This window comes from Psychrobacter muriicola 2pS (assembly GCF_904846535.1).
Lineage (GTDB): Bacteria > Pseudomonadota > Gammaproteobacteria > Pseudomonadales > Moraxellaceae > Psychrobacter > Psychrobacter aquimaris.
The window spans coordinates 1-57,671 of the sequence record NZ_CAJHBC010000013.1 but is presented as its reverse complement, the minus strand read 5'-3'; the positions used below and the strand labels follow the sequence as shown (position 1 = coordinate 57,671).

46 protein-coding genes and 2 tRNA genes are annotated in these 57,671 nt (G+C 43.3%); 28 read left to right on the top strand and 20 right to left on the bottom strand.

Translation table 11 applies throughout. The features are described from left to right. The first annotated feature begins 451 nt into the window (after positions 1-451). Positions 452-1,039: a hypothetical protein gene (locus JMX93_RS13705; protein WP_193012157.1), complete on the top strand. Its 588-nt coding sequence runs from the start codon at positions 452-454 to the stop codon at positions 1,037-1,039. 146 nt (positions 1,040-1,185) lie between these two features. On the opposite strand, the gene JMX93_RS13700 is transcribed toward JMX93_RS13705, so the two are convergent. Beyond that, positions 1,186-2,163, bottom strand: coding sequence for a patatin-like phospholipase family protein (locus JMX93_RS13700; protein ID WP_499205047.1), 978 nt, complete (start codon positions 2,161-2,163; stop codon positions 1,186-1,188). 272 nt (positions 2,164-2,435) lie between these two features. Between JMX93_RS13700 and recG the strand changes: the two genes are divergently transcribed. Continuing rightward, positions 2,436-4,787: an ATP-dependent DNA helicase RecG gene (recG, locus tag JMX93_RS13695; RefSeq protein WP_499205046.1), complete on the top strand. Its 2,352-nt coding sequence runs from the start codon at positions 2,436-2,438 to the stop codon at positions 4,785-4,787. A 287-nt stretch (positions 4,788-5,074) separates the two neighbouring features. On the opposite strand, the gene JMX93_RS13690 is transcribed toward recG, so the two are convergent. Beyond that, entirely contained in the window at positions 5,075-5,203 is a 129-nt protein-coding gene (locus JMX93_RS13690) for a hypothetical protein (protein WP_264298246.1), read from the bottom strand. Between the two features lie 490 nt (positions 5,204-5,693). On the opposite strand from JMX93_RS13690, the gene JMX93_RS13685 reads away from it, so the two are divergent. The 8 genes from JMX93_RS13685 to JMX93_RS13650 all read left to right on the top strand — a co-directional run bounded on the left by JMX93_RS13685 (position 5,694) and on the right by JMX93_RS13650 (position 15,903). After that, complete coding sequence (locus JMX93_RS13685; protein WP_499205045.1) at positions 5,694-7,028, top strand: efflux RND transporter periplasmic adaptor subunit; 1,335 nt, start codon at positions 5,694-5,696, stop codon at positions 7,026-7,028. After that, positions 7,025-10,129, top strand: a complete 3,105-nt coding sequence (locus JMX93_RS13680) for an efflux RND transporter permease subunit (protein ID WP_499205044.1) — start codon at positions 7,025-7,027, stop codon at positions 10,127-10,129. Before JMX93_RS13685 ends, JMX93_RS13680 begins: the two co-directional genes overlap by 4 nt. 198 nt (positions 10,130-10,327) lie before the next feature. After that, positions 10,328-10,942, top strand: coding sequence for a YceI family protein (locus JMX93_RS13675; RefSeq protein ID WP_499205043.1), 615 nt, complete (start codon positions 10,328-10,330; stop codon positions 10,940-10,942). Positions 10,943-11,381: 439 nt separating this feature from the next. Further along, positions 11,382-11,807: a hypothetical protein gene (locus tag JMX93_RS13670; protein WP_193012154.1), complete on the top strand. Its 426-nt coding sequence runs from the start codon at positions 11,382-11,384 to the stop codon at positions 11,805-11,807. Positions 11,808-12,174: 367 nt separating this feature from the next. After that, entirely contained in the window at positions 12,175-13,182 is a 1,008-nt protein-coding gene (locus JMX93_RS13665) for a DUF1852 domain-containing protein (protein WP_198332589.1), read from the top strand. 202 nt (positions 13,183-13,384) lie between these two features. Then, entirely contained in the window at positions 13,385-14,413 is a 1,029-nt protein-coding gene (locus JMX93_RS13660) for a methionine synthase (protein ID WP_499205042.1), read from the top strand. Between the two features lie 87 nt (positions 14,414-14,500). Further along, positions 14,501-15,001, top strand: coding sequence for a flavin reductase (locus JMX93_RS13655; protein ID WP_198332591.1), 501 nt, complete (start codon positions 14,501-14,503; stop codon positions 14,999-15,001). Between the two features lie 77 nt (positions 15,002-15,078). Next, positions 15,079-15,903, top strand: coding sequence for a sulfite exporter TauE/SafE family protein (locus JMX93_RS13650; RefSeq protein ID WP_198332592.1), 825 nt, complete (start codon positions 15,079-15,081; stop codon positions 15,901-15,903). Between the two features lie 224 nt (positions 15,904-16,127). On the opposite strand, the gene JMX93_RS13645 is transcribed toward JMX93_RS13650, so the two are convergent. Next, positions 16,128-16,763, bottom strand: a complete 636-nt coding sequence (locus JMX93_RS13645) for a hypothetical protein (RefSeq protein ID WP_198332593.1) — start codon at positions 16,761-16,763, stop codon at positions 16,128-16,130. Positions 16,764-16,919: 156 nt separating this feature from the next. Here JMX93_RS13645 and JMX93_RS13640 point away from each other — a divergent pair, with 156 nt between their 5' ends. Beyond that, positions 16,920-17,417, top strand: a complete 498-nt coding sequence (locus tag JMX93_RS13640; RefSeq protein ID WP_198332594.1) for a hypothetical protein — start codon at positions 16,920-16,922, stop codon at positions 17,415-17,417. Positions 17,418-18,173: 756 nt separating this feature from the next. Here the strand turns inward: JMX93_RS13640 and glmS are convergent. The 7 genes from glmS to hisF form a co-directional block, all read right to left on the bottom strand. After that, entirely contained in the window at positions 18,174-20,018 is a 1,845-nt protein-coding gene (glmS, locus tag JMX93_RS13635; RefSeq protein WP_499205041.1) for a glutamine--fructose-6-phosphate transaminase (isomerizing), read from the bottom strand. A gap of 239 nt (positions 20,019-20,257) precedes the next feature. Beyond that, positions 20,258-21,640 carry a bifunctional UDP-N-acetylglucosamine diphosphorylase/glucosamine-1-phosphate N-acetyltransferase GlmU gene (gene glmU / locus JMX93_RS13630; RefSeq protein ID WP_499205040.1) on the bottom strand — a complete coding sequence of 461 codons (1,383 nt, stop codon included), beginning with the start codon at positions 21,638-21,640 and terminating at the stop codon, positions 20,258-20,260. Between the two features lie 229 nt (positions 21,641-21,869). Beyond that, entirely contained in the window at positions 21,870-22,460 is a 591-nt protein-coding gene (locus tag JMX93_RS13625; protein WP_198332597.1) for a phosphatidylglycerophosphatase A family protein, read from the bottom strand. A gap of 3 nt (positions 22,461-22,463) precedes the next feature. Further along, positions 22,464-23,504 carry a thiamine-phosphate kinase gene (gene thiL / locus JMX93_RS13620; protein ID WP_198332598.1) on the bottom strand — a complete coding sequence of 347 codons (1,041 nt, stop codon included), beginning with the start codon at positions 23,502-23,504 and terminating at the stop codon, positions 22,464-22,466. Between the two features lie 2 nt (positions 23,505-23,506). Next, positions 23,507-24,379, bottom strand: coding sequence for a transcription antitermination factor NusB (gene nusB / locus JMX93_RS13615; RefSeq protein WP_499205039.1), 873 nt, complete (start codon positions 24,377-24,379; stop codon positions 23,507-23,509). Positions 24,380-24,586: 207 nt separating this feature from the next. Then, a complete protein-coding gene (gene ribH / locus JMX93_RS13610; protein WP_045445783.1) occupies positions 24,587-25,108 on the bottom strand; it encodes a 6,7-dimethyl-8-ribityllumazine synthase in 522 nt (173 codons plus the stop codon). Positions 25,109-25,284: 176 nt separating this feature from the next. Next, positions 25,285-26,067 carry an imidazole glycerol phosphate synthase subunit HisF gene (hisF, locus tag JMX93_RS13605; RefSeq protein WP_198332599.1) on the bottom strand — a complete coding sequence of 261 codons (783 nt, stop codon included), beginning with the start codon at positions 26,065-26,067 and terminating at the stop codon, positions 25,285-25,287. 188 nt (positions 26,068-26,255) lie between these two features. On the opposite strand from hisF, the gene JMX93_RS13600 reads away from it, so the two are divergent. From JMX93_RS13600 to JMX93_RS13580, 5 genes are all read left to right on the top strand, one after another. Beyond that, complete coding sequence (locus JMX93_RS13600; protein ID WP_499205038.1) at positions 26,256-27,395, top strand: homoserine kinase; 1,140 nt, start codon at positions 26,256-26,258, stop codon at positions 27,393-27,395. 54 nt (positions 27,396-27,449) lie between these two features. Next, positions 27,450-27,761: a hypothetical protein gene (locus tag JMX93_RS13595; protein WP_227685963.1), complete on the top strand. Its 312-nt coding sequence runs from the start codon at positions 27,450-27,452 to the stop codon at positions 27,759-27,761. Then, the gene (locus JMX93_RS13590) at positions 27,762-28,673 is read left to right on the top strand and encodes a class II glutamine amidotransferase (protein ID WP_193011761.1); all 912 of its coding nucleotides are present in this window, start codon (positions 27,762-27,764) and stop codon (positions 28,671-28,673) included. Positions 28,674-28,748: 75 nt separating this feature from the next. Further along, positions 28,749-29,864 (top strand): AAA family ATPase, encoded by a 1,116-nt coding sequence (locus tag JMX93_RS13585; protein ID WP_499205037.1) that lies wholly within the window; start codon positions 28,749-28,751, stop codon positions 29,862-29,864. Continuing rightward, on the top strand, positions 29,861-30,328 hold the full coding sequence (locus tag JMX93_RS13580; RefSeq protein WP_499205036.1) for a type II toxin-antitoxin system VapC family toxin: 468 nt from the start codon (positions 29,861-29,863) through the stop codon (positions 30,326-30,328). The genes JMX93_RS13585 and JMX93_RS13580 overlap by 4 nt, the downstream gene beginning before the upstream one ends. A gap of 3 nt (positions 30,329-30,331) precedes the next feature. On the opposite strand, the gene JMX93_RS13575 is transcribed toward JMX93_RS13580, so the two are convergent. Together JMX93_RS13575 and JMX93_RS13570 are read right to left on the bottom strand one after the other, a co-directional pair. Then, on the bottom strand, positions 30,332-30,874 hold the full coding sequence (locus JMX93_RS13575) for a YchJ family protein (protein ID WP_499205035.1): 543 nt from the start codon (positions 30,872-30,874) through the stop codon (positions 30,332-30,334). A 45-nt stretch (positions 30,875-30,919) separates the two neighbouring features. Continuing rightward, on the bottom strand, positions 30,920-31,636 hold the full coding sequence (locus tag JMX93_RS13570; RefSeq protein WP_499205034.1) for a metal-dependent hydrolase: 717 nt from the start codon (positions 31,634-31,636) through the stop codon (positions 30,920-30,922). A gap of 740 nt (positions 31,637-32,376) precedes the next feature. Between JMX93_RS13570 and acnA the strand changes: the two genes are divergently transcribed. After that, positions 32,377-35,217, top strand: a complete 2,841-nt coding sequence (gene acnA, locus JMX93_RS13565; RefSeq protein WP_499205033.1) for an aconitate hydratase AcnA — start codon at positions 32,377-32,379, stop codon at positions 35,215-35,217. 115 nt (positions 35,218-35,332) lie between these two features. Here acnA and JMX93_RS13560 read toward each other — a convergent pair whose 3' ends face one another. From JMX93_RS13560 to gltX, 6 genes are all read right to left on the bottom strand, one after another. Continuing rightward, positions 35,333-35,791: a hypothetical protein gene (locus JMX93_RS13560; protein ID WP_499205032.1), complete on the bottom strand. Its 459-nt coding sequence runs from the start codon at positions 35,789-35,791 to the stop codon at positions 35,333-35,335. Positions 35,792-35,823: 32 nt separating this feature from the next. Continuing rightward, positions 35,824-36,477: a LysE family translocator gene (locus JMX93_RS13555; protein ID WP_193011757.1), complete on the bottom strand. Its 654-nt coding sequence runs from the start codon at positions 36,475-36,477 to the stop codon at positions 35,824-35,826. Positions 36,478-36,750: 273 nt separating this feature from the next. Then, positions 36,751-36,826 (bottom strand) — tRNA-Glu (locus JMX93_RS13550). A gap of 160 nt (positions 36,827-36,986) precedes the next feature. Further along, a tRNA-Ala gene (locus JMX93_RS13545) sits at positions 36,987-37,062 on the bottom strand. Between the two features lie 122 nt (positions 37,063-37,184). Then, the gene (locus JMX93_RS13540) at positions 37,185-37,550 is read right to left on the bottom strand and encodes a hypothetical protein (protein WP_198332606.1); all 366 of its coding nucleotides are present in this window, start codon (positions 37,548-37,550) and stop codon (positions 37,185-37,187) included. A 128-nt stretch (positions 37,551-37,678) separates the two neighbouring features. Beyond that, positions 37,679-39,208 carry a glutamate--tRNA ligase gene (gene gltX, locus JMX93_RS13535; RefSeq protein ID WP_499205031.1) on the bottom strand — a complete coding sequence of 510 codons (1,530 nt, stop codon included), beginning with the start codon at positions 39,206-39,208 and terminating at the stop codon, positions 37,679-37,681. 475 nt (positions 39,209-39,683) lie between these two features. Between gltX and rsmH the strand changes: the two genes are divergently transcribed. From rsmH to JMX93_RS13500, 7 genes are all read left to right on the top strand, one after another. Continuing rightward, positions 39,684-40,739, top strand: coding sequence for a 16S rRNA (cytosine(1402)-N(4))-methyltransferase RsmH (gene rsmH, locus JMX93_RS13530; protein WP_499205052.1), 1,056 nt, complete (start codon positions 39,684-39,686; stop codon positions 40,737-40,739). A 250-nt stretch (positions 40,740-40,989) separates the two neighbouring features. Continuing rightward, positions 40,990-41,487 carry a cell division protein FtsL gene (gene ftsL, locus JMX93_RS13525; RefSeq protein WP_496191999.1) on the top strand — a complete coding sequence of 166 codons (498 nt, stop codon included), beginning with the start codon at positions 40,990-40,992 and terminating at the stop codon, positions 41,485-41,487. Next, complete coding sequence (locus JMX93_RS13520; protein WP_499205030.1) at positions 41,484-43,592, top strand: peptidoglycan D,D-transpeptidase FtsI family protein; 2,109 nt, start codon at positions 41,484-41,486, stop codon at positions 43,590-43,592. Before ftsL ends, JMX93_RS13520 begins: the two co-directional genes overlap by 4 nt. A gap of 71 nt (positions 43,593-43,663) precedes the next feature. Further along, entirely contained in the window at positions 43,664-45,400 is a 1,737-nt protein-coding gene (locus JMX93_RS13515; RefSeq protein WP_499205029.1) for a UDP-N-acetylmuramoyl-L-alanyl-D-glutamate--2,6-diaminopimelate ligase, read from the top strand. A gap of 111 nt (positions 45,401-45,511) precedes the next feature. Further along, positions 45,512-46,972 carry a UDP-N-acetylmuramoyl-tripeptide--D-alanyl-D-alanine ligase gene (locus JMX93_RS13510; protein WP_499205028.1) on the top strand — a complete coding sequence of 487 codons (1,461 nt, stop codon included), beginning with the start codon at positions 45,512-45,514 and terminating at the stop codon, positions 46,970-46,972. Between the two features lie 3 nt (positions 46,973-46,975). Further along, positions 46,976-48,094, top strand: coding sequence for a phospho-N-acetylmuramoyl-pentapeptide-transferase (mraY, locus tag JMX93_RS13505; RefSeq protein WP_193011750.1), 1,119 nt, complete (start codon positions 46,976-46,978; stop codon positions 48,092-48,094). Positions 48,095-48,280: 186 nt separating this feature from the next. Then, complete coding sequence (locus JMX93_RS13500; RefSeq protein WP_499205027.1) at positions 48,281-49,252, top strand: putative RNA methyltransferase; 972 nt, start codon at positions 48,281-48,283, stop codon at positions 49,250-49,252. A 60-nt stretch (positions 49,253-49,312) separates the two neighbouring features. Here the strand turns inward: JMX93_RS13500 and cls are convergent, their stop codons facing one another. Together cls and JMX93_RS13490 are read right to left on the bottom strand one after the other, a co-directional pair. After that, positions 49,313-50,812 (bottom strand): cardiolipin synthase, encoded by a 1,500-nt coding sequence (cls, locus tag JMX93_RS13495; RefSeq protein WP_499205026.1) that lies wholly within the window; start codon positions 50,810-50,812, stop codon positions 49,313-49,315. Between the two features lie 174 nt (positions 50,813-50,986). Further along, the gene (locus JMX93_RS13490) at positions 50,987-51,745 is read right to left on the bottom strand and encodes a YdcF family protein (protein ID WP_499205025.1); all 759 of its coding nucleotides are present in this window, start codon (positions 51,743-51,745) and stop codon (positions 50,987-50,989) included. Between the two features lie 640 nt (positions 51,746-52,385). On the opposite strand from JMX93_RS13490, the gene JMX93_RS13485 reads away from it, so the two are divergent. The 4 genes from JMX93_RS13485 to JMX93_RS13470 all read left to right on the top strand — a co-directional run bounded on the left by JMX93_RS13485 (position 52,386) and on the right by JMX93_RS13470 (position 57,668). Continuing rightward, entirely contained in the window at positions 52,386-53,042 is a 657-nt protein-coding gene (locus JMX93_RS13485) for a hypothetical protein (protein ID WP_499205024.1), read from the top strand. 173 nt (positions 53,043-53,215) lie between these two features. Continuing rightward, a complete protein-coding gene (locus JMX93_RS13480) occupies positions 53,216-53,821 on the top strand; it encodes a hypothetical protein (RefSeq protein WP_499205023.1) in 606 nt (201 codons plus the stop codon). Then, positions 53,790-56,807 carry a hypothetical protein gene (locus JMX93_RS13475; protein ID WP_499205022.1) on the top strand — a complete coding sequence of 1,006 codons (3,018 nt, stop codon included), beginning with the start codon at positions 53,790-53,792 and terminating at the stop codon, positions 56,805-56,807. Before JMX93_RS13480 ends, JMX93_RS13475 begins: the two co-directional genes overlap by 32 nt. Before the next feature lie 72 nt (positions 56,808-56,879). Next, the gene (locus JMX93_RS13470; protein ID WP_499205021.1) at positions 56,880-57,668 is read left to right on the top strand and encodes a hypothetical protein; all 789 of its coding nucleotides are present in this window, start codon (positions 56,880-56,882) and stop codon (positions 57,666-57,668) included. Positions 57,669-57,671: the final 3 nt, after the last annotated feature.

Sequence of the window (57,671 nt, the reverse complement as noted above, 5' to 3'; positions counted from 1 at the left end):
GAATTACCATAGCAAAAAACGCCGTTATGAGCTATCTTTTATTTCAGTAGTGTCAATCAATTTTTATCGCTGATGAACTATATACACAACCTCAACACGGGGTTAGTGTACCTACAAACACTTTTTGCTATGCTAAACGCTATTGCTTTACAGGCAATGAACGAAGATAATCAATAAAAATAAAGCACTTTATACGCTAATCTGACCAGCTATGACAATATGGACGCATGCAGTGCTTGTCATCAGTGGTCACTATAATCAGGTGATCGATACTAAGTATTAGGTATGTCAATACTATAACAATCGACTATTTATAATTAGTCATGTTTCTTATAATTAGCCATGCTTCATCTAAATTGTGCTACCTGTAAACGATTAAACATACATCACAAGTTATTCAAGTTTTACCAGCTGCGTTTTACCGACATATTAATCAGGGATAATGAAAATCATGAAAAAAAGTAACCAATTTGCTAGCCCATTTAGTGCCTGGAGCGGGCATCGCTTATTTCACGTTGTGGCTGGCACGCTCATCGGTGCGATGGTAGTGACGCAAGCCTCGGCAATGCTACCAACGCCAGAACAAGCCGTTGATAGTTCCGCAGCTGTACAGGCCAATGCCACTAAAAGCAGCAACTCAAGTGCACAGGCCGTCAATAGTAAAATTACAGCGTCATTGATTAGCGTTGATGCAAACGGTCAAGAGGTTTTGGCTCCGGTGAATGCCAGTACGCGCCTACAGTCAGGTAATGTCTTAGAGTACCAAGGTTATTTTACCAATACTAATGCAGATCGCGTCCGTAAAATGACCGTGACCATGAGTATCCCTGAGCAGGTAGAGTTATTGCGTACAGTATCACCTGATTTTCCATACGGCAGTGCAGATGGCAATACTTTTGCCCGTATGCCATTACGTGGAAAAGTGGATAACCAACTGCAAGAAATTCCATTAAAATATTATAAAGCGGTACGCTGGGATTTAGAGGGTGTCGGTCTTAATGACACTGTGGTGGTTAAATATCGCGCACGTGTGAAATAAGTCAGTCATTTAATACTAAGTTTTGTATAAGTGTTATTTATGTAATACGGGCTTAATGTTCGCTGAATCACAAAAAGCATCACGGCTCATTGCTGTGGTGCTTTTTTATGGGTTGTAAGGGGTTTTGGTACGCCGTTACAAGGCGCTTAAAGCGTCGCGTATTTGCGGGCAGATTTTTCTTTGATTAATTGCTTAATGGCAGCCATCTGTGCGGTAGTGGCTTGCGAGCCCGCAGCTATGAGAGCACGGCGCTGGCTGGTATCTATTGAGCTGATATGACTGACCGCAGGAGTAATCAGCACATCAGCACGATCTCGTTCACGGTGTATCGATGAGGAGCGGTTGGTGGGTGACACGACATTGGTTTCAAGCAATCCCCAAAAATCACTTAATGAGCTGATAGTTAAAGCTTTTCCATCAGAAGCACTGTTGTTTGGAGCAGCGGTTACATCAACGGCAATAATAATGTCAGCGCCCAAGTCACGCGCACTATCGACAGGTACTAAGCTGACCACACCGCCATCGATATATTTTTTACCGACTCTTTCAGGGATACGGGGGGCGATAAAAATATTAGGTACGCTACAGGACGCTTGAACGGCAAGCCCCGCATCACCAGTGGTAAAAATGGCTTTTTTCAAAGTATGCTTCTCCGCTGCGACTGCTGCAAAACGGATGGGAAAATCCTCTATGACTCGTCCATCGACTTTATCGTTGATAAAGTTTTTGAGCTTGATGCCCTCGATGACACCTTGATTGGATAAGACAAAATCTGTCAATTCACTGTCTGTAGTGGTCAGTGCCAGTTGCTCAAGTTGTACTGGTGTGTAGCCGCTGGCATATAGGCTACCAACCAAGCTGCCGACGCTAGTGCCAACGATGAGCGTGGGTTTAATGCCGTTTGCTTCTAGTGCTTTAATCACTCCGACATGGGCGAAGCCTTTGGCACCGCCACCGCCCAATACCAATGCGACGCTGGGCGCTTCTATAATAGGCTCGGCCACGGGTGTTGTCGGTGTCAAGGTGCTACAGGCACTGATATAAAATCCGAGTACGGTAACTAAGCTGGTTTGTAGCCATTTTAGACTATGACGAGATTGTCGATACTGGGTAGGAGCGAACATAAAAACACCTTATAAAATGGCCATAATATGGAAAATAAGACATCAGTTATTGATAGGATACAAATGAGCAGTTTGCCTTTCAGGCTTTTTGACGCAGTATTACTAAATAGCTGAGCATAAGCAATTGTATTGTCAGCTATAATGAACTGAGTCGGTGTTTTGATGTGTCCTGTTTATGACAGCTGTTTTATAAAAACTGTCATCATCTACGGTATATTGAAAATACTTGAATGAGTATATGGAAATTAAAAATAATATCGTTAGGATCTTTGATGTCAGTATCGGTGAACTCTTCTTTAACCAGCCCAGCAGACCATATAAGGCCTGATTTGTCACTCTCAGCACTAGATATGCCAGTGACCGCACTGGCAGGTGTGGGATTAAAAGTGGCAGAGCAGTTGGCACAATTGAATATTAAACGAATATTTGATTTATTGCTGCATTTACCACGTGATTATGAAGATCGTAGCCGATTGTTGTCCATAGCAGAGGTGGGGCATGGGCAGTCTGCGCTCATCACTGGGCGCGTGGTGCACGTCGATAGCAAGAGCAGCGGTATGACAGTCGTGGTAGATGATGATACGGGCACGATGTCTTTGCGATTTTTTAAGGTTTATCGTGGTCTTGCACAAACCATGAGCTTAGGGACGCGGTTGCAAGTGTTTGGTGAAGTAAAAGTCAGCCGTTATGGCAAGCAGATACATCATCCTGAATATCAAATTATTAGCAGCAATGAAGCCATCGTCAATACGGGCCTACAGCCTATTTATCCAAGCGTTAAAGGCTTGCACCAAAATAAGCTGCGTACCTTGATTAAGTTGGCATTACAGACGGTTCGCAGTCAAGGATTGCCGATGACGCTGTTTACCCCTACAGACTTTGCAGTCGTGGCTGACTTGCCATTAGCACCTTTTGAACCGACGAAAATAGTAGTAACAGAGGCAGAATACCCAGAAGATATATTCTCGACACTGGCACGTAGTGTGCCAGATAATACGACTGGTAATAGTGTATATAAACCCAGCCCATCTACCTATAACGTTAATACTGAAATCCATAGCGTGGCTGCTAGCATTGCTCATAACAATGTCTATAACCTGACGATATTTGAAGCCTTAGTATTACTGCATACCCCGCCGACTTATACCGACGCAGGTCAACAATATAAGTTATTGACCCAATTAAGTACCCGCACTCATGCTGCCTGTCAGCGTTTAATCATTGAGGAACTGACGGCGCATCAGCTCAGTCTATTATATCGTCGTCAGCAATTGCATCAGCATAAAGCACCTAAATGTGCTACGCAAAGTCCGCTTACCGATAGGCTATTTGCGGCATTGCCATTTGATTTAACTGGTGCACAAAAAAGAGTGATGAGAGACATCACGACTGATATGGCAACTTCTATCCCGATGCTACGACTGGTACAAGGCGATGTGGGTGCTGGCAAGACTTTGGTCGCAGCAGGTGCAGCAGGTTATGCGCTTGATAGTGGTTGGCAAGTAGCAGTCATGGCGCCGACGGAAATCTTAGCAGAACAGCATTTGGTTAATTTCAAACAATGGTTTGAGCCATTGGGTATTGGTGTTGGGTGGCTTGCTGGTAAGCAAACGGCCAAGCAGCGCCGCGAAGCATTGGAAGCAGTTGCAGAAAACACTGTCCAAGTGGTCGTCGGTACCCATGCATTGTTTCAAGAGCAAGTACAGTTTGCTAAGTTGGGACTGGTCATTATTGATGAGCAACATCGATTTGGCGTTGAGCAGCGGATGGCATTGACTAATAAAGGGGTAGCCAATAGCACGCCGCATCAGCTGATTATGACTGCCACCCCGATTCCGCGTACGCTTGCGATGAGTGTTTACGGTGATATGGACACCTCGATTATTGATGAGCTGCCACCGGGACGCACCCCAATTACGACGGTGACCATTGATCGTAATCGACGCGATGAGGTGATAGAGCGTATTGCGGTTAATTGCGAAGCGGGTAGGCAAGCGTACTGGGTGTGCTCATTGGTAGAAGCATCTAGTGTGCTGGATGCACAAGCAGCTGAAGCCACTTATGAAGATTTAAATGAGCGCTTGAATATTCGCATTGGTCTTGTTCATGGCAAAATGAAGTCCGCTGATAAACAAGCCATTATGCAGGCATTCAAAGCTGGTAATTTGGATTTGTTAATTGCCACAACCGTCATCGAGGTGGGTGTCGATGTACCCAATGCATCATTAATGGTTATCGAAAATGCGGAGCGTCTAGGGCTTTCACAATTGCATCAGTTGCGCGGGCGCGTTGGGCGCGGCTCAACCAAGAGCTTTTGTGTTTTGTTATACCAAAAACCGTTATCAGAAACAGGCACAGAGCGTTTGAACGTGCTACGTGATAGCACCGATGGTTTTGTCATCGCTCAAAAAGACTTAGAGCTGCGTGGACCGGGTGAGCTACTGGGTAAACGCCAAACGGGTAATGTGGGCTATTATTTGGCCGATCTCATTCGTGATGAGCAATTATTTGCCATTGCCCAGCGCTTGGCCAAGCATTTGATTACAGATCCTACGCGCAAAGCGGATGTTAGCCAACTGATTCACCGCTGGATGCCCGAGGCGAGTCGTTATACCAATGCCTAGGGCGTGTCCTCAATTCAATCGATTATCCTCTAAATGGACTAAAAATGGCTAAATTTTGCCAAACATCGTCAAATAGATTATCAATATCTCGATATTATTTGCGCTACTTTCCTTGTTTGACGGCAATTTATCACCATTTTTTAAATGAGGACACGCCCTAATCAAAGTGAGTCAGCACTATGATTTGATGCAGTCTCTAAGCAATAAATTAATAGCAAAAAAAAAGAGGACAGCCAACGCTATCCTCTTACGTTTTTTTGCTACAGAGCCATTTTTTCGAAACAAAGCTATTTCGCTTTTTTCGCTTTTTTCAATGACTTCTTGAGATCTTTGAGGTCTTTCTTTTTCTGTTTAATTTTCGCTTTAGTGTCTTTAATTTCTTGCTTAAACTTCTTTACGTCTGATTTATTAGCCATGATTGGTTCCTTTATTAATTGAGTTATATTAATAATGACAAATTACCTCATAAATACAAGTCTAAACTGTAGGGAGTATGTATCGTTAATTTTTGTGAGGGATTACTCCAAGAATATTTGTCTTATCTCAACTTGTTCAATATGCCCGCACCGCACAGTTAATTACCTATTCATCGGGTGAATAAGTTTTAAGAAAGGAGGATTTTGGGTAAAAAATATTTAGGGACTGCACTGGGCATATGTTGTGGTCGTCTGTCTTTATTTATCGTTCACCTTATAACTTTGGTATTAATATCTTTATTAAGTTCAGTGTCTTACTATATCTAGATTACTATCAACAATTGACTATGTAGATACTTAACACAATTGACCCAATGACGAGATAGTCTACAATGTTAAAAGACCATTTTTGCTAAGATCGGCCTGCATCATTTTGTTTCCCTTATGCTTTTTACGGCGTTAGTACCGTGCTTATTTATAGAGACCGACTATGAGTGATTTTAAACACCCTGATGATAAGCAAGCACCGACTAGCGAGCAAGAAACCAATATTGAGTCATCTCAACACGTTGAGCTGCCCCCATATCGTCAATCTGATACTTTTTCTAAAAAAACCTCTTCAAAACTACCATTATGGCTGCTACCCATATTGGCAGCCGTGCTTGTCGCTGGCGTGCTACTTGGAAAGTATTGGGGCAACAATGACAGTGGAGTGGAAGACGAGTCGACAGCCTCCGCCGCTAATGGTGCGGTCAGCGATCAGGCAACTGATGGTAATGCGAGCACGGAGCAGTCTGTACTGTCAGTAGAAACCGTTAGTCCAAGCCAAGATGATATCGGTAGCACACTCAGCGCTGATGGAACCATCAACGCCAAAGATATCGCTAATGTCAGTGCAAAAGTCAGTGGTGTGGCTATCGAGCGTGTATTGGTCGAAGAGGGCGACCGTGTGAGAGCGGGGCAAGTGTTGGCCATGTTTGATACAGACGCCATGGAGCAACAAGTGCTGCAAGCTGAGGCCGATGTCGCAGAGGCAGAAGCAACGCTTGCCAATGCTAGCGCCGATGCTGCCCGTGTATTGCCACTGATAGATATTGATGCCATTAGCAAACAAGAAGCCGATCGCTACCGTACCTCTGAGGTGCGTGCCCGCGCAGCATTGCAAGCGTCCAAAGCCCGTTTAAATACTCAGCGTTTGACCCTTGATAATGCCACAGTAGTCTCCCCTGTCAGTGGTATCATCAGTGAAAAAATGATCGAGGTTGGACAGGTTGCAGGTGGTGATCCATTATTTACGATTATCAAAGGTGGCATATTGGAGTGGCGAGCAGATATTGATCCTAAGCTTGTCGGCGATATCAACATTGGCACACCGGTACGAGTCGGGCTACCGGGCGATGATGTTGTGATGGGGCAGGTAAGCCGTATCGCACCGACGGCAGATAATAATCGCCAAATCACGATTTATGCGAGTCTCGCTGCTAATCCAAACATACGTGCTGGCATGTATCAGACGGGTGAGTTTTTGCTCGGCAGTACCAGCACGCAAACTATTCCTAATAGTGCTATCGTCAGCAATGATGGCTATGACTATGTGATGGTAGTAACTGATCTAACTACGACAGACGGTAAGTCGATGGGTCGTATCAAGCAACAACGAGTGACATTGGGCGAGCGACTTGGCGAAAATGTCGCCGTACTAGAGCCATTGCCGAATGACAGTCATATTGTGAAGCAAGGCGGTAGTTTCTTAAATGATGGAGATTTGGTGCGTATCGTTAATGGTGTGAGCCAAACGGCTACAGCAGCGCAGGCACAATCATGAGTCTAAATGTCTCTTCTTATTCGATAAAAAACCCGCTCGTTGCGATCTTGCTATTTGTGCTTCTGACATTAGGCGGCATCTATGGCTTTATGAAAATGAAGGTACAGCAGTTCCCGGATATCGACCTGCCCGCTGTGGTAGTAACGGTAACACTACCGGGTGCTGCGCCCTCGCAGCTCGAAAATGATATCGCCAAAAAGATTGAAAATAAATTGACCAGTATTGAGGGTGTGAGCCATATTCGTACTACGCTACAGACGGGTGCGGCGACGATTGCTACTGAGTTCAACTTAGAAAAAGATATTCAAGAAGCCGTTGACGATGTACGCTCGGCGGTCGGCGAGGTACGTGGCGATCTACCAGCCGCCGCTAATGATCCTATTATTACCAAGGTATCTACCGCAGGGTTTCCAGTCGTGACTTACTCTGTTGCAGCTCAAAATATGAGTGTGGAAGATCTATCGTGGTTTGTAGATGACACCGTTACCAAGCGACTATCTGATATACCGGGTGTTAGTACCGTTAGCCGTGTTGGCGGGCTTCAGCGTGAAATTACGGTTGCCGCTGACCCAATTGCGCTAAGTGGTCTAAAACTATCCATCTCCCAACTATCGCAACAAATCGCGGGCATCCAGCAAGACAGCTCTGGCGGAGAGGCAGAAGTAGGAAATACGACGCAGACTATCCGTGTACTTGGTGCCGTTGAGCGAGCCAATGAGCTTAACGACGTACAAGTCGCGGTTCCCACTGGCGGTACACAAGCGCTTGGACGGATGGCACAAATCACCGATGGCGCCGCTGACCCAAGCTCTATTGCTAAGCTTGATGGTGAAACGGTAGTAGCATTTAACATCACTCGCTCGCGCGGTGCTAGTGAGGTTGATGTCATGGCGCTTGTCGATGACGAGCTTGCCAAGCTGACTGCTGATGTGGGCAATATCAGCATCGAAAAGGTTTATGACAGAGCGACGCCCATTGCTGAGGATTATGAAGCCTCTCTACGGATGTTGATCGAAGGCGGTATTTTAGCTGTTATTGTCGTATTTCTATTCTTACGCAATATTCGGGCGACTATCGTTGCCGCTGTTGCTTTGCCTTTATCCGTGATTCCTACCTTTTTGGGCATGTATCTCTTTGGCTTTAGCCTCAATATTATCTCGCTACTGGCATTATCGTTGGTCATTGGCGTACTGGTCGATGATGCGATCGTTGAGGTCGAAAACATCATACGGCATTTACGTATGGGCAAGACCCCTTACGAAGCTGCGATGGAAGCGGCTGATGAGATTGGTCTGGCGGTGGTAGCTACGACCTTTACTTTGATTGCTGTGTTTTTGCCAACAGCCTTTATGGGTGGTATCGTTGGACAGTTTTTCCGTCAGTTTGGCTGGACGGCGGCGTTATCGATTTTTGCATCGCTCATGGTGGCGCGTTTGATCACACCGATGATGGCGGCCTACATATTGCGACCTGAGAAAAACCACGTCGAGAAGCAAAGCGCGATGATGGGGTATTATCTCAAAATTGTCTCATGGACATTACATCGTCGCTGGCTAACCATGGGTGCAACATTAATATTGTTTGTGGCCTCACTAGGGCTGGTCAAGCTACTGCCAACGGCATTTATCCCTGATAACGATATCGATCAAACTCGAGTGGCAATTGAGCTGACGCCCGATGTGTCGCTTGCAGATACAGAGCGGGTAGCGGCGCTTGCCAGTGAGCGTATTTTGGCCATGCCTGAGGTGACTAATATATTTACGTCTGTGGGAGAGGCACAGGCATCGATGGGTGCGTCGGATGGTGGTGGCGGTAAAGCTGAAAACATTGCGGGCTTGGATATCGTACTTGCCCCACGTGCAGAACGAGGCACCAAGCAAGAAATAGAACGTAAAATTAGTAAATTAATGACCGAAGTGCCAGGTGCTCGCTTTACGGTTGGGCTATCGAGTGGCGGAGAGAGTGGCTATAATTTTTCGTTAACCAGTACCAATCCTCAACTACTCGAACAGACTGCGCAAAAAATCATGACTGAGATACGCGGTCTGCCTAGTGCAGGCGCGGTGACCAGTGATCGCAGTTTGCCACGCCAAGAGCTCACCGTAACGCCAGATAGACTAGCGATGGCTGACAAAGGGGTGACGACGCAAGACATTGCGACCACGTTACGTGTGGCGACTGTTGGCGATTATGAGCAGCGCTTGTCTAAGCTCAATCTTGATACTCGTCAGATTCCTATCGTGGTGCGTCTACCAGATGTAGCCAAGCAAAACGTCAGTCAATTAGAAGGCTTATATGTGCCGAGTACCATGCCTGCAGAGCAAGGGGTACGGGTGGGCGAAGTCGCAGCGCTCGATTTTGGTACAGGGCCTGCGCAGATCAGCAGGCTAGATCGGGAGCGTGCGATTAGCATCACAGTGCAACCAGCAGATGGCGAGCTAGGCGATTTAGTACAAGCGGTCAAGTCAGTGCCAACCATGCAGCAATTGCCACCTTCGATTACCATTATTGATCAAGGTCAAGCTGAGAACATGGCCGATCTCTTTAGTGGGTTTATCATTGCGATGTCAGTGGGTGTGGTCTGTATCTTAGGCGTTCTTATTTTATTATTTGGCCGTTTATTACAGCCATTTACCATTTTGATGGCATTGCCTTTATCGATAGGCGGCGCGTTTGTGGGTCTGGTGATTACCAATAGTAGTCTGTCGATGCCTTCGATGATTGGTTTTATTATGCTCATGGGTATTGCGACCAAAAACTCGATCCTACTCGTTGATTATGCATTGATTGCTCAGCGTCGTGGGCTGGCGCGTTTTGAGGCCATTATGGATGCCTGTCGTAAGCGTGCGCGGCCTATCATCATGACCACTATTGCGATGGGTGCAGGGATGTTGCCACTAGTATTTGGTTGGGGCGATGCCGATCCTACGTTTAGGCGACCGATGGCAGCAGCGGTATTGGGTGGTCTAGTGACCTCAACGCTATTAAGTTTGGTGGTTATTCCAGTGGTCTATACCTTGATGGACGATGTGTCAGGATGGTTTGCCAAATGGCTTGTGCCAAGTGGCAAAGAGCAGGCAACAACGGACAGTAAAGTATGATTTAACGTTTTTATTTGACCACACACATGACATAGCGTTATCAGTGATAATATTGTGTCTAAGACAGACAAGCCCATACTTATTGATTAAGTATGGGCTTGTCTGTCTTAGACACAATATATAAGAGCACAATATATAAGAGCACAATCACAAAGGATGTGGTTACCCCGTCATTTATTATTGCAAAGGAATGTCACTATGAATCAAATGTCCCTCTCGGCAGTCATACTGTCCTCTCGAACGTCTCTCCTAGCTTTGTGTATAAGCATGTTAGGTATCGCCAGCAGTTATGCGATGACTTACGATATAGACCCCACCCATACCAATGTACGCTTTGCTATTGATCATTTTAATACCTCTACCAACACAGGAGGCTTTTATAATTTAACGGGACAGCTAGATTATGATCCAGTGGCTAAGACTGGTAATATCTCGCTAGTAATTCCTCTGAACAGCTTAAATACAGGCAATACAGCATTTGATATTACACTAAAAAGCGCAGATTTTTTCGATATTCAGCAGTTTCCACTGGCTCAATTTGAGTCTACCAAGTGGTATTTTACGACTGATGGTAGTGGCTCAAATGTCAGTAAGGTTGATGGTATGTTGACACTACATGGCAAGACTAATCCCGTTACGCTGACGGCCACCAAGTTCAATTGCTACCTAAATCCGATCCTGAAAAAACCAGTTTGCGGTGGGGATTTTACAACGACCATTGATCGCACCAAATGGGGCATCAGCAAATATACATTATTGGGTATTACGGAAAAAGTTCAGCTGAACATTCAGATTGAAGCAGCTAAGCGATAGAGTTGGTGATTCGTCGCCTTATATCGCCTATGAGCGGCTAAAAAAATCCAAGACTTATTTGAGTCTTGGATTTTTTTATGGCGTCATCGTTCATCATACTGACATTTTCATACGTTTAGGTTGACTAGCAGATAGGGGCACTCTCTTATTCTATAGCCTATATATTAAAAGGCTTAAACGACTATTGTGTACACTTGTACACCTAGGTTAGAATGGACTGCCACGCTTGATAAATAAAGTATGTATCAATCATATTTATTGCTAATTGATTGTCATGGTTGTCACCGTAATCGCTTGGGTTATGCAGATAATCAATCCACATGCCAATCATATTTATTACTATAAATACCACTTATTATCGAAAGTAATTGATAAGAGTTGCATCTTTATTATCACTCATTTCATCCAAAATCCCGACAATCACAAAGGAATGTTTAAAATGTCAGAAAATACAATCAAAAATAGTGAGTTAGAAGAAATGGGTATCACTATACAAGAGCAGCTCTTAGAGACTGGTATTCAAGATGAATATGCAGATAAGATAGCCGCCGATTATATAGAGAAGCTCGCTAACGCAAGGCATGATAAGGACAGTATCTTATATAAATCGTTTGAGGTTAAAGAATATTATAGAAAGTCAGACTTGCATAAGTCTATCAATCGCATTATTAATCAACTTGAGCCTTTGAGAGTCGCTCTTGTATATGAGAAACTCGCATTAAAGCAAGCAGTAGCGGAAGGTAATGCGCAGGTAGCAGATGAAAGCATGAAAGTTGTGGCCAAAAAGAAGTTAGAAAGAAGTAAGCTTGAGCAAAAGCTTAACGTGCTTATCGGCAGTATAAACAAGCTTCAATTTGCCAGCTAATACAACCAAAATAATCATAATAAATATTAAAAGGTGATTGGTTTTATAAGCCAATCATCTTTTTTATTTTAAGATGGTATAGCCATATTAGCCCCATATTAGCCATATTAGCCATATTAGCCATATTATATCTCACTTAGGTAGGCTGTCAGCCTTGCTTAGACTGCTGTTTGTAGTATGTCATCTACCTCCTTTATATAAAAATAATCCTGAATCAACTATCCAATAAATTATTAACATGAATGATATTCATCTTATGTTTAAATAGTATCGTTTTTATTCATGTAATAGTTTGGGTATGATTCACCTCATACACAAATTTGGTTTTATCTCAAATAATGAGAGTAGATTAGGGTAGCGAATTATCATGAGTAAAGAATTTAGCTGTGCAATTAAGCGCATTCGTTTTGATGAAAACTATCATCCTGCAGATAGCACGCGTCTAACGACGAATTTTGCGAATTTGGCGCGTGGTGAGCATCGCCAAGAGAACTTACGCAAAACGTTAACAATGATAAACAATCGTTTTAACGCCTTGGCACATTGGGATAACCCAACCGCAGACCGTTATTCTGTTGAGGTTGATATTATTTCTGTCGACATGGATGTTGAAGGAAATGGCGATACCTTCCCTATCATCGAGATGCTAAAAACAACGATTGTTGATCATAAAGAGAACACCCGTATTGACGGTATGATTGGCAACAGTTTCTCCTCTTATGTGCGCGATTATGACTTTAGCGTCGTACTGTTAGACCATTTTGATAAAAATCCCTCATCGCCACCACCAGTAGATTTTGGTGACTTACATGGCAAGCTGTTTCAATATTTATTGAACTCAGCCGCCTACCAAGCCAACTTCAATAAACAACCGGTGATTTGCCTCAGTGTATCCACCAGTAAAACCTATCAGCGTACGACCAATCAGCATCCTGTGTTGGGCGTTGAGTACAAACAAGATGACTATTCGTTAACCGACGACTATTTTCATAAAATGGGCTTAACCGTTCGCTACTTTATGCCTGCTGGTAGTGCTGCACCTTTAGCCTTTTATTTTGCGGGTAACTTGCTGAGTGATTACACCGATCTTGAGCTGATCAGTGCAATCAGTACGATGGAAACTTTCCAAAAAATCTACCGACCTGAAATTTACAATGCCAATTCGACAGCTGGGCAAGTGTATCAACCCAGTTTGAAGTACCAAGATTATTCACTGACACAAATTGTCTATGATCGTGCAGAACGCAGTCAGATGGCGGTAACGCAAGGTAAGTTTACTGAAGAGCAGTTTATTCAGCCCTACCAAGACATTCTTGAGGAATGGGCAGCAAGCTATGATGTTCAAAAACCTGCTACTAAAAAACGCGCTGCTTAAATTGACTAAAATTAATAGTAAATCCGATATAGACACAATATAGTGAGACTGGAATGAATGTTGTGCCGCCTCTGTCCGCGTAGACACAGCACGCAAGAAAAATTTATACCAGTCTCGCGTCAAAAATATAACGTATCTACTTTATTTAATATCGACACTTCATATCGACCATAAAAAACCAAAATATAAAAGATAAATTACCATGAAACTATTATTACCGACGTCAACCGCTGGCAGCTTACCGAAACCTTCTTGGCTAGCAGAACCTGAGAAAATCTGGTCACCTTGGGCATTAGAGGGTGAGCAATTGATTGAAGCCAAACAAGATGCGCTACGTTTGACATTGCAAGAACAAGTACATGCAGGCATTGATATTGTCAGTGATGGCGAGCAGACCCGTCAGCACTTTGTGACCACATTTATTGAACATCTGGATGGCGTCGATTTTGAGAAGCGCGAGACCGTGCGCATTCGTAATCGCTATGATGCCAGTGTGCCGTCAGTCGTGGGTGCTGTCAGCCGTCAAAAGCCCGTATTTGTGGAAGACGCTAAGTTTTTGCGTCAACAAACCGATCAGCCAATCAAATGGGCACTGCCGGGGCCGATGACGATGATTGATACTTTGTATGATGGTCATTATAAAAGCCGTGAAAAATTGGCTTGGGAGTTTGCCAAAATTCTGAATCAAGAAGCCAGAGAGTTAGAAGCGGCTGGGGTGGATATTATCCAATTCGATGAACCGGCATTTAATGTGTTCTTTGATGACGTCAACGACTGGGGTATTGCTACTTTAGAGCGTGCCATTGAAGGTCTAAAGTGTGAGACGGCGGTGCATATCTGCTACGGCTATGGTATCAAAGCCAATACTGATTGGAAAAAGACACTGGGTTCAGAGTGGCGTCAATATGAGCAAGCCTTTCCTAAATTGCAGCAGTCGAATATTGATATTGTCTCTTTAGAGTGTCAAAACTCACATGTTCCCATGGATTTGATTGAACTCATTCGCGGTAAAAAAGTGATGATTGGCGCCATTGACGTGGCAACCAATACCATTGAGACTCCTGAAGAAGTGGCCAATACGTTACGCAAAGCACTGCAATTCGTCGATGCGGATAAGTTGTATCCTTCGACCAACTGCGGCATGGCACCGTTGTCTCGCCAAGTGGCACGAGGCAAGTTACAGGTTTTGAGTGCTGGCGCAGCAATCGTTCGTCAAGAGCTGACCGTTTAGTTTTATTAATGAGCCCTAGCTTGTTTGGGCTTATAAGTGACCTCAGTTATCAATGTACTTAAAGATTTAAAATTTAGGAGTTAAGTCATGATTGAAGCCACCGATTTTAGAGACGCCATGTCTTTGTTAACAACCGCGGTCAATATTATTACCACAGAAGGCAGCGCTGGTGTCCACGGATTTACCGCCTCTGCGGTGTGTAGCGTCACCGATACACCGCCAACCTTACTGGTTTGCATGAATCAGACGTCCCGCTCACATGGCCATTTTGTTGAGAATAAAACCTTAAGTGTTAATGTGTTGGGCGCACAGCACGAGCCAATATCCAATGCTTTTGCCTCCAAATTGAGTTCGCAAGAGCGATTTGAATATGGCTCTTGGTCACAGCTTAAAACTGGCGCTCCCGTTTTAGAAGATGCGTTGGTCAGTTTTGATTGTGAAATTCAGGACATTCAGCAAGTGGGCACACATAGCGTCTTCATGTGCCGAGTGGTCGCCATCAGACAAAGTGAGCAAGAGGAAAGTTTGGTGTATTTTAATCGTGCCTATTCTCGGGTTGGTCAAGTGGATCAAGTAGAAATCGCTTAAGTTGGCTTTTTAACTGACTGATTGTCACTTAACTAAAATAACCATCGTACTAACTCTAAATAAGAAGTAAATATCCTGTGGAACTAATCATTTTTTTAATCATAGGCGCGCTAGCAGGATTTGCTGCGGGGCTATTTGGTGTGGGTGGTGGCACAATTATTGTGCCATTATTATTTATCGTTTTTACGCAGATGGGTTACAGTCCTGACAATATCATGCACTTAGCATTAGGTACGTCATTGGCGACCATCATTGTCACCTCTATAAGCTCGTTAATGGCACATAATAAGAAAGGCGCAGTCATGTGGCCTGTCTTTAAAAATCTGACGCCAGGCATGGCGATTGGTTGCTTCTTTGGGGCGGGGATTGCAGGCGCGATCTCAGGCGGTCATCTACAAATTATCGTGGGTACGTTTTTGCTGTGGGTCGCCTTTAACATGTTTACTGGCGGCAAAAAGCGGATAGATGGTACAGCAAATGATGCCAGTACTACCCAAACAGCATTGCCGTCAACGCCTAAGCAATTGGCAGCAGGTGGGGTTATCGGTATCGCTTCTGCCATTTTCGGCATTGGTGGTGGCAGCTTAACCGTCCCTTATCTTACGCGCTATGGTGTAGTCATGCAAAAAGCGGTTGGCACGTCCGCTGCTTGTGGTCTGCCGATTGCTATTGCTGGAGCATTAGGCTTTATGTTCTTTGGGATGCAGCAACAAGTTGATGCACCCAATACCATTGGCTTTGTCCACATTTATGCCTTTCTAGGGATTAGTATCATGAGCTTTTTCACCGCAAAGCTAGGTGCAAAAGTCGCCCATATACTATCACCAGAGCTTTTAAAGAAATGCTTTGCGGTGTTATTAACGGTTGTGGGGTTTTACTTTCTTTATAAAGGGCTAATGTAAGTATTTATATTGATGCATTTCAGGTGCAAAGTTCACAAACGGAATTGTATTGCTTAGTGCCGAAAATCATACCTAACTTAGCAGTCTAATATAAGTGGTTCCATGATAAAGGTCTATTTTAAGTGGTCTGTTAATAGGTTTATAGGGTAAAATAACTGGTTCCCTTGAGGTATAGCCAAAAAGACACATCGTGTTCATTGATTATTAAAGAGCTAAATCAATATTCACAGGTTTTCATTTAACCCAAAATCAGCCAATGTTTTTGAATTATTATTAAGAACAACTTTTACAAATTCAGGATCAATCTTTAAAAACAAATCAAGAGCATCTTTTATTTTCCAATAATTATCTTCAGGTTTCTTAATAATAATTTCCAGATGCTCCTTCAATAGAGGTATATATTCATAAAATCTTTTACGAAGGATTAGATAAAATACTCTACTAATCTCAAATGATTGTAAGTTAGAATCTTTAATAATCTTGGATATGGGTTCGAATATCTCTTGTCTTGCTTTAGCCCCTTGTCCTAAGTCTGATAAGCTAGCCCAGTAACTGATAATGCTATCCAGTACATGTTTATATGTATCATCATAACCGTGCAAGCGATGTTGGATCATTCCTTGTAAACGATTATTCATTAAAAGACTTCTAAGAGTATCGAATCCTTCTCTAACACCCCAAGATGTTAATAACCTGGAGACATCAAATAAAAGAGATTCATCATCGACCTCTAGTAGTGCTATCAATTTCTTAAGACGCTCTATGGGTACATCTTCTAAATCTATTTCGTCTGGTATTTCAGTATAATCCACGTTGTCTGGAATACTGTACAGTAGAGTATCTATCTCGCTTTTATTCATTTTATGACCTTGCAATTAGCTTGTGTATTTTGATGATTTTTTACCATAACGTCCTTTTTTAGAGTATGTTCGACTCCTGTATAGCGCATCGATCACGATTTAATACTATTTTCGGGCTTGTAAAGCTTATTAGTCAATATAAGGTTAATTAAATAAATGGCTCATTTGGATATACATGCTAAAGCAGAGATTGGTAAATCCTTAGCAGGGTTCACACTAGGTGAAAAATTGGAAAGCTTTCTTCATTTTATCGATAAGACAGTTGATGGAAATGTTAAGGAATGGACGGTTGATTTAGCCTTAGACAATACAGGCGTCTTACTTTTTGAGATACCAAATAATAACGGGTATATAATATATTTTTCAGAACCTAAACTAGAATTAGGCTTTACTGAAAAAGGAACTCTATGCGATATTAGCGCTGGCGCTGGTTATAAAGGTGATATTTTTGAAGGTAACATTAAAATTGGTAGCCGTATTGGAGATATAGATCATGCCTTAGTTTTGGACGATGCTGAAGATATACATTATCTTGCTGATAACGAAGGACAGATGATTGAAGGGATATACTTTGTAGCCGGTGGCTTAGAGCTTGAAGAAGATCCCGACTCCATCATAGAAGAAGTTGGGATTTATAATTACAACTTAACTTAATATAGTAACTATTCTGGTCTCGATACCATCTTATTCAAGTAACCTTGCATCGCCCAACAAGTACACTGTGAAGTACACTACAATAGTATAAATAATCAAAACCATTGATGCCATTAGCATATAGCTTAATATTCAAGTCCTCACTAGGGTACCAAACCAATGAAAGCACTTGGTTAGCTCGTCAAAGGTATTATTTAGAGATAAGTTTTAACATTAAAATAAGGATTAAGTTTATGTCTCAATTCATAGATACAGGTAGTAGGCTACTAAATACTCATAATATAACTAATATTATATTTCTAGACGAAGCTAAAAGAATTATATTTGAGACTGAAGATATGATGTTTAGTATTACAGAAGATTTTATAAAGAGAGAAGATTACGAAAGGGCATGTAATAACCTAAGAATTAATCTAAATACTATCGTTATTTAAGTTAGGTTAGCAGGTATTTACCATCACATTGGTTGTTTGAACACGTTCAATATCTATATAAGTAACCGAAAATATTCCCATAATAGTGTCAATTCACTACCTTTTTACTATCTGAAATGGGCGGTAGATAACCCCAAAAATACTTGATTATTCTCATAACGAATCTTATGTTAAATATATTTGGAAGTTAGTATATAAGTGATTAATATTTTTATATTTCGTTATTCATAAAAAAGCCTTTACCATCTAGTTTATATAAGATGGTAAAGGATTCAGTATGATACTTTATTACTCGTTCACAAATTGTCAGTGAACGATGAACCTACTCAACAGTCACTGATTTTGCGAGGTTACGTGGCTGATCGACGTCTGTGCCACGCATTACTGCGACATGATAAGACAGCAGCTGTACTGGCACACTATAGACGATAGGGGCAAGCGTCTCACAAACATCCGGCACATAGACCACGTGCAATCTGTCTTCTGCGACCATTTGACTAGATTCGCTTGCAAAAACAAACAGCTCACCATGACGCGCGTGTACCTCTTGCATATTGGCTTTTAGCTTATCGAACATGCTGTCTTTTGGTGCTAGTACAACGATGGGCATGTCTTTATCAACCAATGCCAATGGTCCATGTTTAAGCTCACCTGCTGCATAACCTTCGGCGTGAATGTAAGAAATCTCTTTTAGTTTCAGTGCACCTTCCAAGGCAATAGGGAACTGCAAACCACGACCTAAGAACAAGCAGCTCTTTTTATACTCAAAATGCTCACTCATGGCTTTGATAGGTGCATCAAGGTTTAAGCTGGCATATAGTTGACCACGTAGCTCTTGTAACTGACCAAGCAAGGTACTCAAATTTTCGCCAGTCATGCGCTCCTGAACGACACCCACTTTTAAGACCAATAGCATTAAAGCGGCAAGCTGAGTGGTGAATGCTTTGGTAGAAGCAACGCCAATCTCTGGACCGGCAAGCGTTGGTAAAAATATATCCGTCTCACGTACCAAAGATGATGTTGGTACATTACATAGTGCTAAGCTGACTAAACCTGCTGGTGTGCTCTTTTGGATATCACGTAGCGCTGATAATGTGTCTGCTGTTTCGCCAGATTGAGAAATACAAATGACGAGTGTGTTATCGACGACGACAGGATTGCGATAGCGGAATTCACTAGCGACTTCAACTGAACAAGGCACACGAATAAGGCTCTCAAACCAATATTTTGCGACCAAACCTGAGTGGTAACTGGTACCACAAGCGATGACTTGGACGTGCTTAATGCCTTTTAATTGTGCTTCGTGACGCTGTAAAAAATCATCGCGCAGTTTAGACGGCTCGTCGCTATCTACAGCCATCTCAACAGTACGGGCGACCGCGTCTGGCTGTTCATAGATTTCTTTGAGCATATAATGCTTAAATTCACCTTTATCCGCATTATGTTGGGCCGCGTCAATTTCATGTATCTGACGTTTTACTTCGACACCATCGGCATAAACCTGAATGCTACTACGCGTCAATTTGGCAATATCGCCTTCTTCTAGATACATAAAGCGATTGGTGACCGGCAGGAGGGCTAGTTGATCAGAAGCAATAAAGTTCTCACCGATACCCACTCCAATCACCAATGGAGAGCCTAAACGAACAGTAATTAGCTCTTCTGGGCAGTCGATATGCAGAATACCCAGGGCAAAGGCGCCATGTAATAAAGGAATAACAGCACGAACGGCTTCTAGTAAATCAGGCGTTGTTTTGTAGATATCATTAATTAAATGAGCGACGACCTCAGTATCGGTTTGCGAAGTAAATACGTAACCTTTAGCAATCAATGCTTCTTTTAACTCGGCATAGTTTTCCACGATACCGTTATGTACCACAGCAATCTTGCCTGAGACATGCGGATGGGCGTTACGCTGAGCCGGCTCGCCATGCGTTGCCCAACGTGTATGCGCAATACCAATATGACCATCGAAAAATTCAGGATTGACTGCCACAGCATCGACCAACGCTTGCACTTTACCCACTTGGCGCTCGCGATGAAGTTCGCCATCACGAATGACGGTCAGACCGGCAGAATCATAACCGCGGTATTCTAAACGTTTAAGACCCTCAAGTAAGATATTGGCGATATTACGCTCAGCGACTGCTCCAACGATTCCACACATAACTATTCCTTAAATTCGATGTTTTATGTTTTGATTTTTGACAGCTTCAATGCTTAACAGATCAAATGCTTTGAGAGGCGATAATGTTCAGTCAATAAATAATAGAAATTCATACTATGATAGCTTTTATATTAACAATTTTGACGCTATAAATATAAGGAAGCAGCATCACAAAAATTGTCATGCTGCTTAGTATTATTTTAATAGACATTATTCAAAATGCTTGTGATTGATCGTTACTATTTTGACTTTTTAGTCGGACGCTGAAAGTCGTTTTTCTGAGTCTGTCGCGCCCGTCCAAAGGCTAATGCTTTACTATCGACGTTTTCGGTAATCACTGACCCTGCGGCAACTGTTGCGGTATCACCAATGGTTACTGGCGCGACCAGACTGGCGTTAGAGCCAATAAAAGCGTTATCTTCGATGATGGTTTGTGATTTATTGACACCATCATAATTACAAGTAATGACGCCTGCACCGACATTGACATCTGTACCAATGGTCGCATCACCGATATAACTCAAGTGATTAACCTTGCTACCATGGCCGACAGTTGATTTTTTAATCTCGACGAAATTACCGACTTTACTGTTGTTAGCCAATACGGTTTCAGGACGCAAATGGGCGAAAGGACCAACATCAACACCTGCCCCAATCTCAGCGCGATCAATCACGCAATAAGGTTTTATGTGGCAGGCATTACCAATGTGGGCGTTTTTAATGACACAGCCCGCTTCGATATACACATTATCACCTAAGATACAATCGCCCTCAAATACCACACCTACATCGACAAACACGTCCTGACCAGCGCTAAGCGTGCCACGAATATCAACGCGAGTGGGGTCAGCAAACTGCACGCCCGCTTCTTGCAAGTCGGCAACCAGTTTGCCTTGCCAAGTGCGCTCTAAGTTAGCAAGCTGTTGGCGGTTATTGACGCCTTCAATCTCAAAGGTATGCTCAGGCTCAATCGCGACAATATTAATGCCTTCAGCGACCGCCATTTTAACGATATCCGTCAGGTAATATTCTTGCTGCGCATTATCATTAGAAAGCTTTGGCAGATATTTATGCAATAACGCATTATCGACGCAGTAAATACCACTATTAATCTCTTGGATTTTTTGCTCATCAGCGCTTGCATCTTTTTGCTCGACGATGGCTTTGATATTGCCGTCTTTGTCACGTTTGATACGACCGAGACCAAACGGATTGTCAACGGTCAAGGTCAACATTGACATGCCATCCGTATTGGCAGATTTCAATGCCGTTAACGTTTGGCAACTGACCAACGGCACATCACCATAGAGAATCAGGCTTTGTCCTTCTTTTGGTAATTCAGATAGGGTCACTTTTACCGCATGTCCAGTACCCAACTGCTCAGTCTGGGCAACCCAAGTAATAGGCAGGTGCGCATATTGCTCATTAATATCTGCTTGGACTTGCTCGCCACCAAAACCATGAACAATGATGGTGTCATCAACCGTTAGTTGATGACAGGTGTCAAGAACATGACCCAATAACGACTTACCAGCCAATGTCTGTAGCACTTTTGGCTTGGCTGACTGCATACGCGTGCCTTTGCCCGCAGCGAGGATAATTACCGAAAGAGGAGATGTCATAATAGCCTACAAATGTAACAAAATATAATTTCAAATTATAACGCAAACTGTCATTTAACTAAAATGCTATGTCGTGACATCTTTGTAACCTGCGTTGTTTGTCATCGGCTTATTATTTAATGGTGACTTGCTGATGAATTGTCTGTCGTCACAAACGCATTACTAAAAAAGTGGGCGAGTCAAAAAAGACAATCGGTTATCAAAGACCGTCGCTTATATAAAAGCGTGGCTAATTTGCCAGTGTGAGGATGGTGGTATAAATAATAACCCAAACGGCTGCTGCCATGATACCTGCGATGATGTCATCGAGCATAATACCTAGGCCACCTGCGACTTTTTTATCTGCCCAGCCAATCGGTGGTGGCTTAATAATGTCAAAAAATCGGAATAATATAAAGGCGATAATGATGGCAATAATAGAAGATGTTTGGGCGATATTTTGCCAAAAATTACCGTCAGCGATACCCATATAAGATAGCGGCAGTAGGGTAAGCCACATGCCCGCCCATTCATCCCAGACAATGTGCGGGTTATCATGACCACCCATTAGCTCTGAGGTACGACCGCATATCCAACTACCAATCACACAAGAGAGAATGGTAATAATCAAAAATGGCACGAATCCTAAGCTTAGCAATGGTATCGCGATGACTATACTTCCAACCGTGCCCCAAGTGCCGGGTGCACGGCGAGGCAAACCACTTCCTAAGCCGATACCGAGCCAATAAACCAAACGGTCAAGCATCGTAGCAGTAGTGGGTAGCGGTGGACAATCATTGGCTTTACGGATATCAGGCTTAGATAGGTTGTGATCAATCATGGGTTAACCTGCAAAATGTTGGTAACCCGTCAGATTGGGCCAAGTAATAAAGGGAGCGGGATGGGTAGGTGTGATTGGCTGTCCTTGATAAAAAAGCTCTGGTCGTAAATTTTTGGTAGCATTTGTCTTGTTTACGGCTATGACTTCGCCGATACAGGTAATAGGTGTGTTGCTACTGTTATTAACAGGCGGTTCAATATGAGCAGGCAAAGTAAAAGCCAACTCATAATCATCGCCACCAGCCAACTGGCACAACAAGCGCTCAGTTAACTCAGCGTTTGCCAATGCTTTGCTGGTAGGTAGCAGATCGAGATGAATGCGCATACTAACGCTGCTTTGTTGGCAGATATGACCAAGATCTTGATACAGACCATCAGAGATATCTATCATTGCCGTAGCGCCGATTTTTGCTAGTTCTGCGCCCAGTGCAATACGCGGGGTTGGCATATGTAGCCGATGCGCAAGCTCAATACCGACGGCATTGTCAGGGTTCTGTAGTGCATAAGCGGCATCGCCAAGAGTGCCTGAGACATAGAGTTTATCGCCAACTTGCGCGCCTGAACGGTAGACGGCTGGTGTATCTTTGGTGAGTAACCCTTGCGCGCTGACACTAAGAACTAAATTGTCGCTACGCGTGGTATCACCACCAATCAGCGTCACCCTAAATAGCTGGCAAGCATGAAATAAGCCTTTAGCAAATTCACTTAACCATTGCTCATTCGCCAAGCGCTCAGGCAATGCTAACGCTAGCAGAATACTATGCGGAGTTGCACCCATCGCGGCAATATCTGAGACATTCACTGCTACAGCTTTATAGCCGATGGCAAATGCAAGCTTATTCACTTGCTCCCAATCGGCGCTAAAGTGTCGACCTTGAACGAGTGTATCAATACAGCTGACCAAACGCGCACCCGCAGGCAAGCTCATCACTGCTGCATCATCACCAATGCCTTTTTCGACCCTGCCTTTATTGACACTGCTGGACAATGACTGTGCAGCTTGCATTTGGGAGAATATACGCTCAATCAGCTCAAACTCATTCATGATTAGTCTTTGCTGTCTACATCAGTGCGGTCTGTTTCAATCGCTTTTTTGCTCGCTTTAAAGTCACTAATGTTGGCAGTAGCTTTACTAGCGCTATTGCGTTTGACAGTAGCATTATTGGCACTGATACGAAGCTTGTTTGAAGTGGTTGGTTTTTCTTCAAGAGTAGGTGTGTCGGCACTATCTTCTATATCAGCATTAGTTTCTGCATTGGTATCAGCTTTTATTACAGGTTTAGCAGCCGCTTTTTGTGAGGTGCGTAAATTGGCTTTGCTATCTGCTTCTACTTCAATAGCACGTAGCTCTACTGCCATTTTATCAAGGACGGCATTAATCAATTTATGCGCGTCAGTAGCGCCAAAGTGATGATTCAGCTTCATCGCTTCATCAAGTACCACTTTATAAGGAATTTCTAAACGGTTTTGTAGCTCGTAAGCACCAATCAATAAAATGGCGTGCTCAACGGTGTCCAATTTATCGATTTCACGGTCAAGATGCTGAGAGATAAGGACATCTAGCGCCTCGATCTGCTCTGGAATATCACGCATCATTTCATGATAATAGCCAATATGTACGGTATGCATGGCATTGGTCGCGCGGGTACGAGCAGCGATATCGTGTGGGGCATTGTCTTTCCAGCCAAGCTTACCATCGATATCGAAGCGGCGGTCAGTGACGAGCCATTCGTATAGACCTTGCATCGCAAAGCGTCGCGCTTTACGGATAGCGGTGTGACTGGTCTTGTAAGAAGACTCACTCATATCGAAGATTTGATCACCCGCACTGCTGCTCGCGATGCGCGTGGCTTCAGCTTGTTTATCATTGGTTTGGGCGGTTTTCGCAGCGCTGATAGCGCGCTTGAGTTGGTCAGTCATAGGGGGTCTATACCTAGTTTTTAAGATAAAAAGTTTTAAAATAAAATGTTAAATAGTGGTCAGCTGGCAGGCTGTGCCAGTCGAGTTTTATATCGTACTTGGTAACATTCTTTGTAACACTGACGCTGTGGCTCTCGATAAAAATGCAAGCTCATAGAAACCACAGCGCTCATTAAATAACAAACAGCCTATCAAATGATGGCTTGATTAAGCATCTTCGCTATCATCTTCAATATCTAGCTGTGATAGTACCGCAAGCATTTCTAGTACAACCATCGCCGCTTCTGAGCCTTTGTTACCCGCTTTAGTACCCGCACGCTCAATCGCTTGCTCGATGCTGTCAGTCGTCAGTACGCCATTGGCAACTGGGATATTATAATCCATAGCTACCGCGCTTAAGCCTTTTGCAGATTCGCTTGCAACGAAATCAAAATGTGGCGTGCTACCACGAATAATTGCGCCCAAAGCGACGATGGCATCAAAGCGATCAGACTCGGCGGCACGTTGAGCAACCAATGGCAATTCAAAAGCACCAGGCACGCGGATAACGGTAATGTTGCTACCCAATACACCGTGACGTAGCAATGCATCGATCGCACCATCTACCAAAGATTCAACCACAAAACCATTAAAACGACCGACGACGATACCAATACGAACGTCTTTGTTTTGATGTAAATTACCATCGATATGAGTCACGTCATTGCGCTGCTGTTGTAGATTTGACATAAAAAATCCTTTGCCGAATGGGCTTTTAATTAAAATGTAGGAATAAATAATGAGCTAAATATATTGCTAGGTTCAAATGGCTTATTATCCGTTAGATAATCAGTTAAATGAACGAAAATAAGTGGTTAGCGCTATGATAACATTTTTTTCTGTTTTATTTGTATTTTACGAGCGTACTATAAGCGCATTTGTATCCCTTGCGCTGCCATATATGCTTTGGCTTCTTGAACCGTATACTCGCCAAAATGGAAGATGCTGGCGGCAAGTACGGCATCGACGCCACCTTCTAACACTCCTTCGGCCAAATGTTGCAAATTACCGACGCCGCCTGACGCGATAACGGGCACATTGACGCGGTTAGTGATTTGCTTCATCAATGCCAAATCATAGCCTTTTTTGGTGCCATCGCCATCCATCGAGGTGACTAGTAATTCGCCAGCGCCAAGCTCAGCCATTTTGCTCGCCCAAGCCACCGCATCAATGCCCGTTGGTTTGCGACCACCATGGGTAAAAATCTCCCAACGCGGCATAACCATCCCATCAACTTCAATATCTGCAACGCGTTTGGCATCGATAGCAACGACGATACATTGATTGCCAAATTTCTGCGCCGCTTCACCGACGAACTCAGGGGTAAAGACCGCCGCAGAATTGATCGCTACTTTATCCGCACCAGCATTCAACAGATTGCGGATATCAGCGATTTTACGCACGCCGCCGCCAACTGTGAGTGGGACAAATACGGTTTCAGCCATACGCTCAACGGTATGATAGGTGGTATCGCGCTCATCATTGGTGGCAGTAATGTCCAAAAAAGTAATTTCATCAGCGCCTTGTTCGTTGTAGCGTTTTGCTACTTCAACAGGGTCTCCTGCATCTTTGATATCGACAAACTGTACACCTTTGACCACACGGCCATTATCAACGTCCAAACAAGGAATGATACGCTTTGCTAACATAGGGTCTTTCACCTTATAATCAATTCATTCTATAAGTGCTAGTCTAGCAAAATCACCACCGTATCAGGCAGATTTTCGCAAGATTATTATGCTTTTAACCAAAGTTTGCTCATGCACGGTACAATCACTGTGATTACCGTCGATATTTATCCTATTTACCTTCTTTTAATTGTCATAAGTGAGATGTCATGTCCGTCTATACCCAGTTAACCGATGACCAGTTTGCCACTTTTTGCCACCGTTTTGGCGTAGCGTTCGCGCGTGCCATTCCGATTACCCAAGGTATCAAAAACTCTAACTGGTTTATTCAGACGACTGACGATGTAGATGGCGCACACTCTTATGTCTTTACCTTATTTGAAGAACGTCCACCAGAAGACATCGAGAAGATGGCCGTCATCCTCAATCAACTGGACGGTAAATTACCGGTCGCCGCGCCGTTGGCGTTAGTTGATAGCACAGAAAAAGGCTATGTCATACGCTATGATAATAAAGCCATTACCTTAGTGCCATGCCTAGCAGGCTTGCACCCAGAGCAGACCACGCAAGCGATGTGTCATGAGATTGGTGCTGCTTTAGCGATGCTGCATGAGACATTGCAAGCACTACAACCTGCGGAAGAATATGGCGTGCCTTTATACCCATGGAGCGAGGTGCGCGATCGTGAAATGCAGTTTATGCCCGGTGACGAAGCCAAATTGATGAGTGATATCTGGCAGTCTTATACGGATTTGCCGCTTGCCACTTTGCCAAAAGGCTTATGTCATTTAGATATGTTTGCCGATAATACCTTATGGGATTTGCAAAAAGGTGAAGAACGTCTGACGGGTCTATTGGACTTTACCGAAGTCAGTGTTGAGCACTATGTGATGGATATTGCCATTACGATTAATGATTTTTGTACCACTTGGGGTATGGCTGAACAAGGCGAGTCGGTAAATTTTGACCGCAGTAAAATGGCAGCTTTCTTACAAGGCTATGAGTCTAAACGCACGCTTAATAACGATGAAAAACGTGCCTTACCGGTTATGCTGGCAAAAGCGGCGGTAATTTTTTGGCTGTTGCGTTTAAACGTTATTCACTATAACCGTACCGAAGGACGGACTGGCGATAATATCATGGTCAAAAATCCTGATCTGATGAAACGCCTTGCCGCTTATCATTGGGCGCATGTGGAAAAAGCGCAGAATGCAGTATTTGTGCTATCAAATAAACATGATAATCAAATAGTCGGCGTGTTTAGCAATATTACCCAAGCTGAGCAGGCGCGTGATAAATTAAGTGATAGTAGCCATTTTGCCATCAAAGAATATACGCTCGATCAATGAGCATAAATTGTTTTTGTTCGACCATTCCTGTATCAAAACCATAAGGGCGATCCCATGACCGATCAAGTTGATAACTGGCACAAACTGGCACGCTACGATACCAATATGCAAGGTGAGCTGCATGCCAATCTGCTGCGTAACAATGGTATTAGGGTGTCTCTGCAACCACTGAGTGCGATGCCCGGTATGAACTCTGGGATTGTGCTGTGGATACAGGATACCGATTTGGCGCATGCACAGCGCATTTTAGCGAATATTGACACCGATGGGGCAACGCCTTATGAGATGTTTGATGAAACGTCCGCAGCCAAAATTAACCCTACTTTAAATTCTGCACAAGATAAAAATAACGGCGGTACTCTATAAATGTGCCAACTCTTAGGAATGAACTGTAATACCCCAACCGATATTGGCTTTAGCTTTGCAGGCTTTCGCCGCCGCGGTGGCATGACGGACAGTCATGAAGATGGTTTTGGCATTGCATTTTTTGAGCGCAGTGAATGCGCTAATAATAATGATGAATCGGCAAATGACTCAACGGGGCTGCGCTTGTTTCATGACAATCGTCCAAGCCACCTGTCACCAGTCGCTGACTTGGTTAATAATTATCCAATAAAAGCCATGAACGTCATCGCTCATATTCGTAAAGCGACCCAAGGGCAGAACTGCTTGGCAAACACCCATCCGTTTGTCCGCGAAGTCTGGGGCGAGCAGTGGGTATTCGCTCATAATGGACAGATGAATAGCGAATTTATCAAACGCTGTCAGCGCTTGCAAGACAACGGCAATGCTTCACACTGCCAGCCAGTCGGTTCAACCGATTCTGAGATGGCGTTTTGCTATTTGGTTAATCGCCTAAAGAGTAGCTTTAAGTCGCGCCCTGATGACAAAACGCTGTTTAATTTTTTGACCACCCAATGTCGTTATTTATCTGCCAATGGTTTATTTAACTGCTTGATATCAAATGGTAAGTGGCAAATGGCATATGCGGGTAGTTTGCTATTTTATCTCACGCGCCAAGCACCATTTGGCGAGGCGAAATTGGCAGATGATGATTTAGCCATTAACTTTGGTGATGTGACCACAGACACGGATAAAGTGACGATACTAGTGACAGTGCCACTGACTGAAAATGAAAAATGGCAACAGTTAGCCGTTAATGAGTGTCTGATATTCCAAGATGGCGACGTCATTTATAAAGACAGTCCAAGTCAGCGGAAGTTTTTGACGATTGAGGAAGGGATTGCGGTTGCACGGTCAGTTGGGGCGAGTGTTTAGAGGTTGATCGACTTGTATTTTGACATTGGTCGTTCAATCATAAAGTTAATAGTGAACTAATAATTAGGTGTAGCCATGTTAGGCAATGACATTCAAATAAAACAGCTCGTAGGTGTTGGTGATGTACATCTTAGCTTTCAACCTGACCAAAGAGTGTATTGTCTGATTGGTGAGAATGGCATCGGCAAGACGAAGTGTTTGGAGGCGCTATTTTCTCTATACTTCACCAATTATGAAATTATATATAGTAAGGTCTTTAACGATAATTACTATTCATTTGAGAATATAGTTGTTGATGGGCATGAGCTCAACAGTAACTCTGATAAAGGCATGAAAGATGTTGATAGTCATAACTTAGCTGTAGTGATGATTGGTGCACTAAATCGAGGCACAATCGAGTATCAGGAAGGTAGTTTCGATAAAAATATTTGGGCTTATGGCGCTCGTATGTCAAATCATCTTAATAACAATTTTTCTGCTTTGAATAATAAAGAGATGAAAAGTCTTGGAATGAATGAACTGTTGAATCAATGGATTATTCAACGCGCTCAATCTGCCAATCCTTATCAAGCTGCTGAAGACAACCGAGAAGTTGAAATCATCACATTATTGGATCTGCTTAACAAAGCTGACGAGCGAATTGATAGTGAATTCCTTGAAATCTCAGGAAATAATCGCGTGTTTATAAAAGTTTCTGATAAAAAAACTGAATTATCCGAGCTCTCTAGCGGCTTTGCTTCAATTCTTAAAATCATGCAATCTATCATTGCAGGTTATAGTTATTTCACCAATGAAACTAATATTGCTCGCGTTAAAGGCGTGGTATTCATTGATGAAATAGAAAGCCATCTACATACTAAGTGGCAAGCGACTATTATTCCTACTTTAAAGCATTTATTTCCCAATACGACGTTTTATATTACCACTCACTCCGCTATTGTTTTGAGCCAATTGCAACATGGCGAAGCTTATGAGTTGTATCGTGATAAAGAAGATGGAATTGTCAAAACTGAGCTGATAGAACATCCCAACAATGCCGCATTTGTAGATTTGTTAAAAGATGCCTTTGATATTGATATCAATCGCTTGAAGCTGTCGCGTGATAATGCACCGCAGCAAACAGAAGCAAAACAGGCATTACTGAGCTTATTAGATGAAAAAATTAGGCAGTTAGAGGGAGGGCAATCATGAAAGAGAAAGAGAAACTGTTAGACACAAATTATCTGATTGGTCTGCTTGAAGGTAAAAGTGATGGAAATGATACTGAGCTTTTACAGAATTTGAAAAATTTGCGTAGCGAAATAGCTTTAAACAATGTAGAAGTAGTGATAACTCCACTTATTCGCTATGAGTTTTTAAGATACTTTCTGTGGAAAACACAAGAAAGTGAGATGAAAAAATATATCAATGTCATGAATGGATTAACCACCTTAGACATCAGCCAAGATGTAGCAGATTTGGCTGCAGATTTATATCGATTAGATAAGTTTGAAGCAGATAATGCTAACATTAATAAAAATATCGACAAGCGCCAGTTTGATATATTTCATTTTGCTACAGCTAAAATAAATGGTATAGAATTATTATCTAATGACAAGCACTTACCACAACTTGAAAATTTATATGCGCTTTATAAATTGGACGAAATACTCTAAAAACTAACCCAAATAAACCCCACAACACCGCTTAAACTTCTCCCCTGAACCGCAAATACACGGCTGCTTTTGATTCACTGTCATCGCAACCGTTGGATCTAAGAAATACCAACGTACATCATTATTGACTTTGTCTGTCACTTTTACAAAGGCAGACAATTCATGGTGCGCCTGCATTTTCTCTTCTAAATTAGCTGTATTATCTTTGATATTAAAATAAGCTTTAAACTCAACTTGTGCGTGCCTTTTACCTAGCTTTGGCATGTGCGCTACGATTTCCAATCCTGCCCAATTCGTCTCTTTTGCCCACGATTCAATCGCGTTAATATCAAGCAATGCTTGCTGTGCGGGCAGCGTAGTCTTGACGATATAGTCTGGTTTCACGAGCACAAACGCACTATAGCGGCTACGCATCAAACGCTCGCCATCGGGAGCATAAAGCCTGTCATGATAAGGCTGGCAGCAATCTTTATAAAGTAGTGGTGAGCTAATAGCGCTTGATGATGGATGAATTTGGCAAGGGCAAACGTGTAGATTAGGTTGCATGTTTTATTCTCATTTTTGCTTGGGTTTTACTGCTTTACAGTATCTTTATCGCAGCATGCTTTTTATTAGTTCTGGCAATATGCCGACTTTTAGCTGTGCCCATGGTGCTGGGTCGCGCAGCTGCTGCCAAAATGCATCAAACGGCGGGGCAAAATAGACCAACATGGCGAGCAGTGTATATAGTAATAAATACCACCACTTATCTTTAGGCTGATAAAACTTCATCGCTGTACCTGATGAGCGCTTCATTTTCATATTGGATAAATTAACACTATAAAGCTCGTCCAACGCCAAATGCACCAGCGCGCCGCCGAATAAAAATAAGCCGTAGAACCAGCTAGCGGTTAATGGTAAGTTTAAAATATCGTAGCTGACATAGGTCATTCCAAGACCCATTATCGCCATATAAGGGACGGAATGAATCACGCCGCGATGCACGGTCATGTTGGTAAAAATAGAAAAAATCACATAACGCATAAAGCCGTAGCCTACCAGCCATAATGCAATCAGGGCGAGCAAACTCAGCTCACTGCGCCAATGCATGACCAAACCAAAGGCAAAAATAAACGAGGTGATATTAAAACCAAGCTTAATCGGTGTTGAGTTGTCAGAATCCAAATCAGGGAGTAGCCCACCGATGGTGCCAAGCGCCACGCAAACTAAAAACCCCGAATCATCAATCAATCCCGCTTTATAAACCGTCAAACTGAGCGTACCACTGACCATGAATGCAACATTTAGGTGGGTGTTAAAATTTGCCATAAAAACTCATCAATAAATAGCGCGCGAAACGATTGTTTCGAGGCGTTTGCCTAGCGGTAAAAAAGCGCACCATAATAGCATAGCGCAGCCAAACGTCTAACAGATAAGGTTTATATGCCCGCCATCGGTTTACTCATCAATCTTGATTCTGATGTTCCTTGTGAGAGTGTATTTATGTTTTATGAAAGCTTCATTGACATTAATTGACAAGTGCTATGGTTGTTCTATTTAAATCAATTGAACGGTGCCAGCGAAACCATTCAAAGTCCAATATGGACAAATTATTATCAAGGAGTGATCTCAAATCAGGTCATTTAGTAGTCTTGCCAATGTTAACGATGCCATCCTGCTTGGCTGAGGATGACAATCCTAGTTTTTATAATGGTAATGTTTTGCGTAATGGTCGAAGCCAGAAGCATGGGAGTTGAGAGGAAGTTGGGCACTTAGAACAGAGTATGTATAAATAAATCGTTAAACCCTTGTTACGTTTACGATTATGCCACGATTTGACAACGTCTAGGCGTTAACAAAGCGCCGTCGTTTTGTTATGGTAAAAGAGCGTTATTGTTAAGTACTAAAGAGTCGCTTAGCTATTTTGTTAACCCAACTTTATATTTTACTGTGTCAAATAATAATGGTTTTGAATACAACGCGTACAATCATCTATCTAGCCACCAATCCTCAGTATAAACATATAACCGTTTAGGCTTAAGATCTATAACAACGATAAGGAAGCTACCATGAGTGATATTTTTAATGTAAAAGACACCATTTCGGTCGATGGCAAGGAACATACCTATTACAGTCTGCCGAAGCTAACCGAAACTTTTGAGCACATCAGTAAACTGCCATTTTGCATGAAAATTGTCTTAGAAAACCTATTACGTAATGAAGATGATGGTCAGTCTGTCGGCAAAAACCACATTGAAGCGGTTGCCAACTGGGACGCGGGCGCAGAAGCGTCAAAAGAAATCGCTTTTATGCCAGCGCGTGTTGTCTTGCAAGATTTCACGGGTGTGCCCTCTGTTGTGGATTTGGCCGCGATGCGTGATGCCGTTGTTGAGCTAGGCGGTAACGCTGAGCAAATTAACCCCTTTATCCCGAGTGAATTGGTCGTTGACCATTCTGTACAAGTTGACGCTTATGGTCGTGAAGATGCGCTGGATTTGAACGAAAAAATTGAATTTAAACGTAATAATGAGCGTTATGAGTTCTTGCATTGGGGTCGTAATGCGTTTAAAAACTTTGTGGTCGTACCACCAGCCACCGGTATTGTGCATCAGGTCAACCTTGAATATTTAGCTCGTGTTGTCATGGCAGCAGATGTCAATGTTGATGGTGAAAGCGAATTGACTGCCTATCCAGATACAGTATTTGGTACTGACAGTCATACCACCATGATTAATGGTATTGGTGTGCTTGGTTGGGGTGTGGGCGGTATTGAAGCGGAAGCGGCTATGCTCGGTCAACCATCATCGATGCTCATTCCACAAGTGGTTGGTTTTGAGCTAAAAGGCAAACTTACCGAAGGCGTCACCGCGACAGATTTGGTATTGCGTGTGGTTGAAATGCTACGTGCGCACGGTGTGGTGGGCAAATTCGTTGAATTCTATGGCGAAGGCTTACACAGTATGCCGCTTGCAGATCGTGCCACCATTGCCAATATGTCACCAGAATATGGTGCGACCTGTGGTATTTTCCCGATTGACCAAATGGCGATTGATTATCTACGTCTATCTGGACGTGATGAGGCGCAAATTGAGTTGGTCGAAAAGTATGCCAAGGCGCAAGGCTTATGGCACGATGCTGACACGCCAGCGGCGATTTATTCAAGTAAGTTAGAGCTAGATCTGTCTTCAGTACAGCCCGCACTTGCTGGCCCGAACTTGCCACAACAGCGTATCAATCTGTCTGATATGCACGAAAAATTTGGCGAAACGTTAGAAAAAATGACCAAAGATCGCAAGTCAGAAGTAGAAGGCAAAGTACGCTTTGATCAAGAAGGCGGTGAGCAAGAGCAGGCTGAACACTTAGCCGCACAGCCAAAAATTGATGACAGCCAAGATGAAGGCTATCAGCCTGCAAATGGGGTTTTCTCTACCATTAAAATCGATGAAAAAGAACATAAGCTGCGTGATGGTTCAGTCGTGATTGCCGCTATTACCTCTTGTACCAATACCTCAAACCCAGCGGTTATGATTGGTGCTGGTTTAGTTGCCAAAAAAGCGGCTGCAAAAGGTCTTAAAGCCAAGCCTTGGGTTAAGACTTCGCTCGCCCCGGGTTCTAAAGTCGTGACTGACTATTTAGAAAAAACCAAGCTAATGGATGAGCTGGAAAAAACAGGTTTTTACTTAGTCGGCTATGGTTGTACCACTTGTATCGGTAACTCAGGGCCGCTGCTAGAAAGCATTGAAAAAGGTATCGAAGAGAATGATCTAGTCGCCGCTGCGGTACTGTCCGGTAACCGTAACTTTGAAGGCCGTATTCACTCACATGTCAAAGCCAGTTACTTAGCGTCACCGCCGTTGGTTGTCGCCTATGCCTTAGCCGGTACGGTCGATATTGACATGACCACCCATCCGCTAGGTCAGGATCAAGATGGTAATGATGTCTATCTAAAAGATATCTGGCCAACGTCAGAAGAGATCAATGAGTTGATTGCTAATAATATCGACGCGGATATGTTCCGCAAGAATTACGGTGAAGTGTTTGACGGTAGTGCAGCATGGAACGCTATTAGCTCAGCCGATAGCCAGCTGTATCCGTGGAGCGAAGAATCTACTTATATCAAAAACCCACCGTTCTTTGATGGTATGACCATGGAGCCAGAAGGTATCCCTGATATTGAAGGCGCGCGTATCTTGGGTTTATTTGGCGATTCAATCACCACCGACCATATCTCACCAGCTGGTAACATCGATCCAGACTCGCCAGCAGGTAAATACTTGCAAGAGCGCGGTGTGATGCAAGCCGACTTCAATAGTTATGGCTCACGCCGTGGTAATGATGCGGTTATGACCCGCGGTACTTTTGCCAACATACGTATCAAAAACACCATGATGGGTGGCAAAGAGGGTGGCTATACCTATTACTTCAAAGGCGATAGCGCGACGCTTCAAGACGGTGAAGAAATGGCCATCTATGATGCGGCGATGAAGTATAAAGAAGATAAGCGTCCGTTAGTCGTGCTTGGCGGTGCAGAATATGGTTCTGGCTCTAGCCGTGACTGGGCAGCGAAGGGGACAATTTTACTCGGCGTAAAAGCGGTATTGACCAGCTCATTTGAGCGTATTCACCGCTCAAACTTAGTTGGCATGGGTGTCTTACCATTGACCTTTAAAGAAGGTGAAAATGCAGAGACTTATAATTTAGATGGCTCTGAAGTGCTTAGCATCACTGGTCTAGATAATGGTGAAAGCAAAACAGCGACAGTCACTGCTACACGTGCCGATGGTTCGTCTGAGAGCTTTGATGTCAACGTCATGCTACAGACACCAAAAGAGCGTGAATATGTGCGTCATGGTGGCGTGTTACACTATGTACTACGTCAACTGGCTGCTGAGAATAAAGACGCTGCGTAATGGTAAGTTAGACTTAATATGAAAAAAAAGCCCAGTCCCAGTCAAAGTAGGGGATTGGGCTTTTTTATTGAGCTAGGAAAAGGGAAAAAAGTATCTGAAAATCTATTTCCTTAAATCATCTGAAATTCTCATTCCAGTTCTCCTTAAATACTTTATTTAAGAACTTTTCTTTATCGATGCTACCGTCATTGTTTAAGCAGCTCTTATCGACAAAAAGGTAATTCGTCCAACTGATATCAGGAGACAATTCATTGATTTTATTTACCATATCAACTTCACTAATGTCAGAGAAGTCTTTAATAATAAGTTTTTGAGCCAGCTCTAAAATGCGACTCTTTGTTTTATACTCATAAGAATTTGGATACTCAGAAATTTTATCAAAAAATTCTTCGTAATTTATACTCAGGTCTTCGTTTACATACCCCTCACTCCAGAATATATAGTCACTCCAAAATGGGTCAGGAGATAGTTTATCTAGTTCAAGCTTTATTTCTACTTGCCTTGACTCTGAGCATGGAGTATTAATTAACTCTTCAAGTAATAAAGTGATTTTTTGCTTAGTATCATTATTCATTATTATTCCCTCTACTATTTGTTTAAATGGTTTCAGCTCTTCTCAGTCAACAGGTTAATCCCCAGCCCAATAAACACCACCCCACTAATTCTATTGAGCATTGTTTCAATAGAGGGGTTTTCTCGTAGGCGTGTACTAAACCGCGCAGCCAATAGCGCCAAACATAAGCACCATATAAAGCCAGTGGTAGCAAAAGTCAGACCCAATATCAAAAATGACAGCATGCCATAAGCGTAACTAGTGTCGATAAACTGAGGGAAGAACGCCAAGAAGAATAAGGCAACCTTTGGATTAAATACATTGGTCAATACGCCTTGCTGATAGATTTTCCAGCCGTCTACGGCCTTGTGTCTAGTCACGTCCTGAGCTTTGGACAAACTGTTTGCGATTGAGTTCGAGTTTTTGCTCGTTAGCATTTTAAAGCCTAAATAACACAGGTAAGCCGCACCAATATATTTGACGATCATAAAGGCTGTAGGGGAGTTGGCAAGCAGTACTGACAGTCCCAGCGCCGCGAATAATGTATGTACTAAAGCACCTGAGGTAATGCCTAACACAGAATAAAACCCTGCGGCTTGTCCCTGTGAAATACTGCGGGTGATGATATACATGCTATCTGTGCCAGGGGTTAGGTTTAATAAAATAGCGGCTAAGACAAACCCTAGATAATTCTCGATACCAAACATTGCAACCACCTCCCTTTGATAATACTAATTGTCCGTATGTTATACAGTCTGTATATATTTTATAAAACTCTTAAGGGGTAGATAGTAGCGAGCATTAGATAGGTTGGCAATAGCGCGGATAGTTATAGGGCTGTGAGAATAGCGTTAATAAATATTTGAGAAATGACAGACATAAAAAATCCCAGTCACCGTATGATGACTGGGATTTTTTATTGTTCGCTTATTAGTCTGATCTAATGCTAAGCAAAAGTGCTAATAAGTGACGCCGAATAGTGGCGTCCCCAGGGGGATTCGAACCCCCGTTACCGCCGTGAAAGGGCGGTGTCCTAGGCCTCTAGACGATGGGGACGCATAGAGTGTTATAACCAAAAAGGCTACAACGGTACTTCACAATATCAGAGTGCTTATCTATTAATAATAGAGCAAGCCTTGCCTAGGTGCTGATATCGTCCTACTAGCGAGTATTTATAGTTACGTTTCAGTAGTACTGAGCGTTGCAATAAATAGTATGGTGGAGCTAAACGGAGTCGAACCGTTGACCCCTTGCATGCCATGCAAGTGCTCTACCAACTGAGCTATAGCCCCTCGCTAAGAGTGTGCGTATTTTATGCAAGACCAGCAGTCCTGTCAACTACTATTTTAAAAATAATCAATAAATATGCAAAAAAAAGTGTTTTAGCCTGTTTTAATGGCCTAACAAGCTTAAATTAGCGTGGATTTTGCTTGAGAGCGATCTCTTTGATGGCTTTATCGGTATAAAACTCTTCTTCGCTGCCATCAGAAAAAACAATCGCACAGCATTCAGTTGGCATATATTGACCACCCTTTTCTCGGATTGTTCTGATGCCTTTAAAGCCAATGATGTCAAAATCGGCTAATTTATCTAGATTATGCTTGGTATAACTGCAGTAAGTGGTGTATATCCACTTTAAATCTTCAAAATCTTGACCAGTGGTAAGAGTAAGGTTTGCCTCGAACAGCTCTTTTACGATGGCATCATAGTATTTCTGCGCTTCTTTTAGGGTGTTAAATACATAATCTTTGCTTTCTATTGTGACGGTTTTGGCGGCCATGTTTGTTTCCAATTAAGATGTTTAAAAGTATGAGGGTAGTTATACCGACTAATAACGAAAAAAGGGTCAGAACTGGCCTGACCCCTTTGAATGCATAAAATTTAGCTAATTATTATTCAGCAGCCAAACTATTTATCAGCTAAGAAGTCTGGCAACTCTGCTGCTTGTTTTTCAAGTTTCTTCAGTTTCTTTTTACCCAAACCGCCCAGTACATCAACAGCATGACGCAAGCGAGTCAGCGTCATATCAGCACCGATAATCGCCATAGAGTTCATGACAGGCGTCGATGAGGTGCTACCAGCGATGGCGATAAAGAACGGCGCCATAAAGTCACGCATCTTAATATCAAGGTGAGCAGCAAGGCCTTTTAACGTGGCGTAGATGTTTTCTTCTGACCAAGTTGGTAGGGTCTCAAGCTGCCAAAGCGCTAATTGGAGCATCTCGATAATTTGCTCAGGCGTGAGCGATTTATGAGTAAAGTTCTCAGCATTGATATCAGGTAGGTTCTGGAAATAAAAGCCGCCCCAATTAACCGCATCAGACAATAGCTCGATACGTGGTTGAATCGCCGCTGCGATAGCAGTTAATTTATCGCTGTTATTCGCCCACTCAAGGATTTTATTTTTTAACTCTTCAGGCGTGAGGGCGCGTAGCCACTCGGCATTCAGCCAGTTCAATTTTTCGATGTCAAAGATAGGGCCGCCAAGCGACACACGCTGAATATCAAAGCTGGCAATCATTTCTTCTAAGGTAAATTGCTCAGCATCATTAGGCATTGAGTAGCCCATACGACCGAGATAGTTTAGCAACGCTTCGGGCAGGACGCCTGCATCACGATAATAGGTGATAGAGGTAGGGTTTTTACGTTTAGAAAGCTTTGATTTGTCTGGGTTACGCAGTAACGGCATGTGGCAAAGGACTGGCATTTCCCAACCAAAATACTCATAAAGCAGCTGATGTTTAGGCGCAGAGTTGAGCCACTCTTCACCACGCAACACATGGCTGATGTCCATCAAATGGTCATCAACGACGTTGGCGAGATGATACGTTGGCATGCCGTCGGTTTTTAGCAATACTTGCATATCGACTTGTGTCCAAGGAATCTCAACCGTACCGCGTAGCATGTCATGTACTTGACAGATACCTTCGGTAGGCACACGCATACGAATCACATGCGGTTTGCCTTCAGCGACCAATTGCGCGGTTTTCTCTGGCGCTAAATGGGCACAGCGACCGTCGTAACGTGGCGTTTCACCATTGGCCATTTGCTCGGCACGCATGGCATCTAGCTCTTCACTGGTACAAAAGCAGCGAAACGCATGATCGTTTTCTATGAGCTGTTCGGCGTGCTTTTTGTAAATATCGCTACGCTCACTCTGACGATAAGGCGCGTGCGGACCGCCGATATCTGGACCTTCTGCCCAATCTAGACCGACCCAACGCAGCGCATCCAAAATCATTTTTTCAGATTGTTCGGTTGAGCGCGTTTGGTCTGTGTCTTCGATACGTAAAATAAATTCGCCGCCGTGGGCTTTAGCGAATGCTAAATTGAATAGGGCAATATAAGCGGTGCCGACATGCGGAAAGCCAGTAGGCGATGGTGCAATGCGGGTGCGGACAGGGCGATTGCTGCTAGTAGAAGTCGTAGATTGCGTCATAGAAATCTCAGAATAGGCTAGTTAATGAAGATGGCACTGAAAGATGGTAATAAAAAATAGCAGTTAAACATAATGATTAAACATGGCGATTAAAAAATAGTAACGACAAATATGAATCAAAGATTTTAATAAAAATACAGATGAAACAATAACCGTCAATATGGAAAAATAGCGTAAAATATAGCGCTAGTATAACAGAGAGAGGGAATATTTTTAACGAAATGCCCGTCTAGTGCTTGACTACCAGTGTATCCTTGCGATAATAATGTTAGACAAGTCATAACTTGTTTATTTTCATCTGATTTTTCACTCTTACTGACCAAAATGGTCGTCATCTACTGAGTCGTTTGTGTCCATATTGAATAATAAGCCAAAAAATACGCCGAATACTAAGCAAGATTCTAAAATAGACCCTTCTTTAGCCACTGTTAATGCTGCGTCAGCGGTTGAGCTGCCTGCTGCAAAAAACGATTTTATGGTAGAGAATGATTCTGCTAATCAGCCGCCTCAAGAGTCTGTCACTGATAAAAACACCTCTGATGAATTGAGCTTTGTCCATGATGCGGTGCTGTTGCAAGAAACCGTCGCGGCAGTGCTAGGCGTTAAATCACTGCCTAAGCAAACAGACGATTGCCAAAATAGCTTGCAGATGAGAGGCATCTACGTCGATGCTACCTTTGGGCGTGGTGGTCATAGTCGATTATTATTAAGCCAGCTGGCTGATGACGCAACCTTGATTGTTTTTGATAAAGATCCAACCGCCATTAGCGTTGCTCGCGAATTGGCAAATACCGATAGTCGCGTAAAAGTGGTGCATGATAGTTTTGCGACGTTGACAGATAGTCTAGCCGCAATGGGTATCATGCAAGTTGATGGCTTAATGGCAGATTTGGGTATCTCATCGCCGCAAATTGATGATGGTAGCCGTGGTTTTAGTTTTATGCGCGACGGTGCGGTCGATATGCGTATGGATACCAGCCGTGGGCAGTCGGTCGCTGAATGGCTAGAAAAAGTCGACGATGAAACTTTGGCCAATGTGCTTTATGAGTTTGGCGAAGAGCGTCACAGTCGCCGTATCGCTCGTGCTATTAAGCAGATGGAAAGTTACGACTCTACTTTAGCGTTAGCTGAAGTGATTAAAGTAGCACATCCTAATTGGCAGCGCGGTAAACATCCAGCGACTCAGAGTTTTCAGGCGATGCGCATTTTTATTAATAATGAGCTGGGCGATGTCGATGACTTTTTAGAACAAAGTATTCCGATCTTGAAAGCAGGCGGGCAGCTAGCAGTGATTAGTTTTCACTCGTTAGAAGATCGCCGTATCAAGCAGTTTTTGCAGCGTCATAGTAAAGGGCAATATCCAGAAGATGAGAATTTGCCGATGCCGCCGAAGCGTCCGCGTTATTTTAGTAAGCCTAAACGTGTGGGTCCCAGTAAAGCTGAAACCAGTCAAAATCCACGCGCGCGTAGCGCTTGGTTACGCATGGCGACTCGTACCGATACTGACTACTTATCCAGCGTTGAGCAATAACACACAGGTAGTAGCATGATGTTATCGAGAAGGTGTTTGGCTGGGTTACTGGTGGTTGGTTGCTAGCGATTAGGTAGGATAGAAAGTCTTAATACTTACGCGGCTGTTAAAAATCTGTAAACATTATCTGCTAGGCTCGGCTGTTCCTTTTTCGTTTGGTTTTACTTTATTGATGGTTCTGTGCAAAGCGTCTTACTGCTCTAAAACAGTTGCCAATTTTCATACTTGAAGTCCACTTTTTGAGATCGTCATGGCAATATCTGACAAACCTGCAAACCGTCGCGCTACAATGCCAAATAATACCGATATCGGCGAGCTATTCGTGCGCCGATTTAATGTGGTTAGTATCTATGTAGTGGTGCTATTGCTGCTAGCAGTGGCGATTGTATGGAGCGGTATCAAAACAGCCGAAGGCATTCAGCAATATCATCAGGATTATAAAACCTTGCAAGACATGAAAAAACAAGAGCGTAATCTGCAAGTTGAACATCAGCGTCTGCTTATCGAACAGCAGACCTTTAGTGCGACACCGCAAATTGCCAGCCGTGCGGTGGCTGAACTGGGTATGTTTTCACCGACGTTAAAAGATAAGCTCATTATCCAGCCAGGTGTTGCCACAGCGCAGGTGCCAGTCATCGATACTGACTCAGATGAGGATAAGTCTGACGTTATCGAACCACGGGCTTCCACAGATTTATCGCCTGATGCTCCTATCACCGAAGCCACGGTAGCGGAGGCAGGACAATGAGTGACAAAAAATCCAACGCCAATAGTGGTAAAACAACCGCAAAAAATGCGAGTAAAAAGCCAGCCAGCGGCAAGGTTACCAAGCCCTTACGTCCTGCCAGTGCAGCCAAATCGGGAAAAACGAGCAGTAAGCCTGAAGGTCAACCATCTGGTAACCGCAAAGCCAAGTTATTTGGTCGTTTGAAAAAGAATGAAGAACAAGGCGCTTATACCAGTGTCAAAAACCTGAAAAATAAAAGAGGGTTTTTAGGTAAAGCGTCTGGCGCTTCCTCTCGCGGTGGTTTTGAGCAAGATAAAAACCGTTTCCGTACTATTTGGTTCATTGCCTTGGTTGTCTTGGGTTTGCTGATATCCCGTGCTTATTATTTACAAGTCGCCAATGCTCAGTTTTATCAAGACAAAGGCGATGAGCTCATCACCAGCGTGCGCACGCAAAAATCCTATCGTGGCATGATTACCGATCGCAACAATTTGCCACTTGCAGTCAGTGCACCACTGGCGACAGTCTCCTTCAGTCCGCATGATTACGCGCGCGAATATTACGAGCTTAAGCGTATTATTATCACCAATCCTGAGAGCCCGCAACTGGTTGCGCGGATGCAAAAGCGTTTGGATAATATGGATCTGACCACGCTTGCGGCTGCTGCGAATATTTCGGTCACTGAGCTAAAAAAAGTCACTGCTATCGATGATAGTGTCGATGTGACCAATGAAGCAGCGGTTAAAGCGGCGCTACCGTCGGGTGCAGGCTCGCATTATCTGCCGCTACTGAATAAAGTAACGCCCGAGATTGCCCAAAGTGTCAGCACCCTTGATTTTCCTGGCGTCTATGAAAAAAACTTCTTCCAGCGCTATTACCCGCAGCCGCAACCAAACTCGCAACTATTGGGCTTTATGGGACAAAATGTCAGCGATCCTGAAGGTGGCTACGAAGGGCGTGCTGGTATCGAACGTCAGTATGAAACTGAGCTGGCAGGTGACGATGGTAAAGTGTTGGTGCTAAAAGATGCCAAACAAAATAGTTTAAAAGAAATTAAACAGATTGAGCCAGAAATACCGGGCAAAGATGTCGCACTGACCATTGATTCACGCCTGCAGTATTTACTTTATAAAGAGTTAGAGAAAGCAGGGCGTTTGCAAAAAGCACGCTGGTCGACGGGGATGATTGTTGATGTGCAAACCGGTGAGGTGCTTGCCTTATCAACATGGCCATCATTTAACTCCAATAATCTGAATGAGATGACGGGTGAAAACCAACGTAACCGTGCGCTGCTTGATGTCTTTGAACCCGGTTCGGTGATGAAACCATTTACCGTTGCCGCCGCTTTAGATTCAGGCAAGTACACGGCCACCTCTCTAATCGATACCAATCCTGGCTCTATCCGCGTCCGTGGCTATACCATTCGCGATCATAACAATCTAGGTATGATTAATATGGGCACGCTGCTGCAGAAGTCTAGTAACGTCGCCTCCACCAAGATTGCGTTGTCGCTACCGCCTGATGCGATTACCAATATGCAAAAGCAATTTGGTTTTGGTTCAAAGACACCGCTACAGTTTCCAGGGGAAGGTAGTGGGCTGGTCGTCACGCCAAAAGAAAAAGAAACTTCAAGACGTGCAACGGTCAGTTATGGCTATGGTCTACAGGTAACACTGGCTCAGGTCGCTCAGGCTTATTCGGCGCTAGCGGCAGGCGGTGTGATGCATCCATTGACCCTCATTAAAGATGACAAGCCGGAGCCAAGCAAGCGTATCATGGCACACGAGCAGGCGATGTCTATCGTACAAATGATGGAAAGTGTCACCGAGCAGGGTGGTACTGCTAAAGGTGCGGCGATTGATGGTTATCGCGTCGCTGGTAAAACAGGGACGTCGCGTCGTATCAATCCAAAAGGTGGCTACTATACTGACCAATACCGCAACGTTTTTGCTGGTATGGCACCAGCATCTAACCCAAAATTAGTGGGTGTGATGTTGATCGAAGACCCACGTGCGCAGATTTATGCTGGTTTAACGGTAGCTCCGGTCTTTCATAACGTTATGAAAGAGGCGCTGCGTTTATACAATGTACCGTTAGATAAACCGTTAAAAACGGAAGACCAATAGCCACAGAAGTAAGTTTTTTAAATGTTCAGCTCTTAACTATTTGATGTGTTTTAACCGTTTAGGATTTGCCAATGACTCTGTCACCCTCGTCGCCAAGCAGCACCCCAGTCACCTTGCAACAGCTGGTTGAATCCAGTAGCAGCAATAGGCATGGTGCAGGTATAGAGCAGGTATTGCAAAAACTATCGACTCAGAAGGCATTGACTGAGAGTGATTCCAAGCAAGTGAATTCGGTTGCCAATATCCCATTCCAGCAGTTTCGTTTAGACAGTCGTCAGCTAGAGCCGAACGATGTGTTTGTGTTATTAAAAAGCCACATACCAAACTGTCAAAAAAGTCGTGACAACCTTTATCAAGCCGCTGAAAATGCGGCTTTCATCCTATCAGAAATAGATCCTACGGCTTTGCTTAGTGTCACTAGCGTGTCAAATCATGCCGATATCACCTTACCAAATGATAGTACTTCTAAAGCGCAGCAGCATTTAGCAGCACTGCCTTGCCCCGTTTTATACGTGCCCAATATTCGTGATTTTTTAGGGACGCTCATTCAAGCACGTTTGCAATATCAGCAGCCTGTGACCTTGCCAAAGGTGGTCGCGGTGACGGGTACCAATGGCAAAACCACCATCAGTCAATTGGTGGCGCAATTGACGCAGCTGACTGGCATGAGCAGCGCGGTCATGGGCACAGCAGGTAATGGCAGGCTTGGTGCTTTGGTGCAAGCCAGCCATACCACGGGCGACGCCCTAGCGGTACAGCAATTTTTATATCAAATGGGTACAGAGAATGCTCAGTTATTGGCATTGGAAGCCAGCTCGCATGGTTTGGATCAGCAGCGTTTACAAGGTATGCCCGTGTCGGTGGCGATTTATACCAACTTAAGCCGTGACCACTTAGACTATCATGCTGATATGGCAGAGTATGCGGCAGCAAAAGCTAGACTGTTTGATAAAGCACATTTTCCAGCGTTGACCCACGCCATCATCAATATCGATGATGAACATTCCCAGATTATGTTAGATACGGCAAACGCTAGTGATTTAACGGTATGGACCTACAGTCTAGAACCATCAAAATCTGCGACCTTTGTTGCGGCTGAAATCAAGCCAAGCTTACAAGGTGTCGAGATTACGCTACGGACTGATTTTGGCAATACTGATGCTGGTAATACTGATTTTAAAAATAAAGAAACCAATAGCATCACTATCGTCAGCCCATTATTGGGGCGCTTTAATGTTGCCAATTTGCTTGCCGCTATGGCCGCTGCTGTCGCCTTAGGAATTAGCCTTGAGCGTATTGCCGCCGTCGTGCCGCAGCTACAAGGTGCAGTTGGACGTATGCAGCGTGTGCCATCCAATGATGGCTGCTTTATCGTTGATTACGCGCATACGCCAGATGCTTTAAGCCAAGTGCTTGCCAGTCTAAAAACCCATTGTAAGGGACAGCTGTGGGCAGTGTTTGGTTGTGGTGGCGACCGTGATGCGGGTAAACGTCCTTTGATGGCGCAAGCAGGATTGGCAGGCGCAGATCAAGTTATCTTAACGGCAGATAATCCGCGCACCGAAGACCCCAATGTGATTTTGCAGGATATGCAAGTGGGCATGACGAGCGAGCAGTATCAGCGTACCCATATCGAACCTGCACGGCAAACAGCGATTGAATACGCAGTCAATCACGCAGCAGCTGATGATATCGTCGTTATCGCTGGCAAGGGTCATGAAACCTATCAAGAAATTAACCATGTTCGTTATGATTTTGACGACAGTGTTATTTTACAAAATGCTTTAAGGCAAGCAGGGCGTGTATAGCCTTTATAAATAATTGAGAGCGTTTACAGTTAGTTTTGCATACTGCTTAAGAAGTATTGGTCGTTAACTATAAAAAATAAATAAGTAGTCATCATATATAAGGTAATCATTATGACAGCCGACAACGATAACAGCATTCAGTCGCAAGGGCTGTATGTTTGGCAAGCAGACAATCTGCTCGCGGCAACCGCCGCACTCGATGGGCATTGGCAGTTCGATAAAGAACAGGCAGTATCAAGCAATGACGCAAGCAACTCAATTAGCAGCACTCGCGTCGCTACCGATACCCGTACGATAAAACCTGGTGATATCTTTTTAGCACTAAGCGGTGATAATTTTGATGGTCACGATTATATTGATACTGCTATTGAACAAGGTGCGGTTGCGGCTATTGTCTCTCGTCCCGTTGCTACGGCTGATGCAAATAGCATTCCGCAGTTAGTGGTGAGCGATACCCGTTTAGCGCTAGGGCAATTGGCTGCGTATCGTCGTCAACAGCATCAAAATTTAACCGTCATTGCTATTACTGGCTCTAGCGGTAAGACCACCTGTAAAGAGATGCTCGGCAGTATTTTTGGCAGACTAGCACCGACATTGATTACCCGTGGTAACCTAAACAATGACTTGGGTGTGCCGATGATGCTGCTCGAATTATCCGATCATCATCGCTATGCCATCCTAGAGCTTGGCGCAAATCATATTGGCGAAATTGCTTATACCACAGAGATTGTCCAGCCAGATGTTGCGTGTATCTTAAATATTGGTACGGCGCATTTGGGTGAGTTTGGCAGCCGTGAAGGGATTTGCCAAACCAAGGCGGAGATTTACCACACTTTGAATGATAGCCAATTTGCGATCGTTCCTGATAAAGATGATTTTACCAATCAATTACGCCGTATCGCTGAAAAGCATACATCACACGTGATTGGTTTTGGCAATACCGATGTCAGTGCCAGTCATTTAGATGTTGAGCCTGAGCGTAGTGAATTTAAGCTGCATATCGGCAATCAAGTTCATGATATTAACTTGCCACTAGCGGGCGAGCACAACGTCAATAATGCCTTAGCCGCTGCTGCTTGTGCCCATGCGTTAAATATCGATGTTAGTGATATCGTTGTCGGGCTTGAAAATGCCCGTCCTGCTAAAGGGCGCTTGAACAGTCAATTACTGGGTATGCATCGCTTGATTGATGATACGTATAATGCCAATCCGCATTCGGTGCGAGCGGCAGCTAAAGTATTGGCGGCGCAAACGGGCACGCAAGTGATGGTATTGGGTGATATTGCGGAGCTGGGAGAGGCGGCGGTCAGCGAGCATCAAAGCTTGGGTCGTACGATTGCGACCACCGGTATCAACGTGCTGCTGTGTGTCGGTGAATATGCGCCTTATACCGTGGCGGGTGCGCAAGAGATTTCTGATATCAGTGCCCATGCGTTTACGGATAAAGACAGCTTATTGGCATATTTACAGCCGTATTTGCAAGCGCAACAGGCGCAGCCTTGTACGGTACTGTTCAAAGGTTCTCGTTCCATGCAAATGGAAACCCTTATCAATGCGCTAGTCGAGGAGTAGGCGGTGTTAGTTTGGTTGTTTGGCTGGCTTGGTCAGTATTATACGCCGTTTTCTGCGGTTTCTTCGTTGACGCTACGAGCGTTACTTGCGGTCATTACCGCCCTCGCATTTAGCATGTTTTTTGGCGGGCGTGTGATTCGACGTCTGCGTGCGCTTAAGTATGGTCAGGCGATTCGCAATGATGGTCCGCAATCGCATTTGGCTAAAACTGGTACCCCGACCATGGGTGGGGTGCTGATTTTAAGTGCGATTGGTGTATCCACCTTACTGTGGGCGCGTTTGAGTAATCCGTACGTTTGGATTTTGCTCATCGTCATGATTATCTTTGGCGCGGTTGGCTGGGCAGATGATTGGCTAAAAATTAAGTATAAAGATCCCAAAGGTTTAATCGCCCGCAAGAAGTACTTTTGGCTCTCTATGGGCGCATTATTCGTCGGTGTGTCTTTATATTATATCGCCACCTTGCAACCAGATATCGCGACCACGCGCGAGATGCAGGATTTGCTACTACCGATTTTTAAAGATTGGATGATTCCTTTCTCGGCAGTGCCGTTTGGTATTGGCTTTATTATCTTTACCTACTTTGTGATTAATGGTGCTTCTAACGCTGTCAACTTAACCGATGGCTTGGATGGCTTAGCCATTTTGCCTGTGGTTTTGGTAGCGGCAGGCTTGGGCGCGATGGCTTATGTATCAGGTGATGTACGCTTTGCTGATTACTTGCATGTGCCTTATATTGCCTATAACTCCGAGGTTCTCATTGTCTGTGGTTCGATGATTGGTGCGGGGCTTGGTTTCTTGTGGTTCAACGCCCATCCAGCCCAAGTATTTATGGGTGATGTGGGGGCACTTGCTCTTGGGGCGATGCTCGGTACGATTGCCGTTATGACCCGTCAAGAGATTGCTTTTGCTATTATGGGTGGTCTATTTGTCGCCGAAGCGTTATCGGTCATGTTACAGGTTGGCTCGTATAAGCTGCGTAAAAAGCGCGTCTTTCGGATGGCACCATTGCATCATCACTTTGAAGAAATTGGCTGGAAAGAGACGCAAGTAGTGGCAAGGTTTTGGATTATAGCCATTATTCTTGTCATCCTTGGGCTAATGACCTTAAAACTGCGTTAACACAGCCATATCGCTTGAACATTAATATGAATATCATTTATGCAAAAGCCATCTCACTTTAGTTGAGGTGGCTTTTTTTTGGTTGCTGATAGCTTGTTTTCTGCATTGTTTATCGCGCCTTTTATCACGCAGTAAGCCTGAATTTTGTTAAAATGGCAGCCATATTGCTATGACGTTGAGATACTTGTGAGCTTATTTATTTGTCCCCTTTGCCAATCACCACTACAACCCGCCGCAGATACGTGGCGCTGCGATGGCAGCTTACACCCAAAACAAACGGCTCATCCATTTGATGTGGCGCGTCAGGGTTATGTCAATTTATTACCCGTGCAACAAAAAAAATCCAAAGCACCAGGCGATAGCCAGCAATCAATCGAGGCGCGCAAACGGTTTTTAAATGCCGGACATTATCAGCCATTGCAAACGCTTATTTGCCAAAAAATGAGGGAATTGTTGTCAAAAAATGATTCAGTCACTGAGCCAACAAATGAGCCAATAATTAAAAAGGATAGCAAGGTGGTCAATTGGTTGGATATTGGCTGCGGCGAAGGTTATTACACGCAGGCAATGGCACAGACGGGAATGGATACGCTCATCGCGGCAGATATCAGTAAACCTGCTGTGGTAGAACTTGCGAAAACGAGTAAGGCTTTAGGTCGTCTTTGGTATCAGCAAGCTAAAGACAGTGTTACTAATGAGACAGTTAAGTCAGCAGCCATCTATCCACTTGTTACCAGCGCTGCCCACTTGCCGTTACGCACGCATAGCATAAAGGGTATTAGCAGTATTTTTAGCCCTATCTTGCCAGAAGCGTTCAATGAGGTATTGACTGCAGACGGTTATTTAATCATCGCCAAGCCAGATGTCGGGCATCTAGCGACGATGCGAGAAGCATTATTTGATAGCGTCCGCGAGCATGATTCTGATAAATTTTTGCATGAATTAGCCCCATATTTCACGCTAATGGGTACGGAGCGTGTCAGTACCGAGATGACTTTGTCAGCCGCTGATTTGGCTGATTTGATGACCATGACGCCTTATGCTTATCGCGCGCTTAATGAAAAAAGGCAGGCGCTACTAGACTCGGTCGAAACAGAACCTTTTGCAACGCAAGCTAAGTTTGTCATTTATATTTTGCAGAAGACGGTAGCTGAATAAACCGGCTTCATGTAACTAGTATTTCTTCCATGACACTTAGCTTATTTGCTAAGAGTCGGGTTATAAAATGGGTCCCATGGTAGCGATGATGTTATTCCAGATTTTATAGGACAACGGCCAGTTTTCAACTTGCTCACGAGTGACTTCTTCAGAATCAGCGATATACTGATATTGTCGCTCAACAATGTCTGCTGTAAGCGTTTTATCGCTAAACACAATGTTGTTTTCGTAGTTCAAATCAAAGCTACGCAAGTCTAGATTGGTCGAGCCAATCAGACTGATTTCGCCATCGACAGTCAAAGTTTTGGCGTGTAATAGGCCAGGCTTGTATTCATAAATGCTTACCCCCGCTTCAAGCAGTTGCCAGTAATAACTATGACTGGTAGCAGCCACGACTATTGAATCGTTGTTCTTTGGGAAAATCATGGTTACTTGCACACCGCGATAAGCGGTCGCACATAAAATGCTAACGAGCGAATAATCAGGCACAAAATATGGGGTTGAGATAATGAGGGTTCGCTTCGCCTGCCCAATTAAGGTGCCTAAAAATTGCGGCGTGGTGCCGCGTCGTTGGGTGGGACCATCAGAAAAAACTTGTGCAGCAAAGCCTTTTGGTGGCGGTGTTATTGGTAAGGTCTCATCAGCCTCTGCCTGAGATGATTTTTGTTGTTCTGGTTGAGGGTTGATAAAATAAGGAAAGCTATCGAGCGGCGTATGGGGATTTTCAGTCAGCCAATCACTGGCAAACAACATCTGATTTTGTGCCACAACTGGCCCTTCGACCCGCAGCATAATATCTACCCACGGCGCAAATTTTGGCTTTACACGAAACTCAGGATCGGCGCAGTTGCGACTGCCATTGTAGCTGATTTTGCCATCAATGACCGTAATCTTGCGGTGATTTCGCAAGTCGATTCGGCTAAACATGAGTACCTTTAAAATAGGAGTAATCGGTAGGGCAACACTGACTTGTACGCCAGCTTCCTTCATTTCCTGCCATATCTTTGAGCTGACCATTTTCCGTGAGCCCAAACCGTCGACCATCGCTCGGCAGGTGACGCCGCGCCGTGCTGCCCGCATGAGCGCTTGGGCAGTATCAAGTCCCATACCATCGATCAGCCAAATATAGTACAGCACATGGATATGATCGGTCGCTGCATCAAAGTCGGCAATCATACGTTTACGAGTCTCAGCTGCATCTGCCATCAGCTCTGCACGATTTCCCACCGTTGTATGATAGCCAGTCGCATTTGCAGCGTAGGCAAAGGCCGCTTGGTATTCAGGTTTGATATTCTCCAACAAAGCTGTCTCATGACCAAGCACATCAGGACTATGTGCCGCCAGTTTATTGATGATCTGCTTACGTTCGCGCTTAAAGTTACCCTCCAGATGCACCTCACCAAACATCCAATAAACCACCACTCCCAAATAAGGTAAAATAAACAAGATGACGATCCAGGCTAGCCTAGCAGGTGAAGTCAGATCATGGCGAGCGAGCACTCGCAACGAGATCAGTATCAGCAGCATAAAATGAATGATTAAAAATATATTCAAAAGCATAGTGCCTCCCGTCCTTGTTGTTTTTATTTATAGTATTTATCAGCGATTCTTATTGATTATAGCGCACTGTAAAACTCCCACTGTTTTGATTGGTAAAAGCAGTAATGAGGTAAGGTTAGCAGTTATGGTATTTAGGAGTAAGCTTGTTCAAGCTCATGAAGATATATGTCGCCATTAATATTCTCCTAACAGCCAACCACTGACAAAGGCAAAATATTCGCGAAACCAAGCATTGTAACGAGTGGATAAAGGCGTGGGACTGGCGATGGTGAGCGGTTGTGTATAGCCCTGATGGCGCGCAATGCTGGCTGCGCGAATACTATGAAAATCACTGGTAACGATGGCGATAGGATCAGTGATAGAAAGCCCTTTTGCTTCCAACAATGCTCGGCTGTTAGCGAGGTTTTCCTCTGTACTGGTACTTTTGCCTTCTTGTAAGATGCATTTGAATGCCACGCCATGTACCTCATGCAAATACGTGGCCATAATGTCGGCTTCGCTACGTGTACGCTGAAAACCAACGCCACCACTGGTTATTACCAAAGCATTGGGTTGCGTCTTGATAAGGGGCACGGCGGTGTCCAAGCGCTTGGCGAGAGTCGGTGTTGGCTTACCTGCAACCGTGCCCGAGCCTAATACAATGATAGCAGCGACTGCAGGTACAGATTTAGTGCTCTGTTTAATCTGCTGCTGTAAGACGTAAGTAAAGATGCTAAAGCTGACTAGCCAAATGAAAAATACCATCCATAGCCCAGACCAAAAGTAAACTAACCAACGATATTGATGGATGAACGCTATTACTTTATGCCAAAAAATGCCATGGATGACAAACACTATCCCCAATAAAAACGGTACGACAGAGCCAAAATTTACCTTACCAAATGCCATTAAAATGGCACAGTCGACGATAATAACGCTGCCAATAGTGATCAATAAAACTCGCCCTAATAGAATGAGTTCTTTGGGAACAGCTATACAATTATTTAAAGGCAATATATTCACTGAATCTTCTACGATGCTATTGTTTTAGACGATATATAGGTTATGACAAAAGACTGGTTCATGCCATGATAATGTACCCTGTTTTGAGATAACGTTTTATTGTTGTTACTCGCAGAGATAAGTCGATAGCAGGTCAATACGGAGCTTTGGAAGATAGGTTGAGATGATTAATAATTGGAGAGATGGTTTTATAGAGTGAATGTAAATTTAAGGAGATTTTTATGGCTGTCAAATAAAGAGCCAAAATTATCTTTATATTTCAATTATGTATATTGATATCACCATTCATCGATATAAAGACACCGCTCATCTGTTAGATTCTGATTTGTCATATCTACCCTAAGTAAATATTTTTACTGTGATACACAATTGTTACGGTAGTATACAATTTTTATTATTATAAATAATTTTTATTGTGGTAAAGTTTTTTTATTAGGTAATGAGAAGCTTGTCTTATGTGAATAGTATCAGCTTATACGCTACTCGATTCTTCTTGTTTTTTACTAAACTTCTAAAGAATTATTCTAGTTGATATCAAAAATACATCAGTTTTAATTAAAGGGTTCAAATTATGAATATGTTCTCAAAAATTGCGTTAACTGGTCTGGCTTTGTCATTATCTTCATTTGCATCAGCAGCAGTTAGTGGCAGTACTGACTTTCGAGTAATTCTACCTGAAGTTTTAGTGCTCTATCACTGGGATGATGTTGTATTGAATTTGACCGCTGACAGTATTGCTCAGAATGATAGTACGCTTACTCGAACAGGAACTGCTGAACTAGGAACTACTACGGTTACGGCTACAATTGATAGTCCTGCTATAAATACTGATGCTAATATGTTTTCAACTTCAATAAGAGTCACCTTGAAAGATGCTTGGGCAGTACGTAATTTATCTAATACGAATGGTGTTCAGCTTGAATTAACCAATCCTAATCCTAGGCTTATAAGTACCATCGATCCAACATCTTCTCTTACTACCAGTGGCGCTATTTTAGAGTCTACCAGCGATAAGGTTACTGGTAGTAATACGGCCGCGACTTTAAATATTCTTTCTGGTTGGGCTCCCGTAACAGGCGACATCGTTTTTGATTTAGATTTATCTAACGCTAATAGCGCTGGCGAATATAATACCCGTGGCGCTAGCGGGACATCTGGTGCTGGCGATGTCGGTTCTCAATCTACTGATAGCTTCTTGTTAACCCTGACTAGTGCTGCAGCACCATAATTATATGAAGTAGAATTTAGTTAATATCGATTTTAGCTAAACGGTGATACGAACATACCAGCTAAAATTGCTGGTATTTTTATATCATACTTTCAACCGTAAGCATCTTCAGTCACTTGCTGTCTTTATTAACATAGTGTCTAGCCAGCAATCTAATATAATAAGGTAAACATATGACATCCTCTCTCAATGGTAGCCAAAAATTAAGTAAGCTAGCCCCTGGTCTTTCAGTCGCTGCTTTAACAACTATAGTCATGTTCTCCTATCCTGCCCAAGCTGAACTGATCATAAATAACTCTATAGATGATGGAGGACAAGTTCAGATGGTGATTAGTGAGGCTAGCCAGGACGGGCTACCACCTGCACAATTAGGCATTCAACCATCTGTAGTGGATGAGATGGTATCTTTAACCCAACGCAAAAATCTAGCCAAGCTCAACCAATCTTTCACGTTATACAATTATGGTACTAAGCCTAAAGTCATTAAGTTAAGCTTGATAGATGTCGATGAAGCAGGGAAACCAATCGAGCCTAGTGAGAGTACGCTCAAACCATGGACATTGATTAACCCTACACAGTTTACTATTGCACCAGGCGGCTATCAGACGGTACGTATGTCCATACGCTTGCCAACGGGATTTGTTGAAGGTAAACGCCATTCTATATTGTCAATTGAGCAGCAAATTGATCATGCTGTTACTTACAATACGGATGGTAGAGGAGCCACCTTAGAGATAGGTTCTCGTTATGGTCTACCTATTACTATTGATGTTCAGTAAGCCTAAAGTATGTTTAGTAACTTTGGTGTCTTTACCTTGCGTCATTGCTTATTGTCCGTCAGCGTTTGCAGAAATGCAAAATATCGCTGCCAACTCGATAGCCCCTGTCTCATCTGTTACAGGGGCTATTAAAACTAATAGAGTGTTAGAGCCTACTTTGGTAGGTGTCTTAGTTAACGGACAAGAGCAGGGCAGTATTGATGCTCTTCATGAGTCAGGATCTGACTTTGAGAGTGATACCCAAAATAGTCATTATCTTTTATCTATCGATGACTTAATTAAATTAACTAATGTCAGTTTCGTACCTATTGGTAGGCAAAATACTAATAGGCTTAACGGAGCTAATCCGACAGGTGGCTATGCTGTCAGCACCCCGATTGGTGATGTGCAGCTTTCTGCTAATGAAGTCGTTTCTTACCAAGGGCAGAATTATATTGCACTTGATGTATTAAAAAAACTGGGTATTACCGCAGAGTATAGCCAGCCAGATTTAGCTATCATTTTAAACATGGGCTGGCGTCCATCAAAAGACACCCCTTCACTAAAAGATAATAACGTTAAAGAAGCTTTACCCATTGACTACTATCCTAGCCGAGCAGGTTTGCTTGGATTATCATTTGACACTAGGTTAAGTGCTAGCGAAAGCAATAACAGTCAAAACAACGAGACGTCTACTAGCCATCAAATGTATGCTGATATTGGTGCTTATGGTTATGCGCTAGGTGGTGTATGGGGTGTCAATGCTAGAGGATATGATAGTAATAATGAGTACAGAGATAGTGGCCAAGACGGATCAGGTAACAACGATAGCTTTCGTCGAACTGTTTTAGACGGCTTTACCTATTTGCCCTCAGAATGGGATGACTGGGAAATAGATAACTTGTATTGGGCAAAATCTGGAGAGCACTTAGCCACACGCCTTGGTATTAATCAACCTAACTCCCTAGGTCAGGGAGCACAGACGTCAGGTTCTGAATTTACTGGCGCCATGTTTGCCTATAGTAATCGTAATATCGCACGGCATCTATCTTATTTTGATGAAGACAGTCGTAGCTTATTACAAAATACTAGCCAAGATTATCAGCATCTGACGGGTATTGGCGAGGCTGGTGGCGTAGCAGAACTGCGTATCAATGGTCGTCCTATTGCTCGAGTACAAATTGGATTGGATGGGCGTTACGAGTTTTTAAACCTCGATGTTAGCCAACTATCATTAACAGATAACTTGGTTGAAGTGGCAATTTATGCCTATCCATTATCCCGCCAACCACTTGAAATTCGTCCTATTTTACTTGGTAAACGTCGTACCAATGCCGCGACTAATGAACTGATAGTAGAAGCCGGTATAGGCCGCACAGGCAATCTAATTAATAGCGATACTAGAAGACGTTCAAACAATAATGACAGGGGTGATACTGCCGCACATCTATATACCGAATATGGTGTCAATAATCGCTTGGCAGTACGTGGCGGCGTCAATAGTAACATACAAAATATTCAAGAAGACAATGACTCACTCTCGTGGCATGCTGGGGCAAATTATAGCCTCTCGCCTTATAGTAATGCTGACATTAGCTACGCCAATACACCAACCCAAGATTTTTGGCAGGCTCAATTAGAGTACCAGCGCAAAAAGCTATGGGCAAACTATCAGTATCAAGCTCGTCAGTATGACAACGCTGGATTAAATACTTTCTTACCAAACAACAGTGAAAAAGCGCGATTGAATGATCAACGTCATCAGTTACTTATCAACTATAGCCCGAGTGATAGAACTAATATTAGTTTCAATCAATATTATGATGATATGTCTGCTAAGACAACGGATACAGATGACTACTACACTTACACTAGTGTTAATCATAGGTTTAATGAAGCATTAAATGGCAGTGCTAACTGGAGCAGTGGAGACAATCATTATGGCTATAATTTCATATGGCAGGACGCTTATAGACCTATCACACATGATAAGGCGGTTGACATTGGTAGAACGCGTAGCACTATAGGATTGTCTGGTGATAATGATAGCGACACACTATCGCTACGACGTCAGCTTGATAATAGTACTAGTTTGGGGCAGTCCATTAGTCGTTTGCACAGAAATAACGATATCTTGTATCGAGGTGATGTCAGTTACCGCTTTGACACAAGTAGTATAGGTGGGAATTCGATAGACAGTTCAATCAATGCAGGTTATAGCTTATATGATAGTCAGGTTGGTTGGTTGTTGGACTGGCAGCTGAATACTCGTAAAGGTATAAACTTTGGCTTAGGTTATAAACATCGTTATGTAGATTCAATATCTAGCAATCGCTATCTTGACTTAATAAATGACGGTTCATTTATTGATGATTACCAGTTACCGGCTTGGACACAGAATAACTATCTATATGCTAGGTTATCATTTGATATGTTTAAAGCACCCAGACAAAGATTACAATTTGGTGACATTCCACTTCAGCGCGACGGTAGCGTCATAGTGGATATCGAATATCAGGCTGACACCCCTATAGATTATGAAAACATACGCTTTGAGCTTGACAATCAAGAAGTAGAAGCTAGCTTGCTAGGGAGTCAGGCAACGCAGAGTCAGTACTTAATCAGCAATATCAAAGCCGGCGATTATACGCTGACCATGGATAGCGAAAACTTACCTTTAGAATATAGCACTGGCAAGCTACAGACACCGCGCATACGGGTCAGCAATTATACACCTACCTCAGTGCCTATACAGCTACAGAAGTCTTATGGTGTATCAGGTAGGCTTGCTGATGCTAAAGAAGGGGTTGTAATTGATATCTATCGGGGCGATGCACTGATACAAAGCATCACTACAGGCAGTTATGGTTACTTTCAGGCTTTTGGTTTGACTCCAAGTACTTATATATTGAAGGCTCAAGGCTATAAAGATCAGTTTGTAGACATTACTAATGACTTTGTGATGCGAATTGTTTTAAACCCAATAAAGGATACAGTGTCACAATAAGTTTAGTTTCCAATTTTAATAGCGAGTTGTTAATAGTGTTTTAAATAATATAACGTCAAATGAGAGGTTTTTATGTCTAAAATATCTGCAACTGCTTATTACCATAAATTTTTGTTAAAAATTGGTTTAACAGCAATGGCTGGCTTAATTGGACAAACAGCATTAGCAGCGTGTCCTGATACTGAAGGTATAAATATTACAGACGCTGCTAATCGTGTTGGTACAGCTGATGGCAGCTCAATATATTTCTGTAAGCAAATCTTCCCAAACAGTAGTTTAAATTTCGCACCAACTGAAAGACAGCTACTTAATGGGGGTAGTCAAGCCATCTCTAGAGGCAATACCATTCAGAGTTTCCCTCTAAGCAATCGTGCTGATCTAATGGGTTTCAATGTGGCTAACTTAGCGTTTAATCAATTGTCTGCAAATTTCCCCAATACAAATGGCGCTTTTGGGTCGCCAAGCTTATTCAACTTTTATATTCGTTCATCAGATCGAAACGATGATTGCAAGGGCGAATACCAAACCATAAAAAGTTTTTTGAGAAATAATCCTAATGTTTTTCAGCTCAACACTCCATTTTCCTCTATTGCTCAAGATACTACTTCAAATACCAGTCTCGTGAAGATTACAGATGCTAAGTTAAAATCAACCATAAATCCGACAAAAGATTTAACCGCTAATATCGACCTTTACTATGCAAATCCTACTGAAGAACAGTACTTTACTGGTGGTACGATTTTTAATCGTTATCGCGACTGTTGGTTTGGGGTTGGCACTAGAGTAACCCTAAATCCCAATAACAGCGATCTAGAGTATGCAGGAAGCTATAATTTACAAATTGGAGTGTTAACTCAATAACTA

Coding starts and splice junctions, on each gene's coding strand:
- JMX93_RS13705 (WP_193012157.1), top strand. CDS start 452: ATGAAAAAAAGTAACCAATTTGCTAGCCCATTTAGTGCCTGGAGCGGG.
- JMX93_RS13700 (WP_499205047.1), bottom strand. CDS start 2,163: ATGTTCGCTCCTACCCAGTATCGACAATCTCGTCATAGTCTAAAATGG.
- recG (WP_499205046.1), top strand. CDS start 2,436: ATGTCAGTATCGGTGAACTCTTCTTTAACCAGCCCAGCAGACCATATA.
- JMX93_RS13690 (WP_264298246.1), bottom strand. CDS start 5,203: ATGGCTAATAAATCAGACGTAAAGAAGTTTAAGCAAGAAATTAAAGAC.
- JMX93_RS13685 (WP_499205045.1), top strand. CDS start 5,694: ATGAGTGATTTTAAACACCCTGATGATAAGCAAGCACCGACTAGCGAG.
- JMX93_RS13680 (WP_499205044.1), top strand. CDS start 7,025: ATGAGTCTAAATGTCTCTTCTTATTCGATAAAAAACCCGCTCGTTGCG.
- JMX93_RS13675 (WP_499205043.1), top strand. CDS start 10,328: ATGAATCAAATGTCCCTCTCGGCAGTCATACTGTCCTCTCGAACGTCT.
- JMX93_RS13670 (WP_193012154.1), top strand. CDS start 11,382: ATGTCAGAAAATACAATCAAAAATAGTGAGTTAGAAGAAATGGGTATC.
- JMX93_RS13665 (WP_198332589.1), top strand. CDS start 12,175: ATGAGTAAAGAATTTAGCTGTGCAATTAAGCGCATTCGTTTTGATGAA.
- JMX93_RS13660 (WP_499205042.1), top strand. CDS start 13,385: ATGAAACTATTATTACCGACGTCAACCGCTGGCAGCTTACCGAAACCT.
- JMX93_RS13655 (WP_198332591.1), top strand. CDS start 14,501: ATGATTGAAGCCACCGATTTTAGAGACGCCATGTCTTTGTTAACAACC.
- JMX93_RS13645 (WP_198332593.1), bottom strand. CDS start 16,763: ATGAATAAAAGCGAGATAGATACTCTACTGTACAGTATTCCAGACAAC.
- JMX93_RS13640 (WP_198332594.1), top strand. CDS start 16,920: ATGGCTCATTTGGATATACATGCTAAAGCAGAGATTGGTAAATCCTTA.
- glmS (WP_499205041.1), bottom strand. CDS start 20,018: ATGTGTGGAATCGTTGGAGCAGTCGCTGAGCGTAATATCGCCAATATC.
- glmU (WP_499205040.1), bottom strand. CDS start 21,640: ATGACATCTCCTCTTTCGGTAATTATCCTCGCTGCGGGCAAAGGCACG.
- JMX93_RS13625 (WP_198332597.1), bottom strand. CDS start 22,460: ATGATTGATCACAACCTATCTAAGCCTGATATCCGTAAAGCCAATGAT.
- thiL (WP_198332598.1), bottom strand. CDS start 23,504: ATGAATGAGTTTGAGCTGATTGAGCGTATATTCTCCCAAATGCAAGCT.
- nusB (WP_499205039.1), bottom strand. CDS start 24,379: ATGACTGACCAACTCAAGCGCGCTATCAGCGCTGCGAAAACCGCCCAA.
- ribH (WP_045445783.1), bottom strand. CDS start 25,108: ATGTCAAATCTACAACAGCAGCGCAATGACGTGACTCATATCGATGGT.
- hisF (WP_198332599.1), bottom strand. CDS start 26,067: ATGTTAGCAAAGCGTATCATTCCTTGTTTGGACGTTGATAATGGCCGT.
- JMX93_RS13600 (WP_499205038.1), top strand. CDS start 26,256: ATGTCCGTCTATACCCAGTTAACCGATGACCAGTTTGCCACTTTTTGC.
- JMX93_RS13595 (WP_227685963.1), top strand. CDS start 27,450: ATGACCGATCAAGTTGATAACTGGCACAAACTGGCACGCTACGATACC.
- JMX93_RS13590 (WP_193011761.1), top strand. CDS start 27,762: ATGTGCCAACTCTTAGGAATGAACTGTAATACCCCAACCGATATTGGC.
- JMX93_RS13585 (WP_499205037.1), top strand. CDS start 28,749: ATGTTAGGCAATGACATTCAAATAAAACAGCTCGTAGGTGTTGGTGAT.
- JMX93_RS13580 (WP_499205036.1), top strand. CDS start 29,861: ATGAAAGAGAAAGAGAAACTGTTAGACACAAATTATCTGATTGGTCTG.
- JMX93_RS13575 (WP_499205035.1), bottom strand. CDS start 30,874: ATGCAACCTAATCTACACGTTTGCCCTTGCCAAATTCATCCATCATCA.
- JMX93_RS13570 (WP_499205034.1), bottom strand. CDS start 31,636: ATGGCAAATTTTAACACCCACCTAAATGTTGCATTCATGGTCAGTGGT.
- acnA (WP_499205033.1), top strand. CDS start 32,377: ATGAGTGATATTTTTAATGTAAAAGACACCATTTCGGTCGATGGCAAG.
- JMX93_RS13560 (WP_499205032.1), bottom strand. CDS start 35,791: ATGAATAATGATACTAAGCAAAAAATCACTTTATTACTTGAAGAGTTA.
- JMX93_RS13555 (WP_193011757.1), bottom strand. CDS start 36,477: ATGTTTGGTATCGAGAATTATCTAGGGTTTGTCTTAGCCGCTATTTTA.
- JMX93_RS13540 (WP_198332606.1), bottom strand. CDS start 37,550: ATGGCCGCCAAAACCGTCACAATAGAAAGCAAAGATTATGTATTTAAC.
- gltX (WP_499205031.1), bottom strand. CDS start 39,208: ATGACGCAATCTACGACTTCTACTAGCAGCAATCGCCCTGTCCGCACC.
- rsmH (WP_499205052.1), top strand. CDS start 39,684: ATGGTAGAGAATGATTCTGCTAATCAGCCGCCTCAAGAGTCTGTCACT.
- ftsL (WP_496191999.1), top strand. CDS start 40,990: ATGGCAATATCTGACAAACCTGCAAACCGTCGCGCTACAATGCCAAAT.
- JMX93_RS13520 (WP_499205030.1), top strand. CDS start 41,484: ATGAGTGACAAAAAATCCAACGCCAATAGTGGTAAAACAACCGCAAAA.
- JMX93_RS13515 (WP_499205029.1), top strand. CDS start 43,664: ATGACTCTGTCACCCTCGTCGCCAAGCAGCACCCCAGTCACCTTGCAA.
- JMX93_RS13510 (WP_499205028.1), top strand. CDS start 45,512: ATGACAGCCGACAACGATAACAGCATTCAGTCGCAAGGGCTGTATGTT.
- cls (WP_499205026.1), bottom strand. CDS start 50,812: ATGCTTTTGAATATATTTTTAATCATTCATTTTATGCTGCTGATACTG.
- JMX93_RS13485 (WP_499205024.1), top strand. CDS start 52,386: ATGAATATGTTCTCAAAAATTGCGTTAACTGGTCTGGCTTTGTCATTA.
- JMX93_RS13480 (WP_499205023.1), top strand. CDS start 53,216: ATGACATCCTCTCTCAATGGTAGCCAAAAATTAAGTAAGCTAGCCCCT.
- JMX93_RS13475 (WP_499205022.1), top strand. CDS start 53,790: ATGGTCTACCTATTACTATTGATGTTCAGTAAGCCTAAAGTATGTTTA.
- JMX93_RS13470 (WP_499205021.1), top strand. CDS start 56,880: ATGTCTAAAATATCTGCAACTGCTTATTACCATAAATTTTTGTTAAAA.